Genomic DNA, 57,671 nt, shown 5'->3' on the forward strand with positions numbered 1-57,671 from the left:
CAGCAAGGGTTGCCAAAGCTTGACACGATTACCTGGCGCCCGGTGACCGACAACAACACGCGTGCGGCCATGCTGCAAACCGGGGAGGCGCAGTTTGCCTTCCCGATCCCTTACGAGCAGGCGGCGCTACTGGCGAAGAACAAAAACCTGGAACTGGTGGCCAGTCCGTCTATCATGCAGCGCTATATCAGCATGAACGTCACGCAAAAACCGTTCGATAACCCGAAGGTGCGCGAGGCACTGAACTATGCCATCAACCGCCAGGCACTGGTGAAAGTCGCTTTTGCCGGGTACGCGACGCCAGCCACCGGCGTTCTCCCGCCATCGATTGCCTATGCGCAAAGCTATACGCCGTGGCCTTACGATCCGGCGAAAGCGCGCGAGTTGCTGAAAGAAGCGGGCTACCCTAATGGTTTTACCACCACGCTGTGGTCTTCGCATAACCACAGTACCGCGCAGAAAGTATTGCAATTTACCCAGCAGCAATTGGCGCAGGTGGGCATTAAGGCTCAGGTGACGGCGATGGATGCTGGTCAGCGCGCGGCGGAAGTTGAAGGTAAAGCGCAGAAAGAGAGCGGAGTGCGGATGTTCTACACCGGCTGGTCTGCGTCTACAGGCGAAGCTGACTGGGCGCTGTCGCCGCTGTTTGCATCGCAAAACTGGCCGCCGACGCTGTTTAATACGGCGTTCTACAGCAATAAGCAGGTGGACAGTGATTTAGCTGCGGCTCTGCAAACTAACGATCCGGCCGAGAAAGCGAAGCTGTACAAAGATGCGCAGGATATCATCTGGAAAGAGTCGCCGTGGATCCCGCTGGTGGTGGAAAAACTGATTTCAGCGCACAGCACCAGGTTGACCGGATTCTGGATCATGCCGGACACCGGATTTAGCTTTGATGATGCGGATTTAAAATAAGCGATGCATTCGGCCCCGCAATGCAGGGGCCGGCGAAGGGAGCGTGATGCTTAACTATGTTTTCAAGCGCCTGCTGGGGTTGATTCCAACGCTGTTGATTGTTGCGGTGCTGGTGTTTTTATTTGTTCACCTGCTACCCGGCGATCCGGCCCGGCTGATTGCCGGACCGGAGGCTGACGCTGAGGTGATCGAACTGGTGCGTAAGCAACTGGGTCTGGACCAACCGCTGCATATTCAGTTCTGGCATTACATGACCAACGTATTGCAGGGCGATTTTGGAACCTCGATGGTTTCTCGTCGCCCGGTTTCGGAAGAGATTGCCAGCCGTTTTATGCCCTCGCTATGGCTGACAATTGCCAGTATGGCGTGGGCGGTGTTATTTGGTATGACGGCGGGGATTATCGCCGCCGTATGGCGTAATCGCTGGCCGGACAGGTTGAGTATGACGCTGGCGGTCACCGGGATCTCTTTTCCGGCTTTTGCGCTCGGCATGCTGCTGATGCAGATATTCTCCGTTGAACTCGGCTGGTTGCCCACCGTTGGCGCTGACACCTGGCTACACTATATCCTCCCGTCAATCACGCTGGGGGCGGCGGTGGCAGCGGTATTGGCCCGCTTTACTCGCGCCTCGTTTGTTGATGTGCTCAGTGAAGACTATATGCGCACCGCGCGCGCCAAAGGGGTGAGTGAAACCTGGGTGGTGTTAAAACATGGCCTGCGTAACGCGATGATTCCGGTGGTTACCATGATGGGACTACAGTTTGGCTTTTTGCTTGGCGGCTCAATTGTGGTTGAGAAAGTGTTTAACTGGCCAGGGCTTGGACGACTGTTAGTGGACTCCGTCGAAATGCGTGATTATCCGGTGATTCAGGCCGAGGTGCTGTTATTCTCTCTGGAGTTTATTCTTATTAACTTAGTGGTGGATGTGCTCTACGCCGCCATTAATCCGGCTATCAGGTACAAGTAAGGATGCGATTTTTTAACTGGCGCCGACAGGCGATTTTAAATGCGATGCCCCTTGTTAAGCCAGAGCAGATACGCACGCCGTGGCATGAGTTCTGGCGTCGTTTCCGCCGCCAGCGGATGGCGCTGTTCGCGGGATTATTTGTCCTTGTCCTGATTATGGTGGCGATTTTTGCCCACTGGCTGACGCCATTTGATGCCGAAAACTACTTCGATTATGACCGACTGAATGACGGGCCGTCGATGCTGCACTGGTTTGGCGTTGACTCCCTGGGACGGGATATCTTTAGCCGGGTGTTGGTTGGCGCGCAAATCTCGCTGGCGGCCGGGGTCTTTGCCGTATTTATTGGCGCGGCGATTGGCACGGTGCTGGGGTTGCTGGCGGGATACTACGAAGGCTGGTGGGATCGACTGATTATGCGCATCTGCGATGTACTGTTCGCCTTTCCGGGTATTTTGCTGGCGATTGCTGTGGTGGCGGTGCTGGGAAGCGGCATTGCCAACGTGATTATTGCCGTGGCTATTTTTTCCATTCCGGCCTTCGCGCGCCTGGTGCGTGGGAATACGCTAGTGCTGAAACAGCAGACCTTTATTGAATCTGCGCGCAGTATTGGCGCCAGCGATGCAACCATCATCTTTAACCATATTCTGCCGGGAACGGTCTCATCGATCGTGGTCTTTTTTACCATGCGAATAGGCACGTCGATTATCTCTGCCGCGAGCTTGTCATTCCTGGGATTGGGCGCGCAGCCGCCGACCCCGGAGTGGGGGGCAATGCTTAATGAGGCAAGGGCAGATATGGTGATCGCGCCGCACGTAGCAATTTTCCCGGCGGTGGCGATATTTCTGACGGTGCTGGCGTTTAACTTACTGGGCGATGGTCTGCGCGACGCGCTGGACCCGAAGATAAAAGGATAAACCGTAGGCCTGATAAGACGCGTTAGCTGCCGGATGTGGCATAAATGCCTTATCCGGCCTACGTTGGGTTACGCTATTGAAACGCGGGTGCCCCACAGATCGTATTCATCTGCGTTTTCGACCTTCACGCGGATGATATCGCCTGGTTTCACCTTGGTTTCGCCATTCAGGTATACCGCGCCGTCGATTTCCGGGGCGTCAGCCATACTGCGGCCAATCGCGCCTTCTTCGTCAACTTCATCAACGATAACCAGAATTTCGCGGCCCACTTTCTCCTGCAAACGTTCAGCAGAGATCTGCTGTTGCAACTGCATAAAGCGGTTCCAGCGTTCTTCTTTCACCTCTTCCGGGATTTGGTCCGGCAGGTCATTGGCGCCAGCGCCTTCAACCGGGCTGTACTTAAAGCAGCCGACGCGATCCAGTCGTGCTTCCTTCAGGAAGTCGAGTAGCATCTGGAAGTCTTCTTCCGTTTCCCCCGGGAAACCGACAATGAAGGTGGAGCGCAGCGTCAGTTCAGGGCAGATTTCACGCCACTGCTTGATGCGCGCCAACTGTCTGTCCACGGAACCTGGGCGTTTCATCAGCTTGAGAATACGCGGGCTGGCATGCTGCAACGGGATGTCCAGATACGGCAGGATTTTACCTTCCGCCATCAGCGGGATCACGTCATCAACGTGCGGGTAGGGATAGACGTAATGCAGACGCGTCCAGATCCCCAGTTTTGATAACTGTTCGCACAGATCAACCATGCTGGTTTTGACCGGCTCGCCGTTATGGAAACCGGTGCGATGCTTCACATCCACGCCGTACGCGGAGGTATCCTGAGAAATGACCAGTATCTCTTTTACGCCCGCATCTACCAGACGCTTGGCTTCGCTGAGAACGTCGCCGATCGGACGGCTCACCAGATCGCCACGCATCGACGGAATAATGCAGAACGTGCAGCGGTGGTTGCAGCCTTCAGAAATTTTCAGATAGGCATAATGGCGCGGAGTCAGCTTGACGCCCTGCTCAGGAACCAGACTCTGGAACGGGTTATGCTTTGGTTTTGGCACATAGTGGTGAACGTGCTCCAGAACCTGTTCGTAGCTGTGCGGCCCGGTGATTTCCAGCACCTTCGGGTGGACTTCACGGATCTGATCGACTTTCGCGCCCAGACAGCCGGTAACGATCACCTTGCCGTTTTCGTTCAATGCTTCACCGATTGCTTCCAGGGACTCCTGAACCGCGCTGTCGATAAAGCCGCAGGTGTTAACGATAACCATATCCGCGTCGTCGTAGCTTGGCACAACATCATAGCCTTCGGTACGAAGTTCGGTCAGGATGCGCTCAGAATCGACGAGGTTTTTCGGACAACCTAGTGATATAAAACCAATTTTTGCCATTTTCTTATACTGTACATTGCTCGTAATCGGGCGATTATACAGATGCCGTCACGGTACATCTATATCTGATCGGTATAAGGCGCAGGGGAAAACTCACTTCTCATTTTGCATATTGTCACCAGCCAGATTTGCGTGTCTTAGCGGCAGCGTAACTTGCTGGGGTTGTAACATTGTAAATTATGTTAATCAATTGGGCTTTATTGATGTAGGACATCTATTTGTACAAAAAACAACCATACTATTAAGTTGCACCATGGTTGGAAAGAGGAGGAACAAAGTATGGTTGTTGACAGACTGAGAACCGATCTTCTCAACAAATTGATAAACGCCCGTATCGAACTTGCCGCTTATCTGCTGTTGAGAAAAGCGAAAGGCTACATGTCAGTCAGTGAGAGCGATCGTCTGCGCGATAATTTTTTTGTACTGAATCGCGAACTGCACGAGCAATCACAGCTCCACGGTATGCATCTGGATCAGGAAGAGTGGAATGCCCTGCATCGTGCTGAAGGGGCGTTAGCCGCCGCCGCTGTTTGTCTTATGAGTGGACATCACGATTGTCCGACCTTTATCGCCGTTAACGCAGAGAAACTGGAAAACTGCCTGACAACGCTGGCGCTGAGTATCCAGTGTTTGCAATCTTACCCAACGCTGGAACACGTCTGAATCAGGGGGAGGGCGCTCCCCCTTTTCGTTAAGATTATGTAAATGTGACAGGGTAATTCCCCCTGCTGGCTACGCTTTATGCAGAGCCATTAAGGAGGTGTTATGCGTCGACTCTTTCTCTGTGCTATCCCACTTGCGCTATTTTCCTCTTATGCCGCCGCGGTAAAGGTGGAGGTGCTGCAAACCAAACTTGATCACCCGTGGTCGCTGGCCTTTTTACCCGATAATCGCGGTATGTTAATTACCCTTAAAGGCGGACAGCTTCGACTCTGGCAGCCTGATAAGGGGCTTTCCGACCCGCTGACCGGCGTACCTAAAGTCTGGGCGAATGGTCAGGGGGGATTGTTGGATGTGGCATTAGCGCCTGATTTTGAACACTCCCGGCGAGTGTGGCTCAGCTTCGCTGAAGCCGACAGCGAGGGTAAAGCCGGCACGGCGGTAGGCTATGGGCGACTGAGCGACGATCTCAAACACCTGCAAGCGTTCCAGACCGTTTTTCGCCAACAGCCCAAGCTCTCAACCGGAAACCATTTTGGCGGGCGCATGGTGTTTGATGGCCATGGCTATCTGTTTATTGGCCTGGGTGAGAATAACCAACGTGCAACCGCGCAGGATCTGGATAAATTGCAGGGCAAAGTGGTTCGTCTGACTGACGAGGGCAAAACGCCACCGGATAATCCGTTCGTGAATCAGGCGGGGGCGCGGGCAGAAATCTGGTCGTATGGCATCCGTAATCCACAAGGTATGGCGATGAATCCATGGAGCGATGCGCTGTGGCTCAATGAGCATGGTCCGCGTGGAGGCGATGAAATCAATATCCCCGCAAGAGGCAAAAACTACGGTTGGCCGATAGCGACCTGGGGGGTTAACTACAGTGGTCTCAAAATTCCCGAAGCAAAGGGCCAAATTGTCGCGGGGACAGAACAACCTATCTTTTACTGGGAAAAGTCACCGGCAGTGAGCGGCATGGCTTTTTATAATAGCGATACCTTCCCGCAATGGCGGCAGAAGCTGTTCATCGGCGCGTTGAAAGATAAAGAGGTGATCGTGCTGAGCGTCAAAGGGAATAGGGTCACCGAAGAGGGGCGTCTGTTGCAGGAAAGGGGACAGCGGATCCGCGACGTGCGCGTCGGACCAGACGGCTATTTGTATGTGTTAACCGACGAGTCCGACGGGGAATTACTGAAGGTGAGTCCCTGAGCTGATTAGCTGACCGGGATCATCACCACTTTTTGAAATGCCGGGCGTTCAGTCAGTTGCTGATACCAGCGTTCCAGGTGTGGACGCGGGGTCCAGGTCAGGCCAACGTTGAACAGGTTATAGACGAATGGGGCAATGGCGATATCCGCCGTGCCAAATTCAGCTCCGGAAAACCACGGCTGGTCCGCCAGCGCGTTATCCAGAATAGCAAACAGGTTATCGCAAACCTGAGTACTGGCCTCAATGGCTGCCATGTCACGTTGATCGGCCGGCGTTCTGACCAGACCAAATAAGATGACCCGGTGTGCAGGACTCAGCGTCTGGTTCGCCCAGTCCATCCACTTTTCACCGACGGCACGCGCGGCAGGTGCCTCAACCCACAAACGCTTTTGCCCGTACTGCGCCGCCAGATAGCGGACAATGGTATTGGATTCCCACAGGACAACGCCCGTTTCATCATCGCGTAGCAGTGGGACCAACCCGTTCGGGTTCAGTGCCAGATAGTCGGCATCGCGGTTACCGCCATGCTGTCCGCCTGCCAGAATTTGGTTATACGGCAGTTCAAGTTCTTCGAGCGTCCACAATACTTTTTTTACGTTGGTCGAGTTATTGCGACCCCACAGTGTAATCATAGTAACCCCGCAAATTAATTGAGCAGCTTTATGGCTGCAGATACCCTCTGACTCGCTCACATGGTGGGGTAAACCTAATATTTACGCAACAACGTCTAAAAAAATCGTGCCAGGGGCAGCGCTGCGCGGCGTTATTGCATAAACTTTAAAAACTTTACCAACTTACGGTTTCTTTAAGCTCGTTAGTGCGTTATTACTCACCGCACTTATTTTACACGTCATCCATCAGACTTTTTCTGCAATGGGTTGGCCGAGGTTGTCTGGCCAGTTTTGTGTAAACACGGTGTGGTATGACGTGGTTTTTTAGAATGGATACTCGGGTGGCATTTATGACGCAATACTTCTCTTCACTTCGCAGCTTTGCTGCTGGTTCTGCACTCTTAATCCTTTTGGCGCCGACCGTACAGGCGGCGGAGCAACCCACGGCTCCTCCGAGCGTGGACGCGCGTGCATGGATCCTGATGGATTACGCCAGCGGCAAGGTGCTGGCGGAAGGTAATGCTGATGAGAAACTGGATCCTGCCAGTCTGACCAAGATCATGACCAGCTATGTGGTTGGTCAGGCGCTGAAGGCCGGAAAAATTAACCTCAACGACATGGTCACCGTAGGCAAAGATGCCTGGGCGACCGGTAATCCGGCCCTGCGTGGTTCGTCGGTTATGTTTCTCAAACCAGGCGATCAGGTTGCGGTATCCGATCTGAACAAAGGCGTTATTATTCAGTCAGGTAATGACGCCTGTATTGCACTCGCTGATTACGTTGCCGGGAGCCAGGAGTCCTTCATCGGTCTGATGAACGGTTACGCGAAAAAACTGGGACTGACCAATACCACGTTCCAGACGGTGCATGGCCTGGATGCGGCAGGGCAGTTCAGTACTGCGCGTGATATGGCGTTGCTCGGCAAGGCGTTAATCCACGATGTGCCCGAAGAGTACGCTATTCACAAAGAGAAAGAGTTTACCTTTAATAAAATTCGCCAGCCGAACCGCAACCGTCTGTTGTGGAGCACCAATCTGAACGTGGACGGAATGAAAACCGGTACCACGGCGGGCGCGGGTTATAACCTCGTCGCTTCCGCGACTCAGGGCGATATGCGCCTGATCTCCGTCGTGCTGGGGGCGAAAACCGACCGTATCCGTTTTAATGAATCAGAAAAACTGCTGACCTGGGGCTTCCGCTTCTTTGAAACCGTTACGCCGATTAAACCGGATGCCACCTTCGTGACTCAGCGCGTCTGGTTTGGTGATAAGAGTGAAGTCAATTTGGGGGCCGGGGAAGCGGGTTCGGTAACTATCCCGCGCGGTCAGCTTAAGAACCTGAAAGCCAGCTTTACGCTGACCGAGCCGCAATTAACCGCGCCGCTGAAAAAGGGACAGGTTGTGGGGACTATCGACTTCCAGTTGAACGGTAAATCTATCGAGCAGCGTCCGTTGATGGTGATGGAAGCGGTGGAAGAGGGTGGTTTCTTTAGCCGGATGTGGGATTTTGTGATGATGAAGTTCCACCAGTGGTTTGGCGGCTGGTTCTCTTAATCTAATCGATTGCCGGATGGCGCTACTATCGCTGTCCGGCAGTATCACCTAATACAACAGCTTTATGCGTTGCGCCTTGGCGTATTCAACAAACTCATCGTCGGGGCGGTTATCACTGATGATGGTGTCAAAACGTTTTAATTCCCCCATCCTCGCCGGACGTACCTTCCCAAACTTGCTGTGGTCGACCACCAGAACGTGATGCTGCGCCATCGACATAGCCCAGTGTTTCACCGCTAATTCTTCCAGATTAAAACAGGTCGCGCCTTTCTCAATGTGCACACCTGCCGCAGAATAAAAGGCGATATCCGGGCACAGATTATTCAGTGTTTCCTGGAAATCGAGCGGTTTGAAGATGGCGTTACTGGCATGAAATTCCCCGCCACACAGAATGACGCGGCACTGCGGTTTTTCCTGCAACACCAGAAACGTATTCAGCGAGTAGCAAATTGCGGTGAAAGGCAGTTCATTGTCGATAGCCTCAATAATCCACGGCGTGGTCGTGCCGCAGTCGAAAAAGATGGTCTGATGCGCCTGCACGAGGCTCGCCGCCTGCTGGGCGGCACGGCGTTTTTCATCAACCAGACGGGATTTTTGATCGCTGATTAAATAGTGGTTGGCGCTGCGGGGCTCCAGAACAATATAGCCCCCGAGCAAGACGACAGGCGCATTGTTATTATTCAGGTCGCGACGAATGGTCATCTCAGATACGCCCAGCAGCGTCGCGGCTTCTTTGAGGTGTAATTTATCGCTGCGTTTCAGCGCCTGTAGCAACTGACCAATACGCTCGTCGCGTCGAGTTTCCATAGTTCCCCTGGAGAGTAGAATAAGTGCTCGTATTGCGCCTAATACTACTCTTTTTACCGTGGGTTAGTCACGCACCCAGCCTTTACGGATGGGCAGAGCGAAACAGGTGCGATAGCAGGTCTGCAAGCCGAAATACAGGGTGGCGCCGAACCGTTGCCAGATCATCTGAGCGCTCAGACAGCCGATCAGCCCAGCCAGGAATCCTCCCAACATATCCAGCGGCCAGTGTACGCCAAGGTAAACGCGTGACCAGGCAATCGCAACGGCGACAACCATCAGCAGCGCGCCGGTCCACAGGCGATGCCAGAACAGGAAAGCCAGAGCAAAAGTAAAGATAACCGTGCCGTGATCGCTCGGGAAAGAGTCATCCGCCGCATGGTGGAGGAAGTTGTACCCGATGTGGTTAACGAACGGACGATCGTGGGGGAACAGATGCCCCATCAGCCACGAAATAGTCAGGCCAACTGCCAGCGCTATCGCCATTTTTATGACCAACTGGCGCTGAAGAGTAACCTGAGCGCGCGGTCCCCAAAGCCAGAGAATAACGGCTAACAGCGGGACAATGCTGATTAAATCTTTGGCAATAAATATGGCCAGCGAAATAGCCCATTGCGCAGAATCCGGCGTTGCGTTGATCAGGTAAAACAGCGAATTATTAAGATTTTCCAGCATAACGTCCAGACTCAGTGTTCTCGTTAAAAGGCCCATAGGGGGAGAGCATAAAATTGCTGTTAAGGGATAAAAAGCGGTCTTGTCTTATTTGTCGGCTAAATGACTATTTTTAAGACAATTAATGAGACTTATTAAGCATGATAGCGGCCTCAACTTAAATTAACCTTAAAGCAAAATGTTCTTGAGCAAATGAATGTAAAAATGTGCGCATTTTGCTTTCAAATCACATAATTCACTATCACCAGTACGGCGCATTTATTACACTTTGCGCGTTTTTTCATTTGCTAAGAGACTGCATGCAAAACCGTTTATCTTCAGGCGCCCGGTTAGGGCGTCAGGCATTACTTTTCCCTCTCTGTCTGGTGCTTTACGAATTCTCTACTTATATCGGTAACGATATGATCCAGCCCGGAATGTTGGCGGTGGTGGAGCAATATCAGGCCGGATTAGACTGGGTGCCCACTTCCATGACTGCCTATCTGGCGGGTGGCATGTTTTTACAGTGGCTGTTAGGGCCGCTGTCGGATCGTATTGGTCGTCGCCCGGTGATGTTAACCGGCGTACTCTGGTTCATTGTGACCTGCCTTGCGACTCTGCTGGCACAAAATATTGAGCAATTCACCTTTCTGCGTTTCTTGCAGGGGATAAGCCTGTGCTTTATTGGCGCGGTGGGTTACGCCGCCATTCAGGAGTCCTTTGAGGAAGCAGTGTGTATAAAAATTACCGCGCTGATGGCAAACGTGGCGCTGATTGCGCCGCTGCTGGGACCGTTAGTTGGCGCGGCCTGGGTACATGTTCTGCCGTGGGAAGGGATGTTTATCCTGTTTGCCGCTCTTGCAGCTATCTCCTTCTTTGGCCTGCAACGCGCGATGCCGGAAACGGCGACCCGGCTGGGTGAAAAGCTGTCCATTAAAGAGTTGGGCAAAGATTATAAGCTGGTGCTCAGGAACGTGCGTTTTGTCGCGGGCGCGCTGGCGTTGGGTTTTGTCAGCCTGCCGTTACTGGCGTGGATTGCCCAGTCGCCGATTATTATCATCAGCGGTGAACATCTCAGCAGTTACGAATATGGCCTGTTGCAGGTGCCGATTTTTGGTGCGCTGATTGCCGGTAACCTGGTGCTGGCGCGTCTAACTTCGCGCAAGACCGTGCGTTCGCTGATTATCATGGGCGGCTGGCCAATCGCCGTCGGGCTGCTGATTGCCGCGGCGGCCACGGTGGTGTCATCCCATGCGTATTTGTGGATGACGGCGGGTTTGAGTATCTATGCGTTTGGCATTGGCGTGGCGAATGCGGGGCTGGTCCGCCTGACGCTGTTTGCCAGTGAAATGAGTAAGGGGACGGTTTCTGCCGCCATGGGCATGTTGCAGATGCTGATTTTCACCGTCGGTATTGAACTGAGTAAACACGCTTATCTGCTGGGAGGAAACGGCTTATTCAGCCTGTTTAATCTGGCAAGCGGCGTACTGTGGCTAATTTTGATGGTTATCTTCCTGAAAGATAAACGGGTAGGGAATTCCCGGGAAGGCTGAAGCCCGGTTGCCCGGGCCTGACGAAACTCAGTGATGGTCGTCAATCTGATGTTCGATAACCATCCCTTCACCTACGCTGGCAACATGTCGCGCATAGGGATGTGCGCGATAGACAGGTGCCGGGGCGGGTGTTGGAGCAACATACACTGTTTGTGGCGCGGTCGTCACGTTGACCGCCTGCGGAACGCTGACGGAAGAGGGCACGACCACCACTTTATAACCGCTTGGCACATCTACGGTAACGCTTTGCGCAAATGCTGTCCCCGCAAAACCCAGCAACAATGTCGCCATCAGTACACTTTTCTTCATGATCCGCTCGCCTGAAATATTCACTGGAAGTAATAATCCAGCGGGTTAATGTGAGGCGGATTATGAATAGTTCATTACATCATTTTGTTGCCGTCTGTGCTGAGGCCTTAATGCGAAAACGGGGCTTCATTTTTTAAGACGCGGTCGATAACATCCAGCACACCCTCTTCGTTGTTTGACCCCGCGCGATATTTCGCTGCCTGGATAACCGGTTCGTGAGCGTTGGCCATTGCGAAACTAAATCCCGCCTGACGCAGCATCTCAATATCATTTCCGCCATCGCCAAACACAACAACCTCGTCGTCGCTAATATTCCAGCGTTGTTGCAGCAGGCGCAGACCGTTTGCCTTATGCACACCGGGAATAATTAAATCGATGCTGCCGTAGCCGGTATGCACCGGTACCATGATATCGCCAATTGCCTGATGGAGATCGGCCTGTACCTGCGGGATGCGGTCGTCTGAAATATTCAGCCCGAACTTGAAGAAAACATCGTTGAGGTTGTCAAAATTATCCACAAATTCAAGACGATGATAGTACATGGCAGAAACGGATTTATGCTCATCGCTGTATTTTTTGAGCGTATAGGCGCTGTTTTTACCGCAGGCGATAATGTCGATGTCCGTACGGGTCAACAGATGATCCACGATGGCCTTGAAATCGTCTTTTGCCAGTTCACCGTTAAAAATATCTTTCCCTTCACTGACCACCCAACCGCCGTTTTCTGCGACAAATGAGATTTCATTGGCCAGCTCGGGGAAAAAGGAGATGAGCTGGTAATACTGGTTGCCGCTGGCGACGACAAAGCGGATACCTTGCTTTTTCATCTGGCGGTATTGCGCCATAAACCGCTCACGGTTATACGTTTTTTGGTCGCTTAAAAATGTGCCGTCCATGTCGACCGCAATTAATTTGATACTCATTAGCTGTTCTCCATCACAGGGGTATTTTTGAGATCCGGTTTCGCCACCGCTTTCGCGACGATGGCGGCGACAAGCACCAGCGCCAGCACTACCAGCATAGCGCTGCGCAGGCCGTAGTGTTCACCCAGATAGCCCAGCAGCGGCGGCCCTACCAGGAATGCCAGGTAGCCGGTGGTCGCCACAACGCTGACGCGGGTTGGCGCATCGGGACCGGTGTCGCTGGCTGCTGAAATGGTCAGCGGGAAGCCGAGCGATGCGCCAAGCCCCCAGAGAATAACGGAAACACCCGCGACCCATGTGCTATCGACAAAAATGATCAGACTGATGCCAAGCGCACCCATCAGCGCGCTGGCACGCACTACCGCGACGCGGCTGTAGCGGTCGATGAACCAGCCGCCGGTGAATCGACCCACGGTCATACCCAGCGTAAATCCAGCATAGATCAGCGAGCCTGATGTCGGGCTAAACCCGTGGCCATCCACCATTAGCAGTGGAAGCCAGTCGTTGGCTGAACCTTCAGCAAACGCCATTGCCAGCACCACGACGCCAATCAGCAGCAACTGGATGTCGCGATAGAAAGGCACACCTTTTTCGCTGGAGTGAGAGCCGTCAGAGGCATTCTTACCCGTGCCGTCTGGAATGGCCTTGATGGCGATAAAGATAGGCGTGATTGCCACCATTGCCGCCAGTAAAATATGTACGGTCGCTGGAACGCTGAAGGCGGTAAGCATCATCCCGACCCCGGCGCCCGCCAGCGTTCCCAGACTGTAAAAGCCATGCATCATCGGCAGCACGGTTTTGTTCATTTCGCGCTCAACTGCCGCGCCTTCGACGTTGATGGCGACTTCCGCCGCGCCAAAGCTGGCGCCAAACACGCCCAGGCCAAAGGCGAAAAGCCATGCGGAATGCAGCCATAACGCCGCGCTGAGGATGGCCATCCCCAGGACTGCGCAGGACATGGTGGTGCGGATCACTTTACGCGTGCCAAATCGTTTCACCAGCCAGGCCGAACAAAGAATGCCACTCATCGAACCAATAGAGAGTCCAAACAATACCGCGCCCATTTCGGCGGTGGAGATGGAGAGGATATCTCGGATGGCAGGAGTACGCGTTGCCCAGGAAGCCATTAATAATCCGGGTAAAAAGAAAAACGTAAAAAGCGCCCAGGTGCGACGTCTTAAGGCTTTGCGTGATGAGATGCCAGTCATTAATTCGAGCCAAAGAAAAGAGGGAAGAAGACAACATTAGCAAGACTGTGTACATTTGTACACAAATGCAAGGAGAGGAAATGCAGTGCGACGCGCGAACGATCCGCTACGGCGGGAAAAGATAGTTCAGGCCACCTTGAAGGCGGTAATCGCCTACGGTGTCCATGGGGTTACGCACCGAAAAATCGCCATGATTGCCGGGGTGCCGCTGGGTTCAATGACCTATTACTTTTCGGGAATAGATGAGCTTTTAATGGAGGCGTTCGGGCGCTTTACTGACACAATGTCTCAGCAGTATCAGGCTTTTTTTGCCGAGGTTGCGGATGCGCAGGCAGCCTGCCATGCCATTACCGAGATGATTTACAGCTCCCAGGTGACGACGCCTGATAATATGGAACTCATGTACCAACTGTATGCTTTCGCCAGTCGCAAACCGACGTTGAAAATGGTGATGCAAAACTGGATGTTACGCAGTCAACAAACGCTGGAGCAATGGTTTGAACCGGTAACTGCGCGGGCGCTGGATGCATTTCTCGAAGGAATGACGCTGCATTTTGTCACCGACAAAAAACCGCTGTCGCGGGAAGATATTCTGGTGATGGTGGAGCGTATTGCCGGATTGCCACAGAGATAAAATCATCAAAATGGTTTGTCGAGGCGGGTAACGGCCTGACGTAAAAAATCAATGACTTTCATCGCCGCTGGCGTCAACGGTCGGGCGGCTTTTTTTACCGTCCCGACATCCATATAAGTAATAAAATCATCAATCGTTCTGTGCATGACGCGCAGACCATCCAGTGACCACGGGCGATACACCAGGTCGGATAAAATGGTTATTCCTCTGCCTTTTGCAACCAGGCTTCTTATTGCTTCAAAAGAGTTGCTGCGAAAACTGATATTGGGCGTATAGCCACGCTGCTGCCAGTAATCGATGATTACGTCAGGGTACTTATCGGTTTCCAGCAGTAAAAATGGTAGCTTCTCGACGTCTGTTAAACGGATTGATGCCTGGCTCTGTAGCGGATGCCCAATAGACGTCCACAGGCGTCGCTGTGAACGAATAAATGTTTCGATCTCCAGGTCGTTATCATGGCTGATATTTGAGGTCAGAAGCAGACAAAAATCGACCTTTTGTTCCCGGAGCGCCTGTACCAGTTCCGGTGCAGTAGCTTCATAAAACACGATCTCCAACAAAGGGAAACGTCGTTCAATATCGTTGAGTATATCCGGGATAAGATAGGCAGAGAGCGTTTCGGCAATGCCTATGCGCACTGTGCCGGTGAGAATTTCACTTCTGTCATGCAGGGCGTCAACAGCCGAATGGCTACTGTTGATGATGTTGCAGGCATGTGCCAGAAAGCGCTCGCCCTCGGCGGTGAGCTTTACACCTTTGGGATAACGTACAAATAGCTGCACGTCTAATGCTTCTTCCAGGTTCCGCATGGCAATGGTCATTGATGACTGAGAAATATGGCAGCGCGCAGCAGCTTTGGAAATTTGTAATGTTTCTGCAAGTGCGATGTAAAACTCAAGTTGCCTTAGCGTAAATTTCATAGTTTTAATCTATGCACATGGATAAAAACGTTATATTAGCATTCATTCTCACGCCGCCGTAGCCTTGTGGTCATACTGTACAACTGACAATAAGGCGCAACTATGCCCTATCTTTTACTCAGTCTGGCTGCCTGTTTTTGGGGTGGAAATTATGTGATTGGTCACCTGTTGGTCGCTGAAGTTAATCCCATTGTTTTATCAGCGGCACGCTGGGCATTTACCGCGTTATTATTGATGGCGCTCTATTTTCGTCAGGTCACAGAGCAATGGCCGGTGATGAAAAAATCCTTTTGTACTATCGTCTTCCTCGCGCTTTGTGGTCAGGTTCTTTTCCCCTTAACGTTGTATATCGGCCTACAATATACAACTTCGCTCAATGCCGCGATTTATATGTCCACCACCCCGGCGCTCGTTTTGTTGATCAATAAGTTCTTTTTTAAAGAGCGGATTTCTGCGCGAAATATAGCAGGTGTGATCCTGAGTACTGTTGGTGTTATCTGGCTGGTGTCGCAGGGCGATATGATACATGCGCGGGTTTTTACACATCTCAATCGGGGCGATGTCTGGACCATGGGGTCAGCGCTTAGTTGGGCTGTTTATTGTGCATTTCTACGCGTTAAACCGCGTGAGGTGAAGGGAAACGCATTTGTCGCAGTGAGCGCGCTGTTAGGTGCGATTGTACTTATTCCGCTACTGGCTCTGGAGTTGATACGCAATGGTATGCCGGGCTGGAATAGCTATGCCAATACAGGCGTTATTACCGGGCTGGCATACCTTGTTATTTTTCCTTCCTGGCTGTCATATTTATTATGGAACAAAGGGATTAGCGCCATTGGCGCAACCCGCGGAGAGATCTATTCACACTTGATTCCCTTGAGTGGCGGATTATTTAGCGTGATGTTTTTGCACGTCACTCTGCATTCATATCATCTGGTGAGCGCGCTGGTTATTATGTGCGGTATAGCATTGTGTTCCCGCGCGAGTGCAAAAAAAGGATCGCAGCCGCGCACGGCGTGAAAGAACGGGTAAATTAGCTTACGGTTGCGCCCCCGGTAATATTTACCACCGTGGCGGTCATTGCTCCGGCATGGTCTGAAGCCAGAAAGGTCGTAACCTCAGCGATTTGTGCCAGCGTAGGCAGACGTCTAAGCATGGTGCCTTGTGCCGCACCGCCTAACCATTGTTCGACGGTTAAACCCATTGACTGTGCTTTAGCAGTGAAAATCTCCCCGGTATAGGAACCGGCCGCTACCGCGTCCACAATCGCATGCGAGCGCACGCCGAGGACGCGAATGTTTATTGGTCCCGTCTCGCTGGCAAGCGCTTTAATAAAAGCTTCCGTCCCTGCACAGCCGACGATATGGCCGAGATGCCCGGGCATCGCCATCGGGGCTGCGGGAGCGACGATGGTGAGAATGACGCCCGCTCGATTGCCGCCCATGTGCGGGGTTACGGCTTTTGCGATATTGAACTGCGCCGCAAGGAAAGGGGTGATACCGCTCATAAACTCAGAGAGAGTTAATGCGTCGATGCGCTTGCCCTGTTCATGCATAAAGCCGGTCGCGTTAACCACCACATCGATTCCACCGATTTGCTGTACCAGGCGGGTAACCTGTGTTGAGGTGTCGTGCTCGTTGAGCACATCGGTGATAAACGTATCGACGGTACCACCCGCCATTCGCAGGCGACTGGCCGCCCAATCAAGCTTTTCCTGACTGCGCGCGCCCAGGCACACATGAGCACCTTCGCGCGCCATCGCTTGTGCAACCGCGCAACCAATAGCGCCACTGCCGCCGAAGATCACCGCAACCTTTCCAGCAAGCAACATAGTAAACTCCCGTCACCTTTAAGCACCGATTAAAAGTATGCGCCATAACCGGCGTGCTGCAAATTTGGGGAGGGATGGCGGGGGAGAAAGGGGGGGGGATAGCGAATTTCAGGCAACAAAAAACCCATCAACCTTGAACCAAAACGGCGGGGTTGATGGGCTCCACAAATTGGGGACATCAAAGAAAAGCAGTGGCAATAGTTATGACTGACACCTTGAAGAAAAGTTCTGCTGAATTGCAAAAAATTTTCATTTAAGGGTAATTTTCAGTGCTAACCAAGGCCAGGCCAGACGATGACGATGAGTGTCCCCGCCAGCGTCAGCAGAACGTTGGCAATGGCGTAGGTGCCAGCATAGCCTAATGCCGGGATGTTGCTGCGAGCCGTGTCGCTTATGATTTCCATTGCCGGAGCGCAGGTACGCGCGCCCATCATCGCGCCAAACAGCAGGGCGCGGTTCATGCGCAATACGTAAGCGCCAAACAAGAAACATATGACAACCGGAACCAGGCTCACAATCAGACCGGCAATCAGCATTTGACCACCCACGGCGCCAAGGCCATTGCCAATGCCGCTACCCGCGCTTAAACCGACGCCTGCCATGAATACCATCAGACCAAACTCTTTCACCATGTTCAGCGCGCCCTGCGGGATATAGCCAAACGTAGGATGGTTGGCACGCAGGAAGCCCAGCATAATCCCGGCGAACAGTAATCCAGCCGCATTCCCGATGCCGAAGCTGAAATTACTGAACTGGAAAGTGATCATCCCAATCATCAGACCAATGATAAAGAAGGCGCAGAAGGCCAGCAGATCGGTCACCTGGCTGTGAATGGAAATGAAGCCGATACGGTCTGCGATCGTTTTAACGCGACGGGCATCGCCGCTTACCTGCAACACGTCACCTTTATTGAGCACGACGTTGTCATCAATAGGCATTTCGATCTGGCTGCGGATCACGCGGTTGAGGAAACAGCCGTGGTCGGTCAGTTTCAACTGGGCCAGGCGACGGCCAACGGCATTGTGGTTTTTCACCACAATCTCTTCAGTGACGATACGCATATCGAGCAGATCGCGATCGAATACTTCTTTGCCGTTACGGAAACTGGGATCGAGGCGGGCATGCGCGTCTGGATAACCTACTAAGGCAATTTCGTCGCCCATTTGCAGCACTGCGTCACCGTCCGGGTTAGCCAGGATGCCGTTGCGGCGGATGCGTTCAATGTAACAGCCGGTCTGACGATAAATACCTAATTCGCGCAGATTCTTACCATCAGCCCATGCCACCAGCTCCGGACCCACACGGTAGGCGCGGATCACCGGCAGATAAACCTTACGGTTGGCGTCGGTGTCCAGACCTCGTTCACGCGCAATTTGTTGGGCGCTGGTTTGCAGGTCCTGATGCTGAAGTTTCGGCAGGTAACGCGCGCCGACAATCAGACTGACCAGGCCAATCAAATAGGTGAGGGCGTAACCCAGACTCAGGTTATCGAGGGCGGTGGAAAGCTGTGCGCCTGCCATTCCGGAATGGCGCAAGGTATCGCCTGCGCCGACCAGCACCGGCGTGGAGGTCATCGAGCCGGCCAGCATACCTGCCGTCAGGCCGATGTCCCAGCCAAATAGCTTACCCAGCCCCAGGGCGATCAGCATTGCGCTACCGACCATCACCAGAGCAAGCATTAGATAATTTTTCCCATCGCGAAAAAAAATCGAAAAAAAGTTGGGGCCGGCTTCGACGCCGACACAAAAAATAAACAGCATAAAGCCGAGATTTAATGCATCGGTGTTAATACTAAAGTGCTGCTGACCTAATAATAGGGACACCACTAAAACGCCAATGGAATTACCGAGTTGGACTGAACCCAGGCGTAATTTACCCAGGCAGAGGCCCAGAGCCAGGACCACAAATAATAACAGGATGTAATTCCCATTTAACAAATCTGCGACGTTTATATTCACTGAGGCTAACTTCTTGTTTACTAGTAAGCTATTGAAAGAAATGGCAATTTACGCTAATGTTTTTGCCAGAAATTAAGGGGCGACAGTACCATACACAGCCCCGATTAATGCAGCATAACAATATATGCGGATAGTTTAATCTCATTACGTATCAACGGCTATAAGAATCGTGTGGGTGTGTTTTTGGCATGGAATGCCGAGTTACTTTATCTGACTGGACGCCTGCGGGCGAAAAGAGTGTTCGATAGAGAATGTGTCAGGAGGAACGATTGAAACATAAGCAAAGTTGGGCGGGGGCGATCTGCTGCTTTGTGCTCTTTATTGTGGTGTGTCTTTCATTAACGCTAAACGTGAAAGGGGCATTCAGAGCGGCAGGGCATCCAGAGGTCGGGTTGTTGTTTTTTATCTTGCCTGGTGCTGCAGCAAGCTTTTTCTCCCATCGGCGGGAGGTGCTCAGACCTCTTCTTGGTGCAATGTTGGCGGCACCGTGCTGTCTGTTACTGATGCGGTTCGTTTTTATGCCGACGCGTTCATTGTGGCAAGAGATGGCGTGGTTATTCAGTGCGGTGTTTTGGTGCGCGCTTGGCGCATTGTGTTTTTTGTTTATCAGTAGCTTATTCAATCAGCATCAACGACGGAAAAAGAACTGATGACGCCCTCCAGCGGAGGGCGTAGAAACTGCTATCAGGCGAACAGATTCATATTCTCTTTTGCCCACGCCTCAAAATCCGTGCAGCCGCCGATGTGTTTTTGATCAACAAAAATCTGCGGAACGGTTTCAACTGGCTTACCTACCGTCTTTTCCAGATCGGCTTTCGTAATACCTTCGGCATGGATATCAATGTAGCGGAAGTTAAAATCGTCATGCTCATTGCTTAATTTTTCTGCTAATTCTTTTGCGCGCACGCAATACGGGCACCCTGGACGACCAAAAATAACGGCAAACATCTCTCTCTCCTCGAACTTATCAGGCCGGATGGCGAATACTTATTATGATGCCGCGATTTGTGACGGATGGAAAGCAGGTTCGGCCTGTTGCTTTGATATCCTCAAGCTATAACTGTTAAACACGACACGGCGGAACGTTTTATAATAAAAGCCATTTCGCCGGGAGGCCGCTTATGCGCACCATTGGTGTAGTACCCAAAAGCGTATTGATGCTGGAAATAATGGGGATGGTTTTGTTATCGCTGGCGCTGCTGTCGCTTAATGATTACCTGACTTTACCCGCGCCGTTTAACAGCCCGTTAGCCTGGGTGGTGATGATATTTCTGGGCGTACTGCTGATGCTCCCTGCCGCGGTGATATTGATGTGGCGCATTGCTCAACTGCTGGCGCCGCGGCTCCTGTCGCGCGCTCCCGACGATTCTTCCCATTCAGACAGAGAAAAAAGAGATGACGCCAACCATTGATTTAATCCGCAGCCACCGTTCCATTCGCCATTTCACCGATGAAGCTATTTCTGACGCACAGCGAGAGGCGATTATTGCCGCCGCTCAGGGCACCTCAAGCTCCAGTTTTTTACAGTGCACGACGATTGTGCGGATAACCGACAAGGCCCTGCGTGAATCGCTGGCTACCTTATCCGGCGGTCAAAAGCACGTGGCGCAGGCCGCCGAGTTCTGGGTATTTTGCGCTGACTTTAATCGCCATTTGCAGATTTGCCCTGACGCACAATTGGGGCTGGCAGAACAGCTGCTGCTGGGCGTAGTTGATACGGCGATGATGGCGCAAAATGCGCTGACGGCGGCAGAATCGCTCGGGCTTGGCGGTGTGTATATTGGTGGGTTGCGTAACAATATTGAGCCGGTCACTGAATTATTGAAGCTGCCGCAGCACGTTCTGCCGCTGTTTGGTTTGTGCCTTGGCTGGCCTGCGGATAATCCGGATATCAAGCCGCGCCTGCCTGCGTCGCTGGTGGTGCACGAAAACCAGTATCAGCCGCTCGATACAGACGTTTTGTCACAGTATGACGAGCAGCTCGCACAGTACTATCTGACCCGCGGCAGCAATACGCGCCGTGACACCTGGAGCGATCACATTCGCCGTACCATCATTAAAGAAAGTCGCCCCTTTATCCTCGAATATTTGCATAAACAGGGATGGGCCACGCGCTAAAGATTTCAACCCAGTGTATGATACGCCTGCTTTTACCAGGTCATTGAGAGGTGCAGGGTGAAAATTGCCATTTTGTCCCGGGACGGAACGCTCTATTCTTGTAAGCGCCTGCGTGAAGCGGCGATGCAGCGCGGTCACCTGGTTGAAATTATCGATCCCCTTTCTTGCTATATGAACATCAGCCCGGCGGCGTCATCTATTCATTATAAGGGCCGCCAGCTTCCCCATTTTGACGCGGTGATCCCACGGATTGGTTCAGCGATTACCTTTTACGGTACGGCAGCACTGCGTCAGTTTGAAATGTTGGGTAGCTATCCGTTAAATGAATCGGTGGCGATTACGCGCGCGCGCGATAAGCTGCGTTCACTGCAACTGCTGGCGCGTCAGGGAATCGATTTACCCATCACCGGGATTGCTCACTCCCCGGACGATACCAGCGACATGATTGATATGGTCGGCGGCGCGCCGCTGGTGGTGAAACTGGTTGAAGGCACACAGGGGATCGGTGTGGTGCTGGCGGAAACACGGCAGGCCGCGGAAAGCGTTGTTGATGCGTTTCGTGGGCTGAATGCGCATATTCTGGTTCAGGAATATATCAAAGAAGCACAAGGGCGGGATATTCGCTGTTTCGTGGTGGGTGACGAGGTGGTGGCTGCCATTGAACGCCGGGCGAAAGAGGGCGATTTTCGTTCTAATCTTCATCGCGGCGGGGTTGCCACGATTGCGAATATCACGCCGCGCGAAAGAGAAATTGCGCTCAAAGCCGCTCAGACCATGGGGCTGGATGTTGCAGGTGTTGATATTCTGCGAGCAGAGCGTGGGCCGCTGGTCATGGAGGTGAACGCTTCTCCGGGACTGGAAGGGGTGGAGAAAACTACCGGGATAGACATTGCCGGTAAGATGATCCAGTGGATAGAGCGCCATGCTACGCCTGAATTTTGTCTTAAAATCGGCGGCTAAACACAATATCGATTGCGATCGTGGTATGACACGCTCTTTTTGCGTAAGCTGTGCCGGTATTTTTTTCATCATTAGAGGTCGCACATTATTATGACATCACTGGTCGTTCCCACTCTGGATACGTTGCGTCAATGGCTCGACGACCTGGGCATGAGTTTTTTTGAATGCGATACCTGTCAGGCGCTGCATTTACCTCATATGCAGAACTTTGACGGCATCTTTGATGCAAAAGTTGATTTGGTGGATAACGTCATCCTGTTTTCTGCGATGGCGGAAGTCAGACCTTCCGCACTGCTGCCGCTGGCCGCCGATTTGTCCGCGATTAATGCCAGTTCACTGACGGTAAAAGCATTCCTGGATATGCAGGATGATAATCTGCCAAAGCTGGTGGTTTGCCAGTCTTTATCCGTTACGCCGGGCGTAACGTTTGAGCAGTTTGAATGTTTTGTTCGCCAGAGCGAAGAGCAGATATCGATGGTGATCCTCGAAGCCGGGGCGCATCAGCTGTTATTTAACGCTGAAGAAGATACGCAAAACAGCAACGCTGAAGTCCATTTCCTCCATTAATTCTCCCTGAATCTGGACACATTTTGCGCAGCCGCTACCACAGCGGTTGCGTACGGCCTGTTTTTATTCTGCGTTTAACCTTTCATTAAAGAATTATTCACTTCCATTCTGTTCCTTCCGCTTTATGTCATAGACAATTCCTGCATAAAAAATTGATAAAAGACGTTTTTTAATTTGGGCTATATCCACAAAACCTGGCTAAAGTTATTCTTGCGAAGCATATAGACGTCAGTTTTCGCACAGCCCCGTATGAGCTGAGCTGTGGCTATACTACGTGGTGAATGAGTGGGCGGATATCTGCGGGCGATAGCGGCATGAGGAGAGGTCTCTCTTTTCATTGGTGCCGCATGAAAGAATATGCACGTTTCTTGCATATCATTAGAGTGTGACATTTTTGTTCGTTTGTTAACGAACTTTCAGAAGGAAAGAGATTATGACCGCCTTAAATAAAAAATGGTTATCAGGCCTGGTTGTGGGTGCTCTGATGTCCATCTCTGCCGGCACGCTCGCTGCTGAACAAAAAACGCTGCATATTTATAACTGGTCTGATTATATTGCCCCGGATACGGTGGCTAATTTTGAAAAAGAGACCGGAATTAAAGTTATCTATGACGTATTTGATTCCAATGAAGTACTGGAAGGAAAACTCATGGCGGGCAGCACCGGTTTTGACCTGGTTGTTCCTTCCGCCAGTTTCCTCGAACGTCAACTAACCGCAGGCGTCTTCCAGCCGCTGGATAAGAGCAAATTACCGGGCTGGAAAAACCTCGACCCCGAACTGCTGAAGCTGGTGGGCAAACACGATCCGGACAACAAGTTTGCGATGCCGTATATGTGGGCAACGACCGGTATTGGCTATAACGTGGACAAAGTGAAAGCGGTGCTGGGGTCAGATGCGCCTGTTGATAGCTGGGATTTGATCCTCAAACCGGAAAACCTGGAAAAACTCAAAAGTTGCGGTGTTTCTTTCCTTGATGCGCCTGAAGAGGTGTTTGCTACCGTGCTGAACTATTTGGGTAAAGATCCAAACAGTACCAAAGCAGATGATTACACCGGACCGGCGACCGACCTGCTGTTGAAACTGCGTCCGAATATTCGCTACTTCCACTCTTCGCAATATATTAATGACCTGGCAAACGGTGACACCTGCGTAGCGATTGGCTGGGCGGGGGACGTATGGCAGGCGGCGAACCGTGCAAAAGAAGCGAAAAATGGCGTCAATATCTCTTTCTCAATTCCTAAAGAGGGGGCAATGGCGTTCTTTGACGTGTTCGCAATGCCAGCCGATGCCAAAAACAAAGACGAAGCCTATCAGTTCCTCAACTACCTGCTGCGTCCTGATGTGATTGCGCATATTTCCGACCACGTGTTCTATGCCAATGCCAACAAAGAAGCGACGGCTCTGGTCAGTGCGGAAGTTCGTGATAACCCAGGCATCTACCCGCCTGCGGATGTGCGTGCCAAGCTGTTCACGCTGAAAGTACAGGATCCGAAGATCGACCGTGTCCGTACCCGAGCGTGGACGAAGGTAAAAAGCGGAAAATAACCTGATGTTTGGGGCATGACCCGGCAGGATTTATGTCTGCCGGGCAGTGTTGATCCTAAACACATATAACCCGGCAATACGCACCACCGTGGTGCGTTATTTGCACCGTTTCTTTGTTTTATGCCGGAGAGCACCTGAGTGAATGATGCAACCCCACGCCCACACGCGAAAATCCGCAAGGCGCTGACCCCGCTGCTTGAAATTCGCAACCTGACCAAGTCGTTTGACGGCCAACACGCCGTCGATGACGTCAATCTTACTATCTACAAAGGTGAAATATTTGCCCTGCTCGGCGCATCCGGCTGTGGCAAATCGACTCTGCTGCGCATGTTAGCGGGATTTGAACAGCCGACAACCGGGCAAATTATGCTCGATGGCGTCGATTTAGCGCACGTCCCGCCTTATCTGCGTCCGATCAATATGATGTTTCAATCCTATGCCCTGTTTCCGCACATGACGGTAGAGCAGAACATTGCCTTTGGCCTCAAGCAGGACAAGCTGCCAAAGGCTGAAATCGCCAGCCGGGTGAATGAGATGCTGGGTCTGGTGCATATGCAGGAGTTTGCCAAACGCAAACCGCACCAGCTGTCTGGCGGTCAGCGTCAGCGTGTGGCACTGGCGCGTAGCCTGGCGAAACGGCCGAAGCTGCTGCTGCTGGATGAGCCGATGGGGGCGCTGGACAAAAAGCTCCGCGACCGCATGCAACTGGAAGTGGTGGATATCCTTGAACGCGTTGGCGTGACCTGCGTGATGGTCACGCACGATCAGGAAGAAGCCATGACGATGGCAGGCCGCATTGCGATCATGAACCGTGGAAAATTTGTCCAGATCGGCGAACCGGAAGAGATCTATGAGCATCCGACTACGCGCTACAGCGCCGAGTTTATCGGTTCGGTTAACGTTTTTGAGGGACTACTGAAAGAACGCCAGGAAGAGGGTCTGATTATTGAGTCTCCAGGGCTGGTGCATCCGCTGAAAGTGGACGCAGATGCGTCTATTGTCGATAACGTCCCGGTATATGTTGCGCTGCGCCCGGAAAAAATCATGCTCTGTGAGGCTCCTCCTCCAGACGGTTATAACTTCGCGGTAGGCGAAGTGGTGCACATTGCCTATCTGGGCGATTTGTCGGTGTACCACGTACGTTTGAAAAGCGGCCAGATGCTGAGCGCTCAGCTACAAAATGAACATCGTTATCGCAAGGGATTACCCACCTGGGGTGACGAGGTCCGTTTGTGCTGGGATGCAGACAGTTGTGTGGTGTTGACGGTTTAAGGAGCGAAGATGAGTACACTTGAACCTCCGGCGCGTGTGGATAAAGCAGGGCGATTCACGCTGTTTATGTCGCGGCTGCAAATGAAGCACGGGCGCAAGCTGGTGATCGCGCTGCCATATGTGTGGCTGCTGCTCCTGTTTCTGCTGCCGTTTCTGATCGTCTTCAAAATCAGTTTGGCGGAAATGGCGCGGGCTATTCCACCGTATACCGACCTCGTTTCATGGACTGACAATCAGTTATCCATCACGCTCAATTTAGGCAACTTCCTGCAACTGACGGACGATCCGCTCTATTTTGATGCCTACCTGCAATCTTTGCAGGTGGCGGGGATTTCAACGATCTGTTGTCTGCTGTTGGGATATCCGCTGGCGTGGGCCGTCGCGCACAGTAAACCCTCGACACGCAACATTCTGTTGCTGCTGGTGATCCTGCCGTCATGGACGTCGTTTTTGATTCGCGTGTACGCCTGGATGGGGATCCTGAAAAATAACGGTGTACTGAATAACTTTCTGATGTGGCTGGGCGTTATCGATCAACCATTGACGATTCTGCACACTAATCTGGCAGTCTATATCGGTATTGTTTACGCCTATTTACCCTTTATGGTGCTGCCGATTTACACCGCGCTGACGCGTATTGATTATTCGCTGGTAGAAGCGGCGCTGGATTTGGGTGCCCGACCGTTGAAAACGTTCTTTAGCGTGATTGTGCCATTGACCAAAGGCGGGATTATCGCCGGATCGATGTTGGTATTTATCCCGGCGGTGGGTGAGTTTGTGATCCCGGAACTGCTGGGCGGCCCGGATAGCATCATGATTGGTCGCGTGCTGTGGCAGGAATTTTTCAATAACCGCGACTGGCCGGTGGCGTCTGCCGTTGCCATTATTATGCTGCTGTTACTGATTGTGCCAATCATGTGGTTCCATAAATATCAGCAAAAAAGCGTGGGGGAACACGGATGAATAACTTACCTGTCGTTCGCTCGCCGTGGCGTATCTTTATTCTGGTACTGGGCTTTACCTTCCTGTATGCCCCGATGCTGATGCTGGTTATCTATTCGTTTAACAGCTCGAAGCTGGTAACGGTCTGGGCGGGGTGGTCAACGCGTTGGTATGGTGAGCTTTTCCACGATACCGCGATGATAAGCGCCGTCGGCATGAGCTTAACGATTGCCGCGGGTGCGGCGACGATGGCGGTAATCCTCGGCACTATAGCCGCCGTGGTAATGGTGCGTTTTGGTCATTTTCGCGGATCGAATGGGTTTGCTTTTATGATCACCGCACCGCTGGTTATGCCGGATGTTATTACCGGTTTATCGCTGCTGCTGCTGTTTGTGGCGCTGGCGCACGCCATTGGCTGGCCTGCGGATCGCGGTATGTTGACCATCTGGCTGGCACACGTCACCTTTTGTACGGCGTACGTGGCGGTGGTGATTTCCTCACGGCTGCGCGAACTGGATCACTCCATTGAGGAAGCGGCGATGGATCTTGGCGCCACGCCGCTGAAGGTCTTTTTCGTTATCACGCTGCCGATGATTATGCCAGCGGTGATCTCCGGCTGGTTATTGGCCTTTACGTTGTCGCTTGATGATTTAGTTATCGCCAGCTTTGTCTCTGGTCCTGGCGCCACAACGTTACCGATGCTGGTGTTCTCCAGCGTACGTATGGGGGTTAACCCGGAGATCAACGCGCTGGCGACGCTGATTCTTGGCGTGGTCGGAATTATCGGATTTATCGCGTGGTATCTGATGGCGCGAACAGAAAAACAACGGATTCGCGATATCCAACGTGCAAGACGCGGCTGAAAAAACTAAAATCTGCCAACCTGTCTATACGGCGCAGCTGTGGTGGCTGCGCCGTTTTCATGGAAGACGACGCGTTGGGATTTTTTAAGAAATCATCCACATCACATGCTCGCTTAAACGTCCCTGCGTTGGTGCAGGTGGCGGCGCTGGCTATTATCATGATCCGCTGTCTCGATCTGTTGATGATTTTTAATACGCTAGGGTTGCGTGGCACCAGCGAATTTATTCATCGCAGCGTGCAGACCTGGAATTTGACGCTGGTGTTTCTGGGCAGCCTGGCGCTGCTGTTTATCGAAATCTACTGTGCATTTTCGCTGGTAAAAGGACGTAACTGGGCGCGTTGGGTCTATCTGTTGACCCAGATTATCGCCAGCGTTTATCTGTGGGCGGCCTCGTTGGGCTATGGTTATCCGGAACTGTTCAGCATTGCGGGAGAGTCCAGACGTGAAATCCTGCGTACGCTGGTGATGCAAAAATTGCCGGATATGCTGGTGTTGCTGCTACTGTTTGTTCCCGCGTCCAGTCGGCGGTTCTTCCGTTTGCAATAACGTGTATAATATTGGCCCCCTGTTAATTTATAGGTTTTTGTATGCAGTGCGCACTATATGACGCTGAGCGCTGCCGCTCCTGTCAGTGGATAACACAGCCTGTCGCCGATCAACTCCTCTCAAAAACAGCCGATCTGCAGAATCTGCTGGCTGATTATTCGGTCGGAGAATGGTGCGCGCCGGTCAGCGGCCCGGAACGCGCTTTTCGCAACAAAGCCAAAATGGTGGTCAGCGGCAGCGTGGAAAAACCACTGCTTGGGATGCTGCATCGTGACGGTACGCCGGAAGATTTGTGTGATTGTCCGCTCTATCCCGCCTCTTTTGCGCCCGTATTTGCCGCGCTCAAACCGTTTATCGCCCGGGCGGGGTTAACGCCCTATAACGTGGCGCGTAAACGCGGGGAGCTGAAATATCTGCTGTTAACGGAAAGCCGATTTGATGGCGGTATGATGCTGCGCTTTGTCCTGCGTTCAGACGCCAAACTGGCGCAGTTGCGTGCAGCGCTACCGTGGTTGCAGGCACAATTGCCACAGTTAAAAGTGATCACTGTTAATATTCAACCGGTGCATATGGCGATTATGGAAGGGGAGACAGAAATCTTCCTGACAGAGCAGCAGGCGCTGGCGGAACGCTTTAACAATGTGCCGTTGTGGATACGCCCGCAGAGCTTTTTCCAGACCAACCCAGTGGTGGCGGGGCATTTATATGCCACCGCGCGCGACTGGGTGCGTCAGCTTCCGGTTACTCATATGTGGGATCTGTTTTGCGGCGTAGGGGGCTTTGGTCTGCATTGCGCCACGCCGCAGATGAAACTGACAGGTATTGAAATCGCGCCAGAGGCGATTAACTGTGCGAAACAATCGGCGCAGGAGCTTGGGTTGCAGAATCTGCATTTTCAGGCGCTGGATTCGACTCAGTTTGCTACCGCCCAGGACGAAGTACCCGATCTGGTGCTGGTGAATCCACCGCGTCGCGGGATTGGCAAACCGCTGTGCGATTTCCTTTCCCACATGGCGCCACGTTTTATTGTCTATTCAAGCTGCAATGCGCAAACCATGGCGAAGGATATTCACCAGTTGCCAGGGTACCGCATTGAACGCGTCCAGCTTTTCGATATGTTCCCACACACCGCGCATTACGAAGTGTTAACGCTGCTCCGCAGACAATAACGGATATGCCTGATGGCGCTTCGCTTATCAGGCCTACAGGCTGTTCGTCATTTGTAGACCGGATAAGGTGCTTGCACCGCATCCAGCAAAGGCAATATGCGAAAAAAAGCCCGTACTTGCGTACGAGCTCTTCTTTAAATATGGCGGTGAGGCGGGGATTGACTCGCTTCGCTCGCCCTGCGGGCAGCCTGTTCGCTGCGCTCTCAGTCTGTCCAACTGGCTGCGCCAGTAGTCGAACCCGGTCCGGGCTTCTCATCCCCGCCAGGCTGTAAAATATGCGAAAAAAAAGCCCGCACTTGCGTACGAGCTCTTCTTAAAATATGGCGGTGAGGCGGGGATTCGAACCCCGGATACGTTGCCGTATACACACTTTCCAGGCGTGCTCCTTCAGCCACTCGGACACCTCACCATATTGTATTGCTGCCTGACCGCTTGGGGGGCAACGGGGCGCTACTATAGGGAGTTGCGCTAAAACGGTCAAGCAGAATTTACGTGTTCACTGTTGTTTGGTCACACAGTGTACATATTCCTCCGCCCGAACCAGCGCGGAGGATATAATTAACGCTGAGAGTCCAGTTTTTCGCCGTTGGTCACAACTTCCTGGGCTTTGCTGTAGCTCTCTATCAGCAACTGATACGCCGGGAAGACTTTGGTATACACTTCTGCCCATTCAGCGGCGTCTTCACGGTTCCATGTCCCCTGAATTTCAGACGCGACGGCAGCGGTATCCATCGGCACGACGCCAGCCTGAACCACACGTGCCAGGGTGATTTCCTGCGCCATCTTGCTGTAAGTACCGGATGCGTCAATCACCGCGAAGACCTTGTAACCTTCCGCCACTGCGCTGATGGCCGGGAAAGCCATGCAGACGCTGGTGATGGTACCGGCGATAATCAGCGTTTTACGACCCGTTGCTTTTACCGCGTTCACGAAGTCTTCGTTATCCCAGGCGTTGATTTCACCTTTACGCGCCACGTATTGGGCATGCGGCGCATTGGCGTGGATCTCCGGGATCAACGGACCGTTAGGTCCCTGCGGTACGGATGCCGTGGTAATTACCGGCATCTTCGCCAGGGTCGCCATTTTAGCCAGCGCCGCGGCACGTGCACGCAGTTCAGGCATTGGCATATCGCCGACGGTCTGGAAAAGCCCGCTCTGATGATCGATAAGCAACATGACGGAATCATTCACATCGATGACCGGACGTGAACCATTAAAGTTTGCAGGACTGGACATATTCTTCTCCTTCGATTCAGATTTGGCCAAAACGGCCGGAGTTAAAATCGCGTACGGCTTCAGCGATTTCTTGTTTCGTGTTCATGACAAACGGACCGTAACCCACAATCGGTTCGTTTAACGGTTCGCCAGACAGCAGCAGCACGATGGCATCGCTGGTGGCTTCAATATGCAGCGTTTTCCCTTGCTGGCTTAGTACCACCAGTTGCGCTTCGCTGGCTGGCGTGGCGCCGTTGACGGTGATATTGCCTTTCAATACCACCAGGGCGGTGCTCCATCCTTCCGGCTGGGACAACGTAAGTTGATGATTACGTTGCAGGCGCATATCCCAGACGTTCAGTGGCGAGAAGGTATGGGCTGGCCCTTTTATATCCTCGTAGCTACCCGCAATAACGCGAACGCTTCCTGCGTCATCAGGTAGAGCAACCGTGGGGATAACATCGCTGGTGATGCCCTGGTAACCCGGTACGGCCATTTTGTCTTTGGCCGGCAGGTTGACCCACAGCTGCACCATTTCCAGTTCGCCGCCCCGACGGGTAAATTCCGGTGAATGGAACTCTTCGTGTAATATCCCTGCACCTGCCGTCATCCACTGCACGTCGCCGGGACCGATAATGCCGCCACGACCGGTTGAATCACGGTGTTCAACTTCGCCGCTGTAAACGATGGTCACCGTTTCAAAACCACGGTGAGGGTGTTCGCCGACGCCACGCTTTTCGTTACCCGGAGTAAACGTATGCGGACCGGCGTAATCCAGCAGCAGAAACGGACTTAACTGCTCTGCATGAGACTGGTAAGAGAACATTGAGCGAACCGGAAATCCATCGCCAACCCAGTGTGGGCGAGGTGCGGTGTAGACGCCTGTTACTTGTTTCATTTGTGTCTCCTCAGTGGCGTTATCTTGATGTGAATAAGCTTATATTCATGACAGCGAACTGAGTAGTAGCTAAAATGGTCTTCACTGTCTCATAAATAGGACAATAAGATGACAAAGCCGGATCTCAATGATTTTGCATGGTTTGTACATGTTGTAGAGGAAGGCGGATTCGCAGCCGCGGGACGCGCGCTTGATGAACCGAAATCAAAACTGAGCCGACGTATCGCGCAACTTGAAGAGAGGTTGGGGGTTCGACTTATTCAGCGAACCACCCGGCAGTTTAACGTGACTGAAGTTGGGCAAACATTTTACGAACACTGTAAGGCGATGCTGGTGGAAGCACAGGCGGCGCAGGATGCCATTGCGGCTTTACAGGTTGAGCCGCGTGGCGTTGTGAAGCTGACTTGTCCGGTCACCTTGTTGCACGTGCATATTGGGCCAATGCTCGCCCGATTTATGGCGCGTTATCCCGATGTTTCCGTGCAGCTTGAGGCGACGAACCGCCGCGTTGATGTGGTAGGCGAAGGCCTGGATGTGGCGATTCGCGTTAGACCTCGTCCATTTGAGGATAGCGACCTGGTGATGCGGGTACTTGCAGACAGGGGACACCGGTTATATGCCAGCCCGCGGTTAATTGAACAGATGGGCGCGGTCAACTCCCCGGCGGAATTGACCCGTTGGCCGGGCCTGAGTCTGGCATCGGGTAAACATGTGCATCGCTGGGAGTTATTTGGCCCACAGGGCGCACGGGCGGAGGTGCATTTCACGCCGCGGATGATCACCACCGATATGCTGGCGTTACGTGAAGCTGCGGTTGCCGGTGTGGGGGTTGTACAACTTCCGCAACTGATGGTGAAAGAACAATTAGCGGCGGGTGAACTGGTGGCATTGCTTGACGGTTGGGAGCCTAAGCGGGAGATTATTCACGCAGTCTTTCCGTCTCGTCGGGGATTATTGCCCTCAGTACGCGCATTGGTAGATTTCTTAACAGAAGAATATGCGCGGATGATTGAGGATTAAATACCTGGCCTCAGCCTATAAAAAAGGCCGGTTAAACCGACCTTTTATTATCTGGACGCCATTCGGGCGTTAAAAACAATCAGCGACTACGGAAGACAATGCGGCCTTTGCTCAGGTCGTACGGGGTCAGCTCAACAGTCACTTTGTCGCCCGTCAGGATGCGGATATAGTTTTTGCGCATTTTACCGGAGATGTGTGCAGTAACCACGTGACCGTTTTCTAACTCTACGCGGAACATGGTATTAGGTAACGTATCGAGAACGGTACCCTGCATTTCAATATTGTCTTCTTTGGCCATCTAATCCTCTGGGGTATCACTACCGTAATTTGAACCGGCAAGATAATGCCGAAGTTCTTTTAATAAGTAAAGATTTGTGCGTTTAAAACACAGCAAATCGGGTTTGGCGCATTACTCTAACCACCCACGGCAAAGCCGCACTTAAAGCGCAACGTGTAAGGGAACGAGGAGATAAACGATAGGCGTTGCCTGGCGCGAACTGTTCCTTAACGGCGGCGGGGTAATGGGCTAAACCAACTCTGCGGCACAATTATAACACCCCGACAAAAAATGTGCCGAAAACATTCACCCTTGAGGCGAAAATAACGTCCTTGGTATCCAGAAATGGCTCGGTAGCCGCTGCTGACGCAGTCTGCTCAGCTGCTCAAGGTACTCCCGCCGCGGAGTTTCGATGGCGCCCAGCGATGCTGTGTGGCTATTTAATACCTGACAGTCGATTAATTTTCCGCCCTGACGGATAAATTCAGCGCAAAAAACAAGCAGTGCGGTCTTGGACGCATTTTCCTGACGGCTGAACATGGATTCGCCACAAAACAGCGTACCTTGCGCCACGCCGTACATGCCGCCTACCAATTCATTTTGTCGCCATACTTCAATTGAATGCGCATGCCCCAGTTCGTGCAGACGATGGTAAGCGTCCACGACATCGTGTGTGATCCAGGTACCTTCTTCACGATCGTTCGCACAGCCCTCAATCACCTGACCGAACGCGTAGTTGAGCGTCACGCGATAAGGCGAATTTTTATGAAAGCGTTTCATGCTGCGACTGAGGTGAAAGTTTTCAGGCCAAAGAATGGCGCGCGGATCGGGTGACCACCACAGAATAGGATCGCCGGGTGAAAACCACGGGAAAATACCGCGCTGGTAGGCCATCAACAGGCGGGCTGGGCTGAGATCGCCACCCAGCGCCAGTAGACCGTTAGGCTCGCGTAGAGCGCCTTCCGGTGATGGGAAGGCTATAGAATGGCGGGACAGTTGCACCAGGCGCATGACAGCGAAACTCCACTACGCGAGTTTGATCGTTCAATAATAGCTTACAGACGTTGCTTAAACTGGTAATAACGCCCCTGCCTGGCTAACAGATCTGCGTGATTACCTTGCTCAATAATTTGTCCGTTGTCCATCACTATTATTTGATCAAAACGCGACAATCCGCGCAGACGATGGGTGACCATCAGCACGGTTTTATCCCGCATCACATCGCCAATTAATTCAAGCATTTGGCTTTCTGTTGTGGCATCAAGCCCTTCGGTAGGCTCATCCAGCAGCATCAGTGGAGCATCGTGCAACAAGGCGCGGGCGATAGCCAGACGACGGAGCTCGCCGCCTGAAAGCTGGCGACCACCTTCACCCAACCAGGCATTGAGTCCATCGCCTTCAAGCAGTTTATCCAGACCGACGCGGCACAGGATCGCGGATAACGCTTCATCGCTGGCGTGCGGTGCTGCCAGCAGCAGGTTGTCGCGAAGCGTAGCGCTAAACAGATGTACGCGCTGTGGCACGACGCTGATGATTTGGCGCAGTGTGGCTTCATTCAACGCTGAAAGCGGTCGATCGTTAATCAGGATTTCGCCACTTCGCGGATCCCATGCGCGGGTCAACAATTGCAGCAACGTTGATTTTCCGCAGCCGGTACGACCCAAAATAGCAATGTGCTCACCGGGTTTGGCCTCCAGTGAAAGAGTATCGAGGGCTTTTTGCGCCTGCCCCGGATAGCTGAAGGAAACCTCACGTAGGGTAAGGGTGAGCGGCTCAGAAACCGGAGATTCGGTATCCGGGAAGGTGACTTCTGGCTGCTGTTCAGTCAGTTCGGTGATGCGTAATGCAGAGGCAATAACCTGGCCGAGATGCTGAAACGCGCCGGTGACGGGCGCTAATGCCTCAAACGCAGCCAGCGCACAGAAGACAAACAGCGCAATTAGCGCGCCTGGCTGGGTATTTCCGCCCACGCCGCCTGAGGCCATCCATAACATCATAATCACCGCCAGCGCGCCGATTAACAGCATGACCGCCTGCGACAGTGCCGTTAATTCGGACTGACGTCGCTGCGCTTCATGCCACTGCAATTCGGTAGCTTCCATTTGAGCGCGGTAGCGTTCACTGGCGCCGAAGATGGTCAATTCAGCCTGGCCCTGCAGCCAGGAGGTTAACTGCTGACGATATTGCCCACGCAGATGCGTCAGGCTTTGCCCGGTACTTTTGCCTGCCTGATAAAAGAGTGGAGGCAGAATGAATAAGGTCAGCAGCATAATACCGCCGAGGGTGACAGCCAGCGTGAAATCGAGAACGCTCAGTCCCAGCGTGACTACCATGATGACAACAAACGCGCCCACCAACGGAGACAGAACGCGTAAATAAAGGTGATCAAGCGTGTCGACATCAGCCACGACGCGGTTAAGTAATTCACCTTGTCCATAGCGGGACAGGCCGGCAGGGGAGAGCGGTAGCAGCTTGCTAAAGGTATAAATACGCAGGTGTTGCAGCACGCGGAACGTGGCGTCGTGGCTGACCAGACGCTCGAAATAACGGCCTGCGGTTCGGGTGATTGCCGCACCACGGACGCCCGCTGCGGGGAGCATATAGTTAAAACTGTAAATTCCGGTGACGCCGACCACCGCAGAAGCAGACAGGAACCAACCTGAGAGCGTCAGCAAGCCAATACTTGCCAGCAGCGTAACGATCGCCAGAACGATGCCCAGCGTTAACATCCATTTATGACGTTTATACAGCGTCAGATAGGGTAGCAAAGCGCGCATTTAGATATCCTCCTGACGATGAGCCAGTAGTGTTGCAAAAGCACCGTTGGCAGCGCTAAGTTCAGCCCAGCTACCTTGTTCAACGATCTGACCGTCCTGCATGACCCAGATAGCGTCCCAGTCGGCAAGATCTTCCAACTGGTGTGTCACCATCAGCGTGGTCTGGCGGCGCGATGCTGCGTTCAATGCCTGCATCACGCGTTGTTCACTATGAGCATCAAGGCTGGCTGCGGGTTCGTCCAGCAGAAGTAACTGACACGGATTAAGTAAGGCGCGCGCCACGGCCACGCGCTGCGCTTGACCAACAGAAAGTCGGGCCGCCTGATCGCCGACTGGCGTATCTACGCCCTGCGGCAGCAGCGGTAAAAACTCGCTCACCCAGGCGCTGTCGAGAGCGGCCTGAAGCTGTTCTTCACTGGCATCTGGCCGTGCCAGCAGTACGTTATCGCGTAACGTGGCGGCAGGAAGCTGCGGGTTTTGCCCAACCCAGGACAGCTGTTTGCGCCAGGAGTCAGGTGACAGGTCGCGTAGTTCAAAACCGTTAATCCGCAGCGATCCCTGATAAGAAAGAAAACCGGACAGAACATTCAGCAGCGAACTTTTTCCGGAGCCGCTACGACCCACCAACACCGCACGTTGACCAGCTGCCAGGGAAAAGTTGAGCGGCCCCGCGAGCACTTTGCCTTCCGGCGAGGTGATGATCAGGTCTTGCGCTTCAATTGAAACGGCATCTTTCGTCGCCAGCTCAATCTCACCACGCTCAGGGTGCGCCAGCGGGGTTTCCATAAAGGTTTTCAGACTGTCTGCTGCTCCAACGGCTTGCGCTTTGGCGTGATAAAACGTCCCGAGATCGCGCAGGGGTTGGAAAAACTCCGGTGCCAGAATGAGCGCCAGGAAACCGGACGCCAGCGTCACGCCCATGCCGTAGTGACCGAAGTCGAGCTCTCCGAGGTAGGAAAAACCGAAGTAAACTGCGACCAGCGCAATAGACAGCGACGTAAAGAATTCAAGGACGCCAGATGACAGGAATGCCAGGCGCAGGACTTCCATGGTGCGCTGGCGGAAATCCTGCGATGCGGCGCGAATACTTTCGGTTTCGGCTTCACCGCGACCAAATATTCTCAGCGTTTCCATACCCCGCAGGCGATCGAGGAAATGACCACTGAGTCGGGCAAGCGCCTGAAAGTTGCGGCGGTTAGCGTCGGCTGCGCCCATACCGACCATCGCCATAAACAGCGGGATCAGCGGGGCGGTTCCGAGCAGAATAAGCGCGGCTACCCAGTTTGACGGAAACACGGCCGCCACAATCAACAGGGGAACGCATACGGCCAGCGCCATTTGCGGCAGATAACGTGCATAGTAATCATGCATATCGTCAATCTGCTCGAGGATCAGGGTCGCCCAACTCCCGGCTGGTTTACCCTGTATCCAGGCCGGACCCGCCTGCTGCAGGCGATCGAGAACCTGGCGACGAATCTCAAAGCGAATATGTTGCCCGGCGTGAAACCCGACGCGTTCGCGTAACCAGACGACCCATGCGCGCAGGATGAAAACCAAAATCAGCACGATGAAAGGGAGCAGAAGCGCCTCTCGGGGGATATTGCCCATGATCATATGGTCCAGAATTCGGGCCATAAGCCACGCCTGAGCGACAATTAACAAGCCGCTCACGAACCCCAGCAGGCGTGAAATATTCAGCCATCGTTGGGAAATTACACTTTGCTGTTTTAACCAGCGGGTCAGCTCTTTTTGACGGGTTTTATTCATTGCACGCTTAGCAGGTGAGTTATTGGAATTTTTGGGCAGGACAATGTTACAACGAGGCAAAAATAAAGGCGACTTATAGTCGCCTTTTTTACTTTTGTTACTGATTTGTAAAACTTATTTGCAAGCGTCTGCCAGACCGTCGAGATAACGTTCTGCGTCAAGCGCAGCCATACAACCCGTGCCCGCAGAAGTGATTGCCTGGCGATAAATATGGTCCATCACGTCACCGGCTGCGAAGACGCCTGGAATGCTGGTTTGCGTCGCATTGCCGTGAATACCGGACTGAACTTTAATGTAGCCGTTTTCCAGTTCGAGCTGACCGTCGAAAATGGCGGTATTCGGGCTGTGGCCGATGGCGACAAACAATCCCGCAACGTCAAGTGATTCAACGTTGTCAGTATTTTGCGTATCGCGCAGGCGCAGTCCGGTTACGCCCATTTGATCGCCAGTCACTTCTTCCAGCGTACGGTGCGTGTGCAGCACGATGTTGCCGTTTTCAACTTTATCCATCAAACGCTTGATAAGAATTTTCTCAGCACGGAAGCTGTCGCGACGGTGAATCAAATGTACCTCAGACGCGATATTCGCCAGATACAACGCTTCTTCAACAGCGGTATTACCGCCGCCGATCACCGCAACTTTTTGGTTACGGTAGAAGAAACCGTCGCAGGTGGCACAAGCGGAAACGCCGCGGCCCTTAAATGCTTCCTCTGAAGGCAAGCCCAGGTAACGGGCTGACGCGCCGGTGGCGATGATCAATGCGTCACAGGTGTATTCACCACTGTCGCCGGTCAGACGGAAAGGGCGGTTTTGCAAATCAACTTTGCTAATGTGATCAAAAATGATTTCTGTCTCAAATTTGGTCGCATGCTCGTGCATACGTTCCATCAGCAGCGGGCCGGTAAGATCGTGCGGATCGCCAGGCCAGTTTTCCACTTCTGTTGTTGTGGTCAGCTGACCACCTTTTTCCATACCGGTAATCAGTACCGGTTGCAGGTTAGCGCGTGCAGCGTAGACCGCAGCGGTATACCCCGCAGGGCCTGAGCCCAGAATAAGAAGTTTACTGTGTTTGGTTGCGCCCATGAGATCCCCATAGTTGTTGGCAGGCAATGAGCAGGATTGTAGGGAATTTACAGGCGTAAAAAAAGAGTATGGCGATTTTGTTAACAATATGTGTAATAGCGGAAACCGATGAACGGCAGATTTAGTCGTAACACTATAACGATTTCTACTTAAAATCGGTCAGTTATAAGGTGATAAAATGACGAATTTCCATCACCGCGACTGAATAACTGGCATGTTGTACTAAAAATCGATGTTTTGCTTTGACAATCCCCTGCTGTTTTGCGAAAACATTCAAGGAAGAAAAAAACTGTGTCATGTATGTGCTGCATAATCATGCATGTAGATACCATGTTTACCGTGTTAGCGAAATCTACGCATGGTGTGGACAGATGCCATTCGTGATGTCGATAGCCGCCGACAGGCAACGGTCTTCTCACCATAAACCCAGACATTGCGAGCCGTAAATCCCTCTGGGTTGCGGTTTATTTTGATGGGGAGCGACTCTGAACAGTGATGTTAGTAGAGTCAGGCAGGAGTAGGGAAGGAATACAGAGAGACAATAATAATGGTAGATAGTAAGAAGCGCCCTGGCAAAGATCTCGACCGTATCGATCGTAACATTCTTAATGAGCTGCAAAAGGATGGGCGTATTTCTAACGTCGAGCTTTCTAAACGTGTGGGACTTTCACCAACGCCTTGCCTTGAGCGTGTGCGTCGGTTGGAAAGACAGGGTTTCATTCAGGGCTATACAGCGCTGTTAAACCCACATTATCTGGATGCATCACTTCTGGTTTTTGTTGAGATAACTCTGAATCGTGGCGCCCCGGATGTGTTTGAACAATTTAACTCTGCAGTACAAAAACTTGAAGAAATTCAAGAGTGTCATTTGGTTTCCGGTGATTTCGACTATTTGCTGAAAACACGCGTACCGGATATGTCAGCATACCGTAAGCTGCTGGGGGAAACCCTGCTGCGTCTGCCTGGCGTAAATGACACACGTACTTATGTAGTAATGGAAGAAGTCAAACAGAGCAATCGTCTGGTAATTAAGACGCGCTAACACGGAACAGGTGCAAAATCGACGCAGTTTGATTACACTCCTGTTAATCCATACAGCAACAGTGCCGGGGCAACCCGGTGCTGTTGTCCGTTTTAGCATCGGGCAGGAAAAGCCTGAAACCTGGAGAGCCGTTTTTGAGCCAGGAATACACTGAAGACAAAGACGTCACATTGACGAAGTTAAGCAGCGGGCGCCGACTTCTGGAAGCGCTACTGATCCTTATTGCCCTTTTGGCCGTCTGGTTGATGGCTGCCTTACTCAGCTTTAACCCTTCGGATCCCAGTTGGTCGCAAACTGCATGGCATGAACCGATCCATAACCTGGGAGGCATTCCCGGTGCATGGTTGGCGGATACGCTGTTCTTTATTTTTGGCGTCATGGCCTACACCATTCCGGTCATTATTGTCGGCGGCTGCTGGTTTGCCTGGCGACACCAGGCCAGCGACGAATACGTCGATTATTTTGCCGTTTCACTGCGCATTATTGGCGTTCTGGCGCTGATCCTCACTTCTTGCGGGCTGGCCGCAATTAACGCCGATGACATCTGGTATTTCGCCTCTGGCGGGGTGATTGGCAGCCTGCTCAGCACTACGCTGCAGCCATTACTGCATAGTAGTGGCGGTACCCTTACGCTTTTGTGCATCTGGGCTGCGGGATTAACGCTGTTTACCGGCTGGTCATGGGTGAGCATTGCGGAAAAACTGGGCGGCTGGTTACTCAATATCCTGACATTTGCCAGCAACCGTACTCGCCGCGACGATACCTGGGTCGATGACGAAGAATATGAAGATGAAGAAGAGTTTGTCGACGCCGCTGATGGCAAACCAAACGAATCGCGTCGGGCTCGAATTCTGCGCGGTGCGTTAGCGCGCCGTAAACGTCTGGCTGAGAAATTTACCAATCCGCTGGGTCGTCATACTGATGCTGCGCTGTTCTCCGGCAAACGCATGGATGATGAAGATGACATTGAATACAGCGCACGTGGCGTGGTCGCCGATCCGAACGATGTGCTATTTTCCGGTAATCGGGCAACATTGCCTGAATACGACGAGCTCGATCCACTGCTGAACGGCCATTCGGTGACAGAGCCAGTAGCTGCCGCAGCAGCAGCCACAACGGCATCTCAGGCCTGGAGCGCGCCGGTTGATCCGCTGTTGCAAACGTCGCCAGTGACCAGCACCGTAATGGAACAATCGACGCCAGCCGTTGCCTGGCAATCCGCGCCTGGCCCGCAAACCGGTGATGCGGTGATTGCGCCTGCGCCTGAAGGTTATCCGCAGCCAGCCCAGTACGCTCAGCCTGCGGTGCAGCAGCCGTATGAGCCGTGGCAACAGCCGGTTGCACAGGAGAATCCACAGCCGGAATATTACGCGCCGCAGACGCCTGAGCCTGTTTATGCGCAACCCGTCGCGCCGCAGCCGCAGGAATTCACCGCGCAGCAAAACTGGCAGCCGGAACCTGTTTATCAGCCGGAGCCTGAGCCGCAACCTGTCTATCAGCAGCAGCCTGGCTTCCAACAACCTTCCACGTTCCAGCAACCTGTGGTTGAACAACCTTCCGTGGTGGAACCTGAGCCAGTTGTTGAGGAGACGAAACCCTCTCGTCCGCCGCTCTACTATTTTGAAGAAGTCGAAGAGAAACGAGCGCGCGAGCGTGAGCAGTTGGCCGCCTGGTATCAGCCTATTCCAGAACCCGCTCAGGAACCTGAGCGTGTTAAGCCGTCGATGCCATCTATGCCGACGACTGCCTCCATTCCGCCCGTTGAGTCTGTTGCCGCCGTTGCGCCGCTGGCTGCCGGCGTGAAAAGTGCCGCTTTGGGGGCAGGTGCCGCTGCCGCAGCGCCTGTCTTTAGCCTGGCGGGTAGCGGTGCGCCGCGTCCGCAGGTGAAGGAAGGAATTGGCCCGCAGTTACCGCGTCCGAATCGTGTGCGCGTGCCTACTCGTCGGGAATTGGCATCGTATGGCATAAAACTGCCGTCACAGCGTATGGCTGAAGAGAAAGCTCGCGAAGAGCAGCTTGATACCGATGCGTACAGTGACGATGAGATTGATGCAATGCAGCAGGATGAGCTGGCACGTCAGTTTGCTCAGTCTCAGCAGCACCGCTATGGCGACGACTATCAGGACGATACCCGTCAGACTGATGACGAAGATACGGCCGCAGAAGCGGAACTGGCTCGCCAGTTTGCCTCTTCCCAGCAGCAGCGCTATTCCGGCGAACAGCCTGCCGGGGCGAATCCGTTCTCGCTTGATGACTTTGAATTTTCGCCAATAAAAACGCTGGTGGATGACGGTCCGCATGAGCCGCTGTTTACGCCTGGCGTGATGCCGGAGCCTGCGCCGCAGTACCAGCAGCCGGCACAGCCAGTTGCACCGCAGCAGCATTATCAGCAGCCGGTACAGCCTGCCGCACCGCAGCAGCAGTACCAGCAGCCGGCACAGCCTGTTGCACCGCAGCAGCATTACCAGCAGCCGGCACAGCCTGTTGCACCGCAGCAGCATTACCAGCAGCCGGCACAGCCTGTTGCGCCGCAGCAACATTACCAGCAGCCGGCACAGCCTGTTACACCGCCGCAGGATAGCCTGATCCATCCACTGTTGATGCGTAACGGCGACAGTCGTCCGGTTCAGCGTCCGAGTACGCCGCTGCCATCGTTAGATCTGCTGACGCCGCCGCCGAGTGAAGTTGAGCCGATTGATACTTTTGCACTGGAACAAATGGCTCGTCTGGTGGAAGCGCGTCTGGCGGACTTCCGTATTAAAGCCGATGTAGTGAACTACTCTCCTGGCCCGGTTATCACCCGCTTTGAACTCAATCTGGCGCCAGGCGTTAAAGCCGCGCGCATTTCCAACCTGTCGCGAGATCTGGCGCGTTCGTTGTCGACCGCTGCCGTTCGTGTGGTCGAGGTCATTCCTGGCAAACCATATGTCGGTCTGGAATTACCGAACAAAAAACGGCAAACCGTTTATCTGCGCGAAGTGTTAGATAACGCGAAATTCCGTGATAACTCGTCTCCGTTGACTGTGGTATTGGGTAAAGATATTGCGGGCGAACCGGTTGTTGCCGATCTGGCGAAAATGCCGCACCTGCTGGTGGCAGGGACTACCGGTTCCGGTAAGTCGGTTGGGGTGAACGCCATGATCCTCAGCATGCTGTACAAGGCCCAGCCTGAAGACGTTCGCTTTATCATGATTGACCCGAAAATGCTGGAGCTGTCGGTTTATGAAGGCATCCCGCATCTGCTGACTGAAGTTGTGACCGACATGAAAGATGCTGCCAACGCGCTGCGCTGGAGCGTCAATGAAATGGAACGTCGTTACAAGCTGATGTCAGCGCTTGGCGTACGTAACCTTGCAGGTTATAACGAGAAAATTGCTGAAGCTGCCCGTATGGGACGTCCGATTCCAGACCCGTACTGGAAGCCGGGGGACAGCATGGACGTTCAGCATCCGGTTCTGGAAAAACTGCCGTATATCGTTGTGCTGGTGGACGAATTCGCCGATCTGATGATGACCGTAGGTAAGAAAGTGGAAGAACTGATTGCACGTCTGGCGCAAAAAGCGCGTGCGGCGGGGATCCACCTGGTGCTGGCAACCCAGCGACCATCCGTTGACGTCATTACCGGTCTGATTAAAGCGAACATCCCGACGCGTATTGCCTTTACCGTGTCCAGCAAAATTGACTCGCGTACTATCCTTGACCAGGGCGGCGCGGAATCGCTGTTGGGTATGGGCGACATGCTCTATTCGGCACCGAACTCGACGATTCCTGTGCGTGTACACGGCGCCTTTGTTCGTGATGAAGAAGTTCACGCGGTGGTTCAGGACTGGAAAGCGCGCGGGCGTCCGCAATATGTTGATGGTATTACCTCAGACAGCGAAAGCGAAGGTGGCGCTGGTGGCTTTGATGGTGGCGAAGAGTTAGATCCGTTGTTCGATCAGGCGGTGAACTTTGTTACCCAGAAACGCAAAGCTTCCATCTCCGGTGTTCAACGTCAGTTCCGGATCGGCTACAACCGTGCGGCGCGCATCATCGAACAGATGGAAGCGCAGGGAATTGTCAGCGAGCAAGGGCATAATGGTAATCGTGAAGTGTTGGCTCCGCCGCCCTTCGATTGATTGCAAAGTTAAGTAATTCAGTATTTTCTACTTTCCTCATGCTTATTTTTGGCCTGAAATGGATAGCAGAGGGATCTCCCCGTTGGGAGTGACGTATTTTGAGGAATAACGATGAAAAGAATCGCAATCACCTGTGCATTACTGTCGAGCTTTGTAGTTAGCAGCGTCTGGGCTGACGCTGCCAGCGACCTGAAAAGCCGCCTGGATAAAGTCAGTAGCTTCCATGCCAGCTTTACGCAGAAGGTTACGGACGGTAGTGGCGCGGCAGTGCAGGAAGGTCAGGGTGATTTATGGGTTAAACGTCCAAATCTGTTTAACTGGCACATGACGCAGCCTGACGAGAGCATTCTGGTTTCCGATGGTAAAACGCTGTGGTTCTTTAACCCGTTTGTTGAACAAGCTACCGCGACCTGGCTGAAAGACGCCACGGGCAACACGCCGTTCATGCTGATTGCGCGTAACCAAGCCAGCGACTGGCAGCAGTACAACATTAAGCAAAACGGCGATGATTTTGTGCTGACGCCGAAGACCAGCAGCGGTAACCTGAAACAGTTTACGATCAATGTTGGGCGTGACGGGACAATCCATCAATTTAGCGCCGTTGAGCAAGACGATCAGCGCAGCAGCTATCAGCTGAAATCGCAGCAGAATGGTGCGATTGAACCCTCAAAATTCACCTTTACCCCACCGCAAGGTGTAACGGTTGACGATCAACGTAAATAGAGGCGTGTGAGTGAGCAATCTGTCGCTCGACTTTTCTGATAATACCTTTCAGCCACTGGCCGCGCGTATGCGGCCAGAAAATTTAGCGCAGTATATCGGCCAGCAGCATCTGCTGGCTGCGGGTAAGCCCTTGCCGCGCGCCATAGAGGCCGGGCACCTGCACTCCATGATTTTATGGGGACCGCCGGGAACGGGTAAGACCACCCTTGCCGAAGTCATTGCCCGTTACGCTAACGCCGATGTTGAACGAATTTCGGCTGTCACCTCTGGCGTGAAAGAAATTCGTGAAGCGATTGAGCGTGCGCGTCAGAACCGTAACGCGGGTCGACGCACCATACTGTTTGTGGACGAAGTCCATCGTTTTAATAAAAGTCAGCAGGATGCGTTTTTACCGCATATTGAAGACGGTACGATTACGTTTATTGGCGCTACCACCGAAAACCCCTCGTTTGAACTGAATTCGGCACTGCTGTCGCGGGCGCGCGTTTATTTACTGAAATCGTTAACCACCGACGATATTGAACAGGTGCTGGATCAGGCGATGTCTGATAAAGCGCGGGGTTACGGTGGGCAGGATATTGTTCTGCCACAAGAGACGCGTCGGGCGATTGCCGAACTGGTTAATGGTGATGCGCGGCGGGCGCTGAATACGCTGGAAATGATGGCCGATATGGCCGAAGTTGATGATTCCGGCAAGCGCGTATTAAAAGCGGAATTGCTTACCGAAATTGCCGGTGAACGCAGCGCGCGCTTTGATAATAAAGGCGATCGTTTTTACGATCTCATCTCCGCCTTACACAAGTCGGTACGCGGTAGCGCCCCGGATGCGGCGCTCTACTGGTATGCGCGGATCATTACCGCGGGTGGCGATCCGCTGTACGTTGCCCGTCGCTGTCTGGCGATTGCCTCTGAAGATGTGGGCAATGCCGACCCTCGCGCTATGCAGGTGGCGATTTCCGCATGGGATTGTTTCACCCGCGTGGGACCCGCGGAAGGCGAGCGGGCAATCGCTCAGGCGATTGTTTATCTGGCCTGTGCGCCGAAGAGTAACGCGGTTTACACCGCCTTCAAGGCCGCACTGGCCGATGCCCGTGAACGTCCGGATTACGACGTTCCCGTTCACCTGCGCAATGCGCCGACTAAGCTGATGAAAGAGATGGGCTACGGTCAGGAATATCGTTACGCTCATGATGAGCCAAATGCCTATGCCGCCGGAGAAGAGTACTTCCCCCAGGAAATGGCACAAACGCGCTATTATCGCCCCACAAACAGAGGTCTTGAAGGCAAGATTGGCGAAAAGCTCGCCTGGCTCGCCGGACAGGATCAAAATAGCCCTATAAAACGCTACCGTTAGTGTTATCGTTGCGGTAATGTTGTCTCTGTATCCCTGTGACCGCAGGCTGTGGTCACTTTTCCCATTTTAATTCGATAAGCACAGGATAAGCATGCTCGATCCCAATCTGCTGCGTAATGAGCCAGACGCAGTCGCAGAAAAACTGGCAAGCCGGGGCTTTAAGCTGGATGTAGATAAGCTGCGCGCTCTTGAAGAGCGTCGTAAAGTTCTGCAGGTACAAACTGAAAACCTGCAGGCAGAGCGTAACTCTCGATCGAAATCCATTGGCCAGGCAAAAGCGCGCGGGGAAGATATCGAGTCTTTACGTCTGGAAGTGAACAAACTGGGCGAAGAGCTGGATGCCGCGAAAGCTGAACTTGAGACCTTACAGGCCGAGATCCGCGACATTGCGCTGACCATTCCAAACCTGCCAGCGGATGAAGTTCCGGTGGGTAAAGATGAAAATGACAACGTCGAAGTCAGCCGTTGGGGTACACCGCGTGAGTTTGATTTCGAAGTCCGCGATCACGTTACCCTGGGTGAAATGCACACGGGTCTTGATTTCGCCGCTGCGGTGAAGCTGACCGGCTCTCGTTTCGTGGTCATGAAAGGGCAGATCGCACGTATGCATCGTGCGCTGTCTCAGTTCATGCTGGATCTGCATACCGAACAGCATGGTTACAGCGAAAACTATGTTCCGTATCTGGTTAACCATGACACGCTGTACGGTACCGGGCAACTGCCGAAATTCGCTGGCGATCTGTTCCATACCCGTCCGCTGGACGAAGAAGCAGACAGCAGTAACTACGCGCTGATCCCAACGGCAGAAGTTCCGCTGACTAACCTGGTGCGTGACGAGATCATTGACGAAGATGCGCTGCCGATCAAAATGACCGCGCATACGCCGTGCTTCCGTTCTGAAGCAGGCTCTTACGGTCGTGATACCCGCGGTCTGATCCGTATGCACCAGTTCGATAAAGTTGAGATGGTGCAGATTGTTCGTCCGGAAGACTCAATGGACGCGCTGGAAGAGATGACCGGCCACGCCGAGAAGGTTCTTCAGCTTCTGGGTCTGCCGTACCGTAAGATCATTCTGTGCACCGGCGACATGGGCTTCGGCGCATGCAAAACCTACGATCTGGAAGTGTGGATCCCGGCGCAGAATACCTACCGCGAAATCTCTTCCTGCTCCAACGTGTGGGATTTCCAGGCTCGTCGCATGCAAGCGCGTTGCCGCAGCAAATCCGACAAAAAGACCCGTCTGGTGCATACGCTGAACGGTTCCGGTCTGGCAGTTGGACGTACGCTGGTGGCGGTAATGGAAAACTATCAGCAGGCGGATGGCCGCATTCAGGTTCCGGAAGTATTACGTCCGTACATGAATGGCCTGGAATTCATTGGCTAAGCTACCTTTCTAAGCGAAAAAGCGCCTCCGGGCGCTTTTTTTATGCCCATTTGACGTCGGACAATAACCACTACCCACATAGGAGTAATACTGCCTTCAAATGAAAGTCAGTATCTACCAGTCTGTATCTTAATACTATCGATATATAAAAATATATACAACGAGTATTTATTTTTGGTTTATTGTGAGCAGCAGAGTGAGCCCCTATGAAAACTGAGATCCCCGATGCCGTGCTGGCAACTGAGGTTAGTCGCCGTGGTTTGGTAAAAACGACGGCGATAGGCGGACTGGCGGTGGCCAGTAGCGCGTTTACCCTGCCATTTACCCGTATTGCAAATGCCGCTGAAGCCATTAATCCCACGCAGCGCAACGAGAAAGTCATCTGGAGCGCATGTACGGTGAACTGCGGTAGCCGCTGTCCACTGCGGATGCATGTGGTAGACGGTGAAATAAAATATGTCGAAACCGACAACACCGGCGATGACAACTATGACGGTCTGCACCAGGTGCGTGCTTGTCTGCGCGGTCGCTCCATGCGTCGTCGCGTTTATAATCCCGATCGCCTGAAATACCCGATGAGACGCGTCGGTAAGCGCGGCGAAGGTAAATTTGAGCGCATCAGTTGGGATGAGGCGTACGAGATTATTGCCAGCAACATGCAGCGTCTGATTAAAGACTATGGTAACGAATCTATCTATCTGAACTATGGCACTGGCACGTTGGGTGGCACCCTGACGCGCTCCTGGCCGCCGGGTAAAACCCTGGTGGCACGTCTGATGAACTGCTGTGGTGGTTATCTGAATCACTACGGGGACTACTCTTCGGCACAAATCGCTGCCGGGTTGAACTACACCTACGGCGGCTGGGCCGACGGTAACAGTCCGTCCGACATCGAAAACAGCAAGCTGGTGGTGCTGTTCGGTAATAACCCTGGCGAAACCCGTATGAGCGGGGGCGGGGTAACCTATTACCTGGAACAGGCGCGCCAGAAATCCAATGCCCGGATGATTATTATCGATCCCCGCTATACCGATACCGGCGCGGGGCGTGAAGATGAATGGATCCCGATCCGTCCTGGTACAGATGCGGCGTTGGTTAATGGTCTGGCGTACGTCCTGATCACCGAAAACATGGTGGACCAGGCGTTCCTCGACAAATACTGCGTGGGTTACGACGAGAACACCTTGCCGGCCGACGCGCCGAAGAATGGCCACTATAAGGCGTATATTCTTGGACAGGGGACAGACGGTATTGCCAAGACCCCGGAATGGGCGGCGCAGATTACTGGTATTCCCGCTGACCGTATCATCAAACTGGCGCGTGAAATTGGCAGCGCTAAACCGGCATACATCAGCCAGGGGTGGGGGCCGCAGCGTCATGCTAACGGTGAAATAGCGACCCGCGCTATCTCTATGCTGGCCATTCTGACCGGTAACGTTGGTATCAACGGCGGCAACAGCGGTGCGCGTGAGGGCTCATACAGTCTGCCGTTTGAGCGTATGCCCACGCTGGAAAACCCTGTTGAAACCAGCATCTCAATGTTTATGTGGACGGACGCTATTGATCGTGGCCCGGAGATGACGGCGCTGCGTGACGGCGTTCGCGGCAAAGATAAGCTTGATGTTCCGATTAAAATGATCTGGAACTATGCTGGTAACTGCCTGATTAACCAGCACTCTGATATCAACCGCACGCACGAAATCCTGCAGGATGAGAAGAAGTGCGAGATGATCGTTGTCATCGACTGCCATATGACCTCCTCGGCGAAATATGCGGATATTTTACTGCCGGACTGCACCGCTTCCGAGCAGATGGACTTCGCGCTGGATGCGTCCTGCGGAAACATGTCCTACGTGATTTTCACCGATCAGGCGATCAAACCACGTTTCGAATGCAAGACTATCTACCAGATGACCAGCGAGCTGGCGAAACGCCTGGGCGTCGAGCAGCAGTTTACCGAAGGTCGTACTCAGGAAGAGTGGATGCGTCATCTGTATGAGCAGTCGCGCAAGGCCATTCCTGAACTGACCACGTTTGAAGAGTTCCGCAAACAAGGCATCTTTAAGCAGCGAGATCCTGAAGGGCATCACGTTGCGTACAAAGCATTCCGTGAGGATCCCAAAGCCAATCCGCTCACCACGCCGTCGGGTAAGATCGAAATTTATTCGCAGCAGCTTGCCGGGATCGCGGCAACCTGGGAACTGCCGGAAGGTGATGTGATCGATCCATTGCCGATTTATACCCCTGGCTTTGAAAGCTTAAGCGATCCGTTGGTGGAGAAATTCCCGCTGCAACTGACCGGCTTCCACTACAAATCCCGCGTCCACTCGACCTATGGCAACGTAGATGTCCTGAAGGCATCCTGCCGCCAGGAAATGTGGATCAACCCGTTGGATGCGCAGCGACGTGGCATTAATAACGGTGACAAGGTACGCATCTTTAACGATCGTGGCGAGGTGCATATCGAAGCGAAAGTGACGCCGCGTATGATGCCCGGCGTGGTGGCATTGGGCGAAGGGGCCTGGTACGACCCGGACACGAAGCGCGTGGATCAGGGCGGCTGTATTAACGTCCTGACGACTCAACGTCCTTCTCCTCTCGCGAAGGGGAATCCGTCACATACGAACCTGGTTCAGGTTGAAAAGGTGTAAGGAGTAACCGATGACAACCCAGTATGGATTTTTTATTGATTCCAGCCGTTGCACCGGTTGCAAAACCTGCGAACTGGCCTGCAAAGACTTCAAAAATTTAACCCCGGATGTCAGTTTCCGCCGCATTTATGAGTATGCGGGAGGCGACTGGCAAGAAGACAATGGCGTCTGGCATCAAAACGTCTTTGCCTATTACCTCTCCATTGCCTGTAACCACTGTGAAGACCCGGCCTGCACCAAGGTATGTCCGAGCGGCGCGATGCACAAACGTGACGACGGCTTTGTCGTGGTGGATGAAGATGTGTGCATTGGCTGTCGGTATTGCCATATGGCCTGTCCTTACGGTGCGCCTCAGTACAATGCGGAGAAAGGACATATGACCAAATGCGATGGCTGCCATGAGCGCGTTGCTGAAGGTAAGAAACCTATCTGCGTCGAGTCCTGCCCACTGCGTGCGCTGGATTTCGGTCCGATTGACGAATTGCGCAAAAAACACGGCACTCTGGCCGCTGTTGCACCACTGCCGGGCGCGCACTTTACCAAGCCGAGTATTGTCATCAAACCTAATGCCAATAGCCGCCCGACCGGGGATACCACGGGTTATCTGGCCAATCCGAAGGAGGTGTAAGATGGGAAGTGGATGGCATGAATGGCCGCTGATGATCTTCACGGTCTTCGGACAGTGTGTGGTTGGTGGCTTTATCGTCCTAGCGTTGGCGTTAATGAAAGGGGACTTACGTCCTGAATCGCAGCAGCGGGTAATCGCCTGCATGTTCGGGCTGTGGGTACTGATGGGCATTGGCTTTATTGCTTCTATGCTCCACCTGGGCTCGCCGATGCGTGCCTTTAACTCGCTAAATCGCGTAGGCGCTTCTGCGCTGAGTAATGAAATCGCCAGCGGTTCAGTGTTCTTTGCCATTGGCGGCATCGGTTGGCTGCTGGCGATGTTGAAAAAAATGCCGCCCGCATTACGCAATCTGTGGTTAGTTGTCACCATGGTACTGGGCGTCGTTTTTGTCTGGATGATGGTGCGTGTGTATAACACCATTGATACCGTGCCGACCTGGTATAGCGTCTGGACGCCGCTGGGTTTCTTCCTGACGCTGTTTATGGGCGGTCCGCTGCTGGGATATCTGCTATTGAGAATTGCAGGTGTTGACGGTTGGGCGATGCGTCTGCTGCCAGCCATTTCAGTGCTTGCTCTGGTTGTGAGCGCCATTATGGCTGTAATGCAGGGTGCTGAACTGGCGACGATCCACAGTTCGATTCAACAGGCGTCTGCGCTGGTTCCGGATTATGGCTCGCTGATGGCCTGGCGGATCGTGGCACTAGCGTTAGCGCTGTGCTGCTGGATTGTTCCGCAAGTAAAAGGTTATCAACCCGCAATACCACTGCTTTCCGTCGCATTTATTCTGCTGATAGTCGGTGAGCTGATTGGTCGTGGCGTGTTCTATGGCCTGCATATGACTGTCGGCATGGCGGTTGCAAGCTAATCCATACCAGGCCGGATGGCGGCTCGCACCTATCCGGCCTACACGATCCGTAGGCCTTCAGGCTGCGCGTCATCCGGCATTATGTCACGCTAGGTTTTTACTTCTGTTTGGTTAACGTGTCGTAGCTGGTCATTAGATTGCGATAATCTGGAATGTGATTAGAGAACAACGTCGCCAGACCTTCGATATCGTTACGCCAGTCACGGTGTAGCTCACACGCGACGCCGAACCACGTCATCAGTTGCGCGCCAGCCTGCGACATCCGATCCCATGCTGAATGGCGGGTGATTTCGTTAAATGTACCCGAAGCATCAGTGACGACAAAGACGTCAAATCCTTCTTCTATCGCGGAGAGTGCTGGGAAGGCGACGCAAACTTCCGTCACGACACCAGCGATAATCAGCTGTTTTTTACCGGTCGCTTTTACGGCTTTCACAAAATCTTCGTTATCCCACGCGTTAATGTTTCCCGGGCGCGCAATATAAGGCGCATCGGGGAATTGCGCTTTCAGCTCAGGTACCAGCGGTCCGTTAGGTCCTGTTTCAAAACTGGTGGTCAGAATAGTCGGGAGCTTGAAGTATTTTGCCAGGTCACCCAGGGCAAGCACGTTATTCTTGAATTTATCGGGATCGATATCCCGAACCAAAGAGAGCAAGCCAGCCTGATGGTCGACCAGCAATACTGCCGCATTATCTTTATCAAGTCTTACGTAAGGTTTAGTCATGATATTTCTCCTGTTCAGCATCAGTGGGGAAAATTTGATGAGTTTAAGTCTACAGAAAGAACGATATTCGGATTAGATCCATAAATAAGAACTCACTGTTCTATTTTGAAGACAATGCAGCTCAGCATCCCGCATAGAGTTTAGTAAGAAATAAAAGTAAGGGGAGTCCATGAAATTTTTCGACTGAACGGAAGGTGACATTTTTGTTTTAGATCAATAAAAACAAGCAGATGTGTTTTTCTGTTATTTATCCATTCATATTAAGAATCAGTAATACGAATCGATCGTCCATAAAGCGCCCCAGCCCTCTGATTGCGCCGATTGACAATGTTTTTAGCAGTGGCATGATGCGCATGAAATTTGAGCTTCCTCACGGTTTTTATTCATGTCTACCTATACCCGTCCCGTCATGCTACTGCTGTGCGGGCTGCTTCTGTTGACCCTGGCGATCGCCGTGTTAAACACGCTCGTCCCGCTTTGGCTCGCCCATGAAAATCTGCCAACCTGGCAGGTCGGTATGGTGAGCTCGTCCTACTTTACCGGCAATCTGGTAGGGACGTTGCTAACCGGGTATTTAATAAAACACCTTGGATTTAATCGCAGCTATTACATCGCCTCGTTTATTTTTGCCGCGGGCTGTGTCGGGCTGGGGATTATGGTTGGATTTTGGAGCTGGATGAGCTGGCGCTTTATTGCCGGCGTTGGCTGCGCCATGATTTGGGTGGTAGTAGAAAGTGCGCTGATGTGCAGCGGAACTTCGCGTAATCGCGGGCGTTTGCTTGCCGCCTATATGATGATCTATTACGTGGGGACGTTTTTAGGGCAGTTGCTGGTCAGTAAAGTTTCAACAGAATTGATGAACGTCCTGCCGTGGGTGACAGGAACTATTCTGGCTGGCGTTTTACCGCTACTCTTTACGCGGATTGCTAATCAGCAGGGTAATGAACAGCACTCCAACCCTATTGTATCGATGCTGAAACTGCGACAGGCGCGTCTGGGTGTGAATGGCTGTATTATTTCCGGGATTGTTCTGGGTTCGTTGTATGGTTTGATGCCGCTGTATCTCAACCATCAGGGAGTGAGCAATGCCAGTATTGGTTTCTGGATGGCGGTTCTGGTTAGCGCCGGTATTCTGGGGCAATGGCCGATTGGCCGCCTGGCGGATAAACTGGGGCGCCTGCTGGTTTTACGCGTCCAGGTGTTTGTGGTGATCGTCGCGAGTATTGCGATGCTGAATCAGGCGGCGATGGTCCCCGCATTATTTATGTTGGGTGCGGCAGGTTTTACTCTCTATCCGGTCGCGATGGCCTGGGCCTGTGAAAAAGTGGAACATCATCAACTGGTCGCCATGAATCAGGCTTTGCTATTAAGCTATACCGTTGGCAGTCTGCTGGGTCCTTCGTTTACCGCAATGCTGATGCAGAATTATTCAGATAGCCTGCTGTTTATCATGATTGCCAGCGTATCGTTTATTTATTTACTGATGCTGCTGCGCAAGACGGGTCACACGCCCAATTCTATCGCGCATATTTGACCTGTTTTAACAGGATGCGAACAGGTGTACTGGTTGGACTGGGATTGATTTTCCCGCTTTTGGCGAGAAGAGGACCTTAAGAAGGTATTAGGTGGGTAACAGGTTTGTTACCCACCGCAAGGCTTAATACATCACTTTATGACCGTACTGCTCCAGGATGCCTTTTACGCGTTCCATGGTTTCTTTCTTCGGCGGCTTCACGCCATCGAGTTTGTACTCTTCACCCATCGCCACCCATTTGTGTTTGCCCAGCTCGTGGTAAGGCAGCAGCTCGATTTTTTCAACGTTGCCCATATCGCGGGTAAACTCGCCCAGACGGTGCGCGGAGTCGTCATCGTCAGACCAGCCCGGCACTACCACGTAACGGATCCACACTTTGATGTCTTTGTTCGACAGGTAACGAGCGAATTCCAGCGTGCGATGGTTAGACACACCCACCAGATTCTGGTGGATTTCGTCGTTCATCTGTTTGAGATCGAGCATCACCAGGTCGGTGACTTCCAGAAGTTCATCAATTACCGGATCGTAGCGGCGAACAAAACCGTTGGTGTCCAGGCAGGTATGAATGCCTTCTTTTTTACAGGCGCGAAACCAGTCACGTACGAATTCAGCTTGCAGGATAGCTTCTCCGCCAGACGCCGTTACGCCGCCACCGGATGCGTTCATAAAGTGGCGATAGGTCACCACCTCTTTCATTAATTCGTCGACGGTGACTTCTTTGCCGCCGTGCGTATCCCATGTGTCACGGTTATGGCAATACAGGCAGCGCATCAGGCAGCCCTGGAAGAAGGTAATAAAACGGATGCCCGGGCCATCAACAGTGCCACAGGATTCAAAGGAGTGAATGCGACCAATAACTGACATTGCGGTGTTTCTCCAGATGTGGCCCATCCGGGGCCTGTGTTAGTGCACAGTTATTAACTGTGTCGAGTCTGTTTTGGCTGCTATCCATAAGTATAGATAGCTGACAAAGCAGGCTATTAAAAAGGCCCCACTTACGTGGAGCCTTTATTGTACGCTTTTTAAAGTACGATTTCAGTCAAAACCAATTACATGGTCTGAGTGAAGGTACGAGTAATAACGTCCTGCTGCTGTTCTTTAGTCAGGGAGTTAAAACGTACTGCGTAGCCAGAAACGCGGATGGTCAGCTGCGGATATTTTTCCGGATGTTCCATCGCATCCAGCAGCATTTCACGGTTCATGACGTTCACGTTCAGGTGCTGACCACCTTCGATGGATGCTTCGTGGTGGAAGTAACCATCCATCAGACCAGCCAGGTTGGTCTTACGAACTTCGTCGTCTTTACCCAGTGCGTTCGGAACGATAGAGAAGGTATAAGAGATACCATCTTTAGCGTAAGCAAACGGCAGTTTAGCAACGGAAGTCAGAGAGGCAACAGCACCTTTCTGGTCACGACCGTGCATTGGGTTAGCACCAGGTCCGAACGGCGCGCCAGCACGACGACCGTCTGGGGTGTTACCGGTTTTCTTACCATAAACCACGTTAGAGGTGATGGTCAGAACAGACTGAGTCGGGATAGCGTTACGGTAAGTAGTCAGTTTCTGAATTTTCTTCATGAAACGTTCTACCAGGTCAACCGCCATGTCATCTACGCGAGAGTCGTTGTTACCAAACTGCGGGTATTCGCCTTCGATTTCGAAGTCAACAGCCAGGCCGTCTTCGTCACGAATCGGTTTAACTTTCGCATATTTGATTGCAGACAGGGAGTCAGCAGCAACGGACAGACCTGCGATACCACACGCCATGGTGCGGATAACGTCACGGTCGTGCAGCGCCATCAGAGAGGCTTCGTAGCTGTACTTGTCGTGCATGTAGTGGATAACGTTCAGCGCGGTGACATACTGTTTAGCCAGCCAGTCCATGAAGTGATCCATGCGGTCCATCACTTCGTCGAAGTTCAGAACGTCGCCTTTGATCGGTTCAGATTTAGGACCAACCTGCATTTTCAGTTTTTCATCAACGCCGCCGTTGATTGCGTACAGCATGGTTTTCGCCAGGTTTGCACGCGCACCGAAGAACTGCATTTGTTTACCAACAACCATCGGGCTTACGCAGCAAGCGATAGCGTAATCGTCGTTGTTGAAGTCCGGACGCATCAGGTCATCGTTCTCGTACTGCAGAGAAGAGGTGTCGATGGACACTTTAGCGGCGAATTTCTTGAAGTTCAGAGGCAGTTTTTCAGACCACAGAACGGTGATGTTCGGCTCCGGAGAAGGACCCATGGTGTACAGGGTGTTCAGGAAGCGGAAGCTGTTTTTGGTAACCAGAGTACGGCCGTCAACGCCCATACCACCGATAGATTCAGTTGCCCAAATCGGGTCACCGGAGAACAGTTCATCATATTCCGGAGTACGCAGGAAGCGAACCATACGCAGTTTCATGACCAGGTGGTCAATCATTTCCTGAGCGTCTTGTTCGGTGATTTTGCCTGCTTTGATATCACGTTCGATGTAGGCATCCAGGAAGGTGGATACGCGACCGAAGGACATTGCTGCGCCGTTCTGAGATTTAACTGCGGCCAGGTAGCCGAAGTAAGTCCACTGGATAGCTTCCTGAGCGTTGGTAGCCGGACCAGAGATATCGCAGCCATATTTAGCCGCCATTTCTTTGATCTGACCCAGCGCGCGGTGCTGTTCAGCGATTTCTTCACGCAGACGGATAGTCGCTTCCAGGTTTACGCCGTTTTCCAGATCGGACTGCAGAGAGACGAACTGAGCGTATTTGTCTTTCATCAGGTAGTCGATACCGTACAGCGCAACGCGACGGTAGTCACCGATGATACGGCCACGGCCATACGCATCTGGCAGACCAGTCAGAACACCGGATTTACGGCAGTTCAGAATGTCTTTGGTATAAACATCGAATACGCCCTGGTTGTGGGTTTTGCGGTATTCGGTGAAGATTTTTTTCAGCATCGGGTCCAGTTCGCGATTGTACGCTTTGCAGGAACCTTCAACCATTTTGATGCCGCCGAACGGAATGATCGCACGTTTCAGCGGAGCTTCAGTCTGCAGACCAACAATTTTCTCAAGCGCTTTGTTGATGTAGCCAGCGTCGTGAGAAGTGATGGTAGAAGCAACGGAGGTGTCAAAGTCAACAGGCGCGTGAGTGCGGTTTTCCTGTTTAACGCCTTCCATTACGCTGTCCCACAGCTTGGTGGTCGCGTCTGTAGCGCCAGCCAGGAAGGACTCGTCACCCTCATACGGAGTGTAGTTTTTCTGAATGAAGTCACGTACGTTTACTTCATTCTGCCAGTCACCTTTGGTAAAACCTTCCCAGGCTGTGGCTAACTTTTCATTAAGCTCGGACATGTAACACCTACCTTCTTAAGTGGATTTTTTATTTACTACGTGTAATGGGCATCAACAGATTAATGATGATCGTTACCACGCAGGTAAATGACCCAGTATGTCAACCCGACCAACAAACCGCCGCCGATAATGTTACCGATCGTAACCGGAATCAGGTTATCGGTGATGAAATTCATCACGGTCAGGTGAGAAAAATTCTCCGGAGAAGAACCGACAGCGGTCCAGAATTCCGGGGTGGCGAAATCGCGTATTACAATACCCATAGGGATCATAAACATGTTTGCGATACTGTGCTCAAAACCGCTGGCAACAAACATTGCGACCGGTAATACCATGATAAACGCTTTGTCCATCAGGCTGCGACCTGAGTAGCTCATCCATACGGCCAGACACACCATCAGGTTAGCCAGGATGCCGAGGCTTACCGCCTCAACAAAAGTATGATGCACTTTGTGGTCGGCTGTTTGCAGGACATTGAGTCCCCACGCGCCGTTGGCGGTCATATACTCGCCGGAAAGCCACATGAGTAACACGAAGATCAGGGCGCCAATCAGGTTGCCGACATAAACGTTAAGCCAGTTTTTAGCCAACTGTCCCCAGGTAATACGACCACTGGCTTTAGCAACAACAATCAGTACGGTTGAGGTGAAGAGGTCTGCACCGCAGATAACACAAAGAATCAGCCCCAGGGAAAAGCAGATACCACCGACTAATTTTGCCATGCCGAAAGGCATAGTACCGGTACCGGTAGTGGCAGTGATATAGAAAACAAAGGCAATTGAAATGAATACACCGGCAGTAATTGCCAGATAGAACGTCTTAAGCGGATGTTTCGTTGCTTTATAGACGCCTGCTTCTTCGGCAACTTTGGCCATTGCAGCAGGGAGTAAAAGATCAAAAGGGTTGTCAGCTTTCACACTAACTCTCTCTTTATTAAGTCGGCGACGAGATACTAACAAAGCATTATAGATGAGAATTTGATATAGATCATATCTCGCCTGGCTTATAGGCCCGCAAGACGCATGGTTTTTATGCGATTACGGAGTAACTTGTTGATTATCCAAATAAAAATAAATTTTAAAAATTATAAAGTGAGTTGAATTTTTTCTTTCAGCCTCCTGTTGGGCGGTTAATTAATATGGAGTAATTGAGATAAAAAGCCACATTAATAAGCTAATTTTTTTAATATCAACTACTAATATTTAACCTTGTTTTTACATTTATTTTTTGTTTTGACCAAAATAAAAAACAGGGCGCATAAAGCGCCCCGTAATATAGCCCAGACAATACATTTAGCC

52 protein-coding genes and 1 tRNA gene (1 of these 53 cut by a window edge) are annotated in these 57,671 nt (G+C 52.5%); 30 read left to right on the forward strand and 23 right to left on the reverse strand.

Annotated elements, in window-relative coordinates:
- The 3 genes in view from gsiB to gsiD are tightly spaced (at most 46 nt apart) and all read left to right on the forward strand, a layout consistent with a single transcriptional unit that may run on beyond the window.
- Positions 1-915 carry the 3' portion of a glutathione ABC transporter substrate-binding protein GsiB gene (gene gsiB, locus ACVXHP_RS00850; protein WP_447570685.1) on the forward strand. Its footprint begins 624 nt before the window's first position, so 915 of the gene's 1,539 nt are visible here — the last part of the coding sequence; its start codon lies beyond the left edge, outside the window; it ends in the stop codon at positions 913-915.
- Between the two features lie 46 nt (positions 916-961).
- Positions 962-1,882: a glutathione ABC transporter permease GsiC gene (gene gsiC / locus ACVXHP_RS00855; RefSeq protein ID WP_003836970.1), complete on the forward strand. Its 921-nt coding sequence runs from the start codon at positions 962-964 to the stop codon at positions 1,880-1,882.
- Between the two features lie 2 nt (positions 1,883-1,884).
- Positions 1,885-2,796, forward strand: a complete 912-nt coding sequence (gene gsiD / locus ACVXHP_RS00860; RefSeq protein WP_447570686.1) for a glutathione ABC transporter permease GsiD — start codon at positions 1,885-1,887, stop codon at positions 2,794-2,796.
- A gap of 68 nt (positions 2,797-2,864) precedes the next feature.
- Here the strand turns inward: gsiD and rimO are convergent, their stop codons facing one another.
- Positions 2,865-4,181, reverse strand: a complete 1,317-nt coding sequence (gene rimO, locus ACVXHP_RS00865) for a 30S ribosomal protein S12 methylthiotransferase RimO (RefSeq protein WP_447570687.1) — start codon at positions 4,179-4,181, stop codon at positions 2,865-2,867.
- Between the two features lie 279 nt (positions 4,182-4,460).
- Between rimO and bssR the strand changes: the two genes are divergently transcribed.
- Both bssR and ACVXHP_RS00875 read left to right on the forward strand, forming a co-directional pair.
- Positions 4,461-4,844 carry a biofilm formation regulator BssR gene (gene bssR, locus ACVXHP_RS00870; protein ID WP_200007086.1) on the forward strand — a complete coding sequence of 128 codons (384 nt, stop codon included), beginning with the start codon at positions 4,461-4,463 and terminating at the stop codon, positions 4,842-4,844.
- A gap of 102 nt (positions 4,845-4,946) precedes the next feature.
- Positions 4,947-6,044: a PQQ-dependent sugar dehydrogenase gene (locus ACVXHP_RS00875; protein ID WP_447570688.1), complete on the forward strand. Its 1,098-nt coding sequence runs from the start codon at positions 4,947-4,949 to the stop codon at positions 6,042-6,044.
- Positions 6,045-6,049: 5 nt separating this feature from the next.
- Here the strand turns inward: ACVXHP_RS00875 and ACVXHP_RS00880 are convergent, their stop codons facing one another.
- Positions 6,050-6,676 (reverse strand): glutathione S-transferase family protein, encoded by a 627-nt coding sequence (locus ACVXHP_RS00880; protein WP_447570689.1) that lies wholly within the window; start codon positions 6,674-6,676, stop codon positions 6,050-6,052.
- Between the two features lie 329 nt (positions 6,677-7,005).
- Here ACVXHP_RS00880 and dacC point away from each other — a divergent pair, with 329 nt between their 5' ends.
- The gene (gene dacC, locus ACVXHP_RS00885; RefSeq protein WP_032940149.1) at positions 7,006-8,208 is read left to right on the forward strand and encodes a serine-type D-Ala-D-Ala carboxypeptidase; all 1,203 of its coding nucleotides are present in this window, start codon (positions 7,006-7,008) and stop codon (positions 8,206-8,208) included.
- A 48-nt stretch (positions 8,209-8,256) separates the two neighbouring features.
- Here the strand turns inward: dacC and deoR are convergent, their stop codons facing one another.
- Positions 8,257-9,015, reverse strand: a complete 759-nt coding sequence (gene deoR / locus ACVXHP_RS00890) for a DNA-binding transcriptional repressor DeoR (protein WP_447570690.1) — start codon at positions 9,013-9,015, stop codon at positions 8,257-8,259.
- Positions 9,016-9,078: 63 nt separating this feature from the next.
- A complete protein-coding gene (ybjG, locus tag ACVXHP_RS00895; RefSeq protein ID WP_038639201.1) occupies positions 9,079-9,687 on the reverse strand; it encodes an undecaprenyl-diphosphate phosphatase in 609 nt (202 codons plus the stop codon).
- A 296-nt stretch (positions 9,688-9,983) separates the two neighbouring features.
- Here ybjG and ACVXHP_RS00900 point away from each other — a divergent pair, with 296 nt between their 5' ends.
- Complete coding sequence (locus ACVXHP_RS00900; protein ID WP_447570691.1) at positions 9,984-11,216, forward strand: MdfA family multidrug efflux MFS transporter; 1,233 nt, start codon at positions 9,984-9,986, stop codon at positions 11,214-11,216.
- Between the two features lie 27 nt (positions 11,217-11,243).
- Here ACVXHP_RS00900 and ACVXHP_RS00905 read toward each other — a convergent pair whose 3' ends face one another.
- The 3 genes from ACVXHP_RS00905 to ACVXHP_RS00915 form a co-directional block, all read right to left on the reverse strand.
- Positions 11,244-11,525: a hypothetical protein gene (locus ACVXHP_RS00905; protein WP_447570692.1), complete on the reverse strand. Its 282-nt coding sequence runs from the start codon at positions 11,523-11,525 to the stop codon at positions 11,244-11,246.
- Between the two features lie 107 nt (positions 11,526-11,632).
- Positions 11,633-12,448, reverse strand: coding sequence for a Cof-type HAD-IIB family hydrolase (locus tag ACVXHP_RS00910; RefSeq protein WP_447570693.1), 816 nt, complete (start codon positions 12,446-12,448; stop codon positions 11,633-11,635).
- A complete protein-coding gene (locus ACVXHP_RS00915) occupies positions 12,448-13,656 on the reverse strand; it encodes an MFS transporter (protein WP_200007074.1) in 1,209 nt (402 codons plus the stop codon). Before ACVXHP_RS00915 ends, ACVXHP_RS00910 begins: the two co-directional genes overlap by 1 nt.
- An 85-nt stretch (positions 13,657-13,741) precedes the next feature.
- Here ACVXHP_RS00915 and ACVXHP_RS00920 point away from each other — a divergent pair, with 85 nt between their 5' ends.
- Complete coding sequence (locus tag ACVXHP_RS00920) at positions 13,742-14,290, forward strand: TetR/AcrR family transcriptional regulator (RefSeq protein WP_304697649.1); 549 nt, start codon at positions 13,742-13,744, stop codon at positions 14,288-14,290.
- A gap of 5 nt (positions 14,291-14,295) precedes the next feature.
- Here ACVXHP_RS00920 and ACVXHP_RS00925 read toward each other — a convergent pair whose 3' ends face one another.
- Positions 14,296-15,210, reverse strand: coding sequence for a LysR family transcriptional regulator (locus ACVXHP_RS00925; RefSeq protein WP_200007070.1), 915 nt, complete (start codon positions 15,208-15,210; stop codon positions 14,296-14,298).
- A gap of 102 nt (positions 15,211-15,312) precedes the next feature.
- On the opposite strand from ACVXHP_RS00925, the gene ACVXHP_RS00930 reads away from it, so the two are divergent.
- A complete protein-coding gene (locus tag ACVXHP_RS00930) occupies positions 15,313-16,227 on the forward strand; it encodes a DMT family transporter (RefSeq protein ID WP_447570694.1) in 915 nt (304 codons plus the stop codon).
- A gap of 13 nt (positions 16,228-16,240) precedes the next feature.
- Here ACVXHP_RS00930 and ACVXHP_RS00935 read toward each other — a convergent pair whose 3' ends face one another.
- Positions 16,241-17,038 (reverse strand): SDR family NAD(P)-dependent oxidoreductase, encoded by a 798-nt coding sequence (locus tag ACVXHP_RS00935; RefSeq protein ID WP_447570695.1) that lies wholly within the window; start codon positions 17,036-17,038, stop codon positions 16,241-16,243.
- Positions 17,039-17,310: 272 nt separating this feature from the next.
- A complete protein-coding gene (locus ACVXHP_RS00940) occupies positions 17,311-18,996 on the reverse strand; it encodes an aspartate:alanine antiporter (RefSeq protein WP_038639225.1) in 1,686 nt (561 codons plus the stop codon).
- Between the two features lie 269 nt (positions 18,997-19,265).
- Between ACVXHP_RS00940 and ACVXHP_RS00945 the strand changes: the two genes are divergently transcribed.
- The gene (locus ACVXHP_RS00945; protein WP_137366272.1) at positions 19,266-19,646 is read left to right on the forward strand and encodes an inner membrane protein YbjM; all 381 of its coding nucleotides are present in this window, start codon (positions 19,266-19,268) and stop codon (positions 19,644-19,646) included.
- Positions 19,647-19,680: 34 nt separating this feature from the next.
- Here the strand turns inward: ACVXHP_RS00945 and ACVXHP_RS00950 are convergent, their stop codons facing one another.
- Positions 19,681-19,944 carry a GrxA family glutaredoxin gene (locus ACVXHP_RS00950; RefSeq protein WP_016152408.1) on the reverse strand — a complete coding sequence of 88 codons (264 nt, stop codon included), beginning with the start codon at positions 19,942-19,944 and terminating at the stop codon, positions 19,681-19,683.
- Positions 19,945-20,117: 173 nt separating this feature from the next.
- On the opposite strand from ACVXHP_RS00950, the gene ACVXHP_RS00955 reads away from it, so the two are divergent.
- The 10 genes from ACVXHP_RS00955 to rlmC all read left to right on the forward strand — a co-directional run bounded on the left by ACVXHP_RS00955 (position 20,118) and on the right by rlmC (position 28,981).
- Positions 20,118-20,408, forward strand: coding sequence for a YbjC family protein (locus ACVXHP_RS00955; RefSeq protein ID WP_447570696.1), 291 nt, complete (start codon positions 20,118-20,120; stop codon positions 20,406-20,408).
- Positions 20,392-21,114: a nitroreductase NfsA gene (nfsA, locus tag ACVXHP_RS00960; RefSeq protein ID WP_447570697.1), complete on the forward strand. Its 723-nt coding sequence runs from the start codon at positions 20,392-20,394 to the stop codon at positions 21,112-21,114. The genes ACVXHP_RS00955 and nfsA overlap by 17 nt, the downstream gene beginning before the upstream one ends.
- Positions 21,115-21,171: 57 nt before the next feature.
- Positions 21,172-22,074 carry a 30S ribosomal protein S6--L-glutamate ligase gene (gene rimK / locus ACVXHP_RS00965; protein ID WP_200007060.1) on the forward strand — a complete coding sequence of 301 codons (903 nt, stop codon included), beginning with the start codon at positions 21,172-21,174 and terminating at the stop codon, positions 22,072-22,074.
- Positions 22,075-22,164: 90 nt separating this feature from the next.
- Positions 22,165-22,641: a type III secretion system chaperone family protein gene (locus tag ACVXHP_RS00970; RefSeq protein ID WP_042309517.1), complete on the forward strand. Its 477-nt coding sequence runs from the start codon at positions 22,165-22,167 to the stop codon at positions 22,639-22,641.
- A gap of 433 nt (positions 22,642-23,074) precedes the next feature.
- On the forward strand, positions 23,075-24,187 hold the full coding sequence (potF, locus tag ACVXHP_RS00975) for a spermidine/putrescine ABC transporter substrate-binding protein PotF (RefSeq protein ID WP_316128663.1): 1,113 nt from the start codon (positions 23,075-23,077) through the stop codon (positions 24,185-24,187).
- A gap of 138 nt (positions 24,188-24,325) precedes the next feature.
- Entirely contained in the window at positions 24,326-25,459 is a 1,134-nt protein-coding gene (gene potG / locus ACVXHP_RS00980) for a putrescine ABC transporter ATP-binding subunit PotG (RefSeq protein ID WP_200007054.1), read from the forward strand.
- 9 nt (positions 25,460-25,468) lie between these two features.
- Positions 25,469-26,422 carry a putrescine ABC transporter permease PotH gene (gene potH / locus ACVXHP_RS00985; RefSeq protein WP_304697661.1) on the forward strand — a complete coding sequence of 318 codons (954 nt, stop codon included), beginning with the start codon at positions 25,469-25,471 and terminating at the stop codon, positions 26,420-26,422.
- Positions 26,419-27,264: a putrescine ABC transporter permease PotI gene (gene potI / locus ACVXHP_RS00990; protein ID WP_447570698.1), complete on the forward strand. Its 846-nt coding sequence runs from the start codon at positions 26,419-26,421 to the stop codon at positions 27,262-27,264. Before potH ends, potI begins: the two co-directional genes overlap by 4 nt.
- 59 nt (positions 27,265-27,323) lie before the next feature.
- Positions 27,324-27,812, forward strand: a complete 489-nt coding sequence (locus ACVXHP_RS00995; protein WP_038639250.1) for a YbjO family protein — start codon at positions 27,324-27,326, stop codon at positions 27,810-27,812.
- A gap of 41 nt (positions 27,813-27,853) precedes the next feature.
- Entirely contained in the window at positions 27,854-28,981 is a 1,128-nt protein-coding gene (gene rlmC / locus ACVXHP_RS01000; RefSeq protein ID WP_447570699.1) for a 23S rRNA (uracil(747)-C(5))-methyltransferase RlmC, read from the forward strand.
- A 321-nt stretch (positions 28,982-29,302) separates the two neighbouring features.
- Here the strand turns inward: rlmC and ACVXHP_RS01005 are convergent.
- The 3 genes from ACVXHP_RS01005 to ACVXHP_RS01015 all read right to left on the reverse strand — a co-directional run bounded on the left by ACVXHP_RS01005 (position 29,303) and on the right by ACVXHP_RS01015 (position 31,094).
- A tRNA-Ser gene (locus tag ACVXHP_RS01005) sits at positions 29,303-29,390 on the reverse strand.
- 149 nt (positions 29,391-29,539) lie between these two features.
- On the reverse strand, positions 29,540-30,217 hold the full coding sequence (locus ACVXHP_RS01010; RefSeq protein ID WP_042309503.1) for an isochorismatase family protein: 678 nt from the start codon (positions 30,215-30,217) through the stop codon (positions 29,540-29,542).
- 16 nt (positions 30,218-30,233) lie between these two features.
- Positions 30,234-31,094 carry a pirin family protein gene (locus ACVXHP_RS01015; RefSeq protein ID WP_200007048.1) on the reverse strand — a complete coding sequence of 287 codons (861 nt, stop codon included), beginning with the start codon at positions 31,092-31,094 and terminating at the stop codon, positions 30,234-30,236.
- Positions 31,095-31,202: 108 nt separating this feature from the next.
- Between ACVXHP_RS01015 and ACVXHP_RS01020 the strand changes: the two genes are divergently transcribed.
- Positions 31,203-32,114, forward strand: a complete 912-nt coding sequence (locus tag ACVXHP_RS01020; RefSeq protein WP_042309500.1) for a LysR family transcriptional regulator — start codon at positions 31,203-31,205, stop codon at positions 32,112-32,114.
- Between the two features lie 79 nt (positions 32,115-32,193).
- Here ACVXHP_RS01020 and infA read toward each other — a convergent pair whose 3' ends face one another.
- The 5 genes from infA to trxB all read right to left on the reverse strand — a co-directional run bounded on the left by infA (position 32,194) and on the right by trxB (position 38,018).
- Positions 32,194-32,412 carry a translation initiation factor IF-1 gene (gene infA, locus ACVXHP_RS01025; protein WP_002211347.1) on the reverse strand — a complete coding sequence of 73 codons (219 nt, stop codon included), beginning with the start codon at positions 32,410-32,412 and terminating at the stop codon, positions 32,194-32,196.
- Positions 32,413-32,697: 285 nt separating this feature from the next.
- Positions 32,698-33,402, reverse strand: coding sequence for a leucyl/phenylalanyl-tRNA--protein transferase (gene aat, locus ACVXHP_RS01030; protein ID WP_038639268.1), 705 nt, complete (start codon positions 33,400-33,402; stop codon positions 32,698-32,700).
- 44 nt (positions 33,403-33,446) lie between these two features.
- Positions 33,447-35,168 carry a heme ABC transporter ATP-binding protein/permease CydC gene (gene cydC / locus ACVXHP_RS01035; RefSeq protein ID WP_447570700.1) on the reverse strand — a complete coding sequence of 574 codons (1,722 nt, stop codon included), beginning with the start codon at positions 35,166-35,168 and terminating at the stop codon, positions 33,447-33,449.
- Positions 35,169-36,935: a heme ABC transporter permease/ATP-binding protein CydD gene (gene cydD / locus ACVXHP_RS01040; protein WP_447570701.1), complete on the reverse strand. Its 1,767-nt coding sequence runs from the start codon at positions 36,933-36,935 to the stop codon at positions 35,169-35,171.
- Positions 36,936-37,049: 114 nt separating this feature from the next.
- The gene (trxB, locus tag ACVXHP_RS01045; RefSeq protein WP_003831889.1) at positions 37,050-38,018 is read right to left on the reverse strand and encodes a thioredoxin-disulfide reductase; all 969 of its coding nucleotides are present in this window, start codon (positions 38,016-38,018) and stop codon (positions 37,050-37,052) included.
- A 547-nt stretch (positions 38,019-38,565) separates the two neighbouring features.
- On the opposite strand from trxB, the gene lrp reads away from it, so the two are divergent.
- The 8 genes from lrp (at position 38,566) to ACVXHP_RS01085 (ending at position 50,783) form a co-directional block, all read left to right on the forward strand.
- Positions 38,566-39,060, forward strand: a complete 495-nt coding sequence (gene lrp, locus ACVXHP_RS01050; protein ID WP_002439523.1) for a leucine-responsive transcriptional regulator Lrp — start codon at positions 38,566-38,568, stop codon at positions 39,058-39,060.
- 134 nt (positions 39,061-39,194) lie between these two features.
- A complete protein-coding gene (gene ftsK, locus ACVXHP_RS01055; RefSeq protein ID WP_447570702.1) occupies positions 39,195-43,178 on the forward strand; it encodes a DNA translocase FtsK in 3,984 nt (1,327 codons plus the stop codon).
- A 111-nt stretch (positions 43,179-43,289) separates the two neighbouring features.
- Positions 43,290-43,901, forward strand: a complete 612-nt coding sequence (gene lolA, locus ACVXHP_RS01060; RefSeq protein WP_003831898.1) for an outer membrane lipoprotein chaperone LolA — start codon at positions 43,290-43,292, stop codon at positions 43,899-43,901.
- Positions 43,902-43,911: 10 nt separating this feature from the next.
- A complete protein-coding gene (rarA, locus tag ACVXHP_RS01065; RefSeq protein ID WP_304697670.1) occupies positions 43,912-45,255 on the forward strand; it encodes a replication-associated recombination protein RarA in 1,344 nt (447 codons plus the stop codon).
- A gap of 91 nt (positions 45,256-45,346) precedes the next feature.
- Complete coding sequence (serS, locus tag ACVXHP_RS01070) at positions 45,347-46,639, forward strand: serine--tRNA ligase (protein ID WP_200007034.1); 1,293 nt, start codon at positions 45,347-45,349, stop codon at positions 46,637-46,639.
- 206 nt (positions 46,640-46,845) lie between these two features.
- Positions 46,846-49,290 (forward strand): dimethylsulfoxide reductase subunit A, encoded by a 2,445-nt coding sequence (gene dmsA / locus ACVXHP_RS01075; RefSeq protein WP_447570703.1) that lies wholly within the window; start codon positions 46,846-46,848, stop codon positions 49,288-49,290.
- Positions 49,291-49,300: 10 nt separating this feature from the next.
- The gene (locus ACVXHP_RS01080; protein WP_304697672.1) at positions 49,301-49,918 is read left to right on the forward strand and encodes a DMSO/selenate family reductase complex B subunit; all 618 of its coding nucleotides are present in this window, start codon (positions 49,301-49,303) and stop codon (positions 49,916-49,918) included.
- Position 49,919: 1 nt separating this feature from the next.
- Positions 49,920-50,783 carry a dimethyl sulfoxide reductase anchor subunit family protein gene (locus ACVXHP_RS01085; protein WP_447570704.1) on the forward strand — a complete coding sequence of 288 codons (864 nt, stop codon included), beginning with the start codon at positions 49,920-49,922 and terminating at the stop codon, positions 50,781-50,783.
- Positions 50,784-50,880: 97 nt separating this feature from the next.
- Here the strand turns inward: ACVXHP_RS01085 and ycaC are convergent, their stop codons facing one another.
- Complete coding sequence (gene ycaC, locus ACVXHP_RS01090) at positions 50,881-51,507, reverse strand: isochorismate family cysteine hydrolase YcaC (protein WP_016152433.1); 627 nt, start codon at positions 51,505-51,507, stop codon at positions 50,881-50,883.
- Positions 51,508-51,892: 385 nt separating this feature from the next.
- Between ycaC and ACVXHP_RS01095 the strand changes: the two genes are divergently transcribed.
- Positions 51,893-53,041: an MFS transporter gene (locus tag ACVXHP_RS01095; RefSeq protein WP_447570705.1), complete on the forward strand. Its 1,149-nt coding sequence runs from the start codon at positions 51,893-51,895 to the stop codon at positions 53,039-53,041.
- A gap of 123 nt (positions 53,042-53,164) precedes the next feature.
- Here the strand turns inward: ACVXHP_RS01095 and pflA are convergent, their stop codons facing one another.
- From pflA to focA, 3 genes are all read right to left on the reverse strand, one after another.
- Positions 53,165-53,905: a pyruvate formate lyase 1-activating protein gene (gene pflA / locus ACVXHP_RS01100; protein ID WP_003035751.1), complete on the reverse strand. Its 741-nt coding sequence runs from the start codon at positions 53,903-53,905 to the stop codon at positions 53,165-53,167.
- A gap of 185 nt (positions 53,906-54,090) precedes the next feature.
- Complete coding sequence (gene pflB, locus ACVXHP_RS01105) at positions 54,091-56,373, reverse strand: formate C-acetyltransferase (RefSeq protein WP_103768937.1); 2,283 nt, start codon at positions 56,371-56,373, stop codon at positions 54,091-54,093.
- 59 nt (positions 56,374-56,432) lie between these two features.
- The gene (focA, locus tag ACVXHP_RS01110; protein WP_200007024.1) at positions 56,433-57,290 is read right to left on the reverse strand and encodes a formate transporter FocA; all 858 of its coding nucleotides are present in this window, start codon (positions 57,288-57,290) and stop codon (positions 56,433-56,435) included.
- Between the last annotated feature and the right edge of the window lie 381 nt (positions 57,291-57,671).

It is taken from the genome of Citrobacter freundii complex sp. 2025EL-00176, assembly GCF_053309355.1.

What these genes read in the sequence shown, in the direction of transcription:
- ACVXHP_RS01080 (WP_304697672.1), top strand. Translation starts at nt 49,301, where the DNA reads ATGACAACCCAGTATGGATTTTTTATTGATTCCAGCCGTTGCACCGGT.
- cydC (WP_447570700.1), bottom strand. Translation starts at nt 35,168, where the DNA reads ATGCGCGCTTTGCTACCCTATCTGACGCTGTATAAACGTCATAAATGG.
- ACVXHP_RS00925 (WP_200007070.1), bottom strand. Translation starts at nt 15,210, where the DNA reads ATGAAATTTACGCTAAGGCAACTTGAGTTTTACATCGCACTTGCAGAA.
- gsiD (WP_447570686.1), top strand. Translation starts at nt 1,885, where the DNA reads ATGCGATTTTTTAACTGGCGCCGACAGGCGATTTTAAATGCGATGCCC.
- ACVXHP_RS01085 (WP_447570704.1), top strand. Translation starts at nt 49,920, where the DNA reads ATGGGAAGTGGATGGCATGAATGGCCGCTGATGATCTTCACGGTCTTC.
- potI (WP_447570698.1), top strand. Translation starts at nt 26,419, where the DNA reads ATGAATAACTTACCTGTCGTTCGCTCGCCGTGGCGTATCTTTATTCTG.
- ACVXHP_RS00900 (WP_447570691.1), top strand. Translation starts at nt 9,984, where the DNA reads ATGCAAAACCGTTTATCTTCAGGCGCCCGGTTAGGGCGTCAGGCATTA.
- ACVXHP_RS00915 (WP_200007074.1), bottom strand. Translation starts at nt 13,656, where the DNA reads ATGACTGGCATCTCATCACGCAAAGCCTTAAGACGTCGCACCTGGGCG.
- ACVXHP_RS01015 (WP_200007048.1), bottom strand. Translation starts at nt 31,094, where the DNA reads ATGAAACAAGTAACAGGCGTCTACACCGCACCTCGCCCACACTGGGTT.
- lrp (WP_002439523.1), top strand. Translation starts at nt 38,566, where the DNA reads ATGGTAGATAGTAAGAAGCGCCCTGGCAAAGATCTCGACCGTATCGAT.
- ybjG (WP_038639201.1), bottom strand. Translation starts at nt 9,687, where the DNA reads ATGCTGGAAAATCTTAATAATTCGCTGTTTTACCTGATCAACGCAACG.
- ACVXHP_RS00880 (WP_447570689.1), bottom strand. Translation starts at nt 6,676, where the DNA reads ATGATTACACTGTGGGGTCGCAATAACTCGACCAACGTAAAAAAAGTA.
- aat (WP_038639268.1), bottom strand. Translation starts at nt 33,402, where the DNA reads ATGCGCCTGGTGCAACTGTCCCGCCATTCTATAGCCTTCCCATCACCG.
- trxB (WP_003831889.1), bottom strand. Translation starts at nt 38,018, where the DNA reads ATGGGCGCAACCAAACACAGTAAACTTCTTATTCTGGGCTCAGGCCCT.
- rimO (WP_447570687.1), bottom strand. Translation starts at nt 4,181, where the DNA reads ATGGCAAAAATTGGTTTTATATCACTAGGTTGTCCGAAAAACCTCGTC.
- deoR (WP_447570690.1), bottom strand. Translation starts at nt 9,015, where the DNA reads ATGGAAACTCGACGCGACGAGCGTATTGGTCAGTTGCTACAGGCGCTG.
- ACVXHP_RS00995 (WP_038639250.1), top strand. Translation starts at nt 27,324, where the DNA reads ATGGAAGACGACGCGTTGGGATTTTTTAAGAAATCATCCACATCACAT.
- ACVXHP_RS00955 (WP_447570696.1), top strand. Translation starts at nt 20,118, where the DNA reads ATGCGCACCATTGGTGTAGTACCCAAAAGCGTATTGATGCTGGAAATA.
- ACVXHP_RS00970 (WP_042309517.1), top strand. Translation starts at nt 22,165, where the DNA reads ATGACATCACTGGTCGTTCCCACTCTGGATACGTTGCGTCAATGGCTC.
- potF (WP_316128663.1), top strand. Translation starts at nt 23,075, where the DNA reads ATGACCGCCTTAAATAAAAAATGGTTATCAGGCCTGGTTGTGGGTGCT.
- pflB (WP_103768937.1), bottom strand. Translation starts at nt 56,373, where the DNA reads ATGTCCGAGCTTAATGAAAAGTTAGCCACAGCCTGGGAAGGTTTTACC.
- infA (WP_002211347.1), bottom strand. Translation starts at nt 32,412, where the DNA reads ATGGCCAAAGAAGACAATATTGAAATGCAGGGTACCGTTCTCGATACG.
- serS (WP_200007034.1), top strand. Translation starts at nt 45,347, where the DNA reads ATGCTCGATCCCAATCTGCTGCGTAATGAGCCAGACGCAGTCGCAGAA.
- ACVXHP_RS00935 (WP_447570695.1), bottom strand. Translation starts at nt 17,038, where the DNA reads ATGTTGCTTGCTGGAAAGGTTGCGGTGATCTTCGGCGGCAGTGGCGCT.
- ACVXHP_RS00875 (WP_447570688.1), top strand. Translation starts at nt 4,947, where the DNA reads ATGCGTCGACTCTTTCTCTGTGCTATCCCACTTGCGCTATTTTCCTCT.
- bssR (WP_200007086.1), top strand. Translation starts at nt 4,461, where the DNA reads ATGGTTGTTGACAGACTGAGAACCGATCTTCTCAACAAATTGATAAAC.
- dacC (WP_032940149.1), top strand. Translation starts at nt 7,006, where the DNA reads ATGACGCAATACTTCTCTTCACTTCGCAGCTTTGCTGCTGGTTCTGCA.
- dmsA (WP_447570703.1), top strand. Translation starts at nt 46,846, where the DNA reads ATGAAAACTGAGATCCCCGATGCCGTGCTGGCAACTGAGGTTAGTCGC.
- ACVXHP_RS00950 (WP_016152408.1), bottom strand. Translation starts at nt 19,944, where the DNA reads ATGTTTGCCGTTATTTTTGGTCGTCCAGGGTGCCCGTATTGCGTGCGC.
- ACVXHP_RS00910 (WP_447570693.1), bottom strand. Translation starts at nt 12,448, where the DNA reads ATGAGTATCAAATTAATTGCGGTCGACATGGACGGCACATTTTTAAGC.
- potH (WP_304697661.1), top strand. Translation starts at nt 25,469, where the DNA reads ATGAGTACACTTGAACCTCCGGCGCGTGTGGATAAAGCAGGGCGATTC.
- ycaC (WP_016152433.1), bottom strand. Translation starts at nt 51,507, where the DNA reads ATGACTAAACCTTACGTAAGACTTGATAAAGATAATGCGGCAGTATTG.
- cydD (WP_447570701.1), bottom strand. Translation starts at nt 36,935, where the DNA reads ATGAATAAAACCCGTCAAAAAGAGCTGACCCGCTGGTTAAAACAGCAA.
- ACVXHP_RS01095 (WP_447570705.1), top strand. Translation starts at nt 51,893, where the DNA reads ATGTCTACCTATACCCGTCCCGTCATGCTACTGCTGTGCGGGCTGCTT.
- nfsA (WP_447570697.1), top strand. Translation starts at nt 20,392, where the DNA reads ATGACGCCAACCATTGATTTAATCCGCAGCCACCGTTCCATTCGCCAT.
- ACVXHP_RS01010 (WP_042309503.1), bottom strand. Translation starts at nt 30,217, where the DNA reads ATGTCCAGTCCTGCAAACTTTAATGGTTCACGTCCGGTCATCGATGTG.
- gsiC (WP_003836970.1), top strand. Translation starts at nt 962, where the DNA reads ATGCTTAACTATGTTTTCAAGCGCCTGCTGGGGTTGATTCCAACGCTG.
- lolA (WP_003831898.1), top strand. Translation starts at nt 43,290, where the DNA reads ATGAAAAGAATCGCAATCACCTGTGCATTACTGTCGAGCTTTGTAGTT.
- ACVXHP_RS01020 (WP_042309500.1), top strand. Translation starts at nt 31,203, where the DNA reads ATGACAAAGCCGGATCTCAATGATTTTGCATGGTTTGTACATGTTGTA.
- ACVXHP_RS00930 (WP_447570694.1), top strand. Translation starts at nt 15,313, where the DNA reads ATGCCCTATCTTTTACTCAGTCTGGCTGCCTGTTTTTGGGGTGGAAAT.
- rlmC (WP_447570699.1), top strand. Translation starts at nt 27,854, where the DNA reads ATGCAGTGCGCACTATATGACGCTGAGCGCTGCCGCTCCTGTCAGTGG.
- pflA (WP_003035751.1), bottom strand. Translation starts at nt 53,905, where the DNA reads ATGTCAGTTATTGGTCGCATTCACTCCTTTGAATCCTGTGGCACTGTT.
- ACVXHP_RS00905 (WP_447570692.1), bottom strand. Translation starts at nt 11,525, where the DNA reads ATGAAGAAAAGTGTACTGATGGCGACATTGTTGCTGGGTTTTGCGGGG.